Raw genomic sequence first — 57,671 nt, 5'->3', positions numbered from 1 at the left:
ATCTGACGATAAATTTGCATCGAATCGCCACTAATAATCTCAGCCTGCATGATTTTTGCTAAATGTAAACTGAGTGCGGTTTTCCCAACCGCTGTCGGCCCGATAATGGCGACGACGGAATGTTTACTCATGAGTCTTCGCCCTTTCCATCTCGGCTTTAATTTCAGCAGCAAGGAGGGGATAGTCGGTCATAAAACCAGTCACCTGTGGGTTGGCAAAGCACGAACGCATCTCTTCGGCTTTATTGATAGTCCAATACCGTGTTTTATAACGCGATTCCCAATTTGCTGCCTTTTGTCGTAAGTAGTAAGGCGGATGCAATGCATCCGCTTTAACTTTTTTGGCCCATTTTAAGCCAGACTTTAAATTGCGCTTAATCAGCACGTTTAAATTGGCACGTTTATCCTTACGACGCAGACGTCTTAAGGTTTTAAAGTTGAACGAACAAAAAATAACGGTTAGATTCCCTTGTTTGTGTTGCAATAACCGCAACACTTTTCGTTCAATCCCCCGGTATCGATTGACATCGGTTTTAAGCTCGATATTCAAGGTCATCCCACTCGTATTCAACAGATCAAGCACTTCTTCAAAGGTAGGAATGACTTGTAACTCGCCCTCATACACACCGGCATTAAACTGGCGCAAATCTGCTAAACGATAATCTTTAATCGCGCCGGTTCCGTTCGTCGTGCGGTCAATCGTATCGTCATGCATGACAACAAGCTGACCGTCTTTCGTGAGGTGAACATCTAATTCAATGCCTGTAATCGGCAAACCGAGACACGCCTTAAAAGCTGCCAGTGTGTTTTCTGGGTGTGTACCTTTGGCGCCACGATGGGCAAAAATTTCAGTCATACACAGTCTCCTCTCTTTATTTTGAAAGTTTCGGTGCAGGATTGAGCCAGGCAGCGATTGCTTGCCCATCCTCGATTTCGTCTAAAACGAATGAGCCATTTGAATAACGATCGGTGACACTATTAACAGTTTGAACCTCAACATCAACAGTTGTATCATTCGCTGTTAAGATAGTGACACTGTCTTCTTTGGCAACAGATAACATGGCAATGTAACGATGTGGTTTCGCCTTCAGTTCACGTAACATCAACAACCCACGTAAAGCACGGGATTGCAGTTCAAGGTGTTTCTCATTGAAACGTTTAACTGAACCTCGTTGAGTCACTAACAAGAGATCGTGTCCTGCCGCCAGTTTAACAGCACCAATTACAAAATCGTCTGGTTTGAGGTTGATGCCTTTAACCCCACTTGTTCGTACATTGGCAAGTGGTACTTCATTCAAAGCAAATGTTAGGTTATAGCCTTTATTCGTCGTAAGACTCACTTTATCACTATCATTAGCAACAAAGACAGTCACTACCGAATCAGCGCCTTTTAATTTAACCCCTGTTAAACTACGCGCATAACGTTGCGGCTGGTATTGATCCAACGTACTACGTTTAATCATCCCATTTGCAGTCGTAAAGACAACGGCTAACTCGGTGCTAAAGTCTTTCAATGGCAAGACGGCAACGATACGCTCACTGCTATCAGCGTTCGCCAAGTGACTGACGTGTTCGCCGAGATCCTTCCAACGAATATCGGTCAATTCATGTACTGGTCGGTACACGTAGTTCCCTTTATCCGTAAAGACGACGACAAAGTCCATCGTATTCATTTGTTGGGCAAAAACGACGTGGTCATTTTCTTTCATCGCAAGATCAGATACACCTGTTGAAGCGCTGAATGAACGTAAGCCCGTACGTTTAATATAGCCGTGGGCGGTGACGCTTACCATCACTTCCTCACTGGCAACTAACACGGTACGGTCGATTTTGAGTTCCTCGATTTTTTCTTCTATGACAGAACGACGCGGATTAGGGAATTTTTTGTTGATGGCTTTGAGACCGTTGACTAATGTCTGGTTCAAGACTTTCACATCGCCTAAAATCGCCTCCAGTTGAGCGATCTTATCCGATAATTCTTTCCCTTCAGCTTGTAACTCTGTAATATCCGTATTTGTAAGACGGTATAATTGCAAGGTTACAATCGCTTCTGCTTGTTCAACTGAAAAAGCAAAGGCTGCCACTAAGTTTTCTTTTGCGTTTTTCTTGTCTTTCGATGACCGGATCATCGCAATCACTTCATCTAGAATCGATAAGGCTTTCATCAACCCTTCGATGATATGTTGACGATCACGTGCTTTTTTTACATCATAAATTGACCGACGGGTGATGATTTCTTGCTGATGTTTAATATACGCATCGATAAAGCCTAAAATGCCATTTAAACGTGGGCGTTTATCATCAATTGCCACCATATTAAAGTTATAAGATACTTGCAAATCCGTATTTTTGTATAAATAATTTAAAATTCCTGTGACATTAACGTCTTTTTTGAGTTCGATTGCGATCCGGAGTCCGGTACGATCACTCTCATCACGCACTTCTGAAATCCCTTCGACTTTTTTATCAAGACGAAGCTCATCAATTCGTTTAACCATATTGGCCTTATTAACCTCGTATGGAATTTCGGTCACAATAATTTGTTGACGGCCACTACGAATTGTTTCAATCTCGGTTTGCGAACGAATGAAAATTTTACCTTTACCAGTTGTGTAAGCATCTTTAATGCCTTTGACCCCTTGAATAATACCACCCGTTGGAAAATCCGGTCCAGGGATAATAGTCATAATGTCATCAATTGAACAGTTGGCATGTTTTAATCGATAAATGACGGCTTCAATGACTTCGCCTAAATTATGCGGTGGAATATCGGTCGCATAACCAGCCGCAATACCAGTTGCCCCGTTCACGAGTAGGTTCGGGAAATGAGCTGGTAAAACTGTCGGTTCTTTGGTCGTTTCATCAAAGTTATCAATCATCTCAACCGTGCCTTTTTCAAGGTCTTGTAATAAGTGTGCCGACAGTGAACCGAGTCGTGCTTCGGTATAACGCATTGCTGCTGCTGAATCGCCATCGAGGCTACCATTATTCCCGTGCATTTCAATTAACGGCATCCGGTTTTTCCAGTCTTGGCTCATTCGTACCATTGCTTCGTACACGGATGAATCACCGTGAGGATGATAGTTACCGATAACGTTACCGACTGTTTTAGCCGATTTACGGAATCCTTTTTCGCTCGTGTTACCTTCAGCATACATTGCATATAAAATTCGACGTTGCACGGGTTTTAAACCGTCACGAATATCTGGTAAGGCACGTTCTTGAATAATATATTTACTATAACGACCGAAACGGTCGCCAACGACTTCTTCTAACGGTAAGTCTTGAATACCATCATGAATTGGCATCGGAATCCCCCTCAATCATTACGTTTTCGTTTTCTAAAATACTTTGATCATCTTCTAATGTAAACTCGACGTTACCTTCAATCCAACGACGACGCGGTTCGACCTTGTCACCCATTAGCGTTGAAATCCGACGTTCTGAGCGCGCCATGTCGTCAATTCGTACACGAATAAGCGTGCGTGATTCAGGGTCCATTGTGGTCGACCATAATTGATCGGCGTTCATTTCACCTAAACCTTTGTAACGCTGAATAACATAGCCACGGCTAAAGTTTTTCAAAACGGTTTCTAGTTCTTCATCGGTCCAAGCGTATTCAATCACTTCTTTTTTACCGATTCCTTTGCTGACCTTATAAAGCGGTGGTAAGGCGATGTATACCTTCCCAGCTTGGATTAACGGCAGCATGTAGCGGTAGAAGAAGGTCAAGAGCAAGACTTGAATATGTGCCCCATCGGTATCGGCATCGGTCATGATGATGACTTTATCATAGTTACAGTCAGCAATATCAAAATCAGCGCCAACACCAGCACCGATTGTATGAATAATCGTGCTAATTTCTTCGTTTTTCATAATATCAGCCAATTTTGCTTTTTCGGTATTAACAACCTTACCTCGTAGCGGCAAGACAGCTTGAAAGCGACGATCACGTCCTTGCTTCGCTGAACCACCAGCCGAATCCCCTTCGACTAAATACAATTCGTTTTTCATCGGGTTACGCGATTGAGCCGGCGTTAATTTACCAGATAGCAAGGTATCGCCACGCTTACGTTTCTTACCGTTACGAGTATCCTCGCGGGCCTTACGGGCTGCATCACGGGCCTGTTGTGCTTTTACTGATTTACGGATTAATAATTGACTTACTTCAGGGTTTTCGTTTAAGAAATACGCCAATTGTTCCGATACTACCGCATCAACGGCCGCGCGGGCTTCAGAAGTACCGAGTTTTTCTTTCGTCTGTCCTTCAAACTGTAAATATTCTTCTGGCACACGAATCGAAATAACAGCTGACATTCCTTCGCGAATATCACTACCTTCGAGGTTTTTATCTTTTTCTTTTAATAAGCCAATGCGACGGGCATATTCATTCATCACACGGGTCATAGCCGCTTTTGCACCTGATTCATGCGTCCCACCACCCTTTGTGCGGACGTTATTAACGAAACTTAACAATGTTTCTGAGTAACCATCGTTAAATTGGAAGGCCATTTCAATTTCCATATTTGTATTGACGCCTTCCATCACAACAGTATCATGCAACACTTCTTTATCTTCGTTTAAATATGTGACAAAGGCCGCAATCCCTTCTTCGTAATGAAAACTGTCGCTTTTATCATCTTCACGTTCATCGGTTAAATTAATTTCAACGCCTTTCAATAAAAAGGCTGACTCTCTTAAACGTTCACTTAAAACATCGTAATTGTACGTAATTGTAGAAAAAATGGTTGCATCTGGTTTAAAATGCATCGTTGTTCCAGTGCATTTTGTCTTGCCTTTTTTAACGAGTTTTGTAACTGGAACACCACCATTTTTAAATTGTTGCTCGTATTCATAGCCATCGCGGTAAACTGTAACGGTTAACCACTCACTGAGGGCATTGACAACCGAGGCACCAACACCATGTAAACCACCTGAGGTTTTATAGCCACCTTGGCCGAACTTACCCCCGGCATGGAGAATCGTCAAAATGACTTCGACTGTCGGTTTACCAGAACTATGCATTCCAACTGGCATCCCTCGTCCTTCATCACTAACGACGATGCTATTATCTTTTTTTATCGTAATGTCGATTTTTTTACCAAAGCCAGACAGCACTTCGTCGACTGAGTTATCGACGATTTCATACACTAAATGGTGCAAACCGCGCGCATCCGTTGAGCCAATATACATCGCTGGACGTTTACGAACAGCTTCTAAGCCTTCTAAAATTTGAATGGAATCATCGTTATATTCGGTTGTTTTTTTTACCAATCCTAAACAGCGCCTTTCTATCTTGGAGTGTTTGCCTTTGCAAACGTTTGTTCGTCTTTAAAAATAACAAAGATTGACTTGTTTTGTCAAACAATGTTCGGTACAGCCTTTGTTAAAACTATCTTTTGATTGTAAGTTGTTTTAAAAAATAACTCTCTACTATTTAGTGTAACCGATTACGCTCAAAAAATCACCGTAATATCGCGGTTCTTTTTTTAGATTATCGCTAATGGGCATCTTTTGTCAATAGCTACGAAAGCTTAGTATACACCACTTAGTAGTCGTATCACAAACAAAATCACTATTTATTTGAAACCAATCAGTTTCTTATGACTTACTACTAACAGTTCCTGTCATTAATTGGTGCCGTAACGAAAATAATCGTTCCAATTCCTTACGGTTTCAACTATAATGAAGGTGTTACGTACTTTTAAAGAGAAGAGGAATTCGTATGAATTATGCCATACAAGTGATTGCACTCATACTTGTCGCTTATTTAATCGGATCATTTACAGCAGGCTTGTGGATTGGTAAATGGTTTTTCAAAAAAGATATTAGAGATTACGGTAGCCGTAACCTTGGCGCTACAAACTCATTTCGTATATTAGGTGTTAAAGCGGGCATCATCGTGATGATAATTGATGTCCTGAAAGGGACATTAGCAACCTTAATTCCGGTTTGGTTAGATGTGCCTGTTAACCCATTGTTGATTGGTTTATTTGCAGTCATCGGTCATATTTACCCTGCTTACGCAAAATTAAGAGGTGGCAAAGCTGTTGCAACGTCAGCAGGTATCCTCCTCGGTTATTCACCAACAGTCTTTTTAATCGTTCTAATCGCCTTCGCGATTGTGTTACTATTGACACGTTATGTGTCTTTAAGTTCAATGGTTGCCGTTACTGTCGGCTTTATCGCCAGTATCTTTTTCAAGGATATCACCTTAATTGTCGTGATGGCGATTTTAACGGCTTTTATCCTTTATCGACACCGTGCCAATATTACACGTATTAAAAACGGAACCGAATCAAAGATGGTTTTTAAAGCAAAAAAAAATAACATGTGATTAAAAAGCCGTAGAATGAATTCTACGGCTTTTTTCGTGCTTAAAACGGTGCAATTGTATACGCTTTTTGGAAAATTTCGCCTGCGGCAAGTTTGTGTGAACCATACTTGGTTGACCACTCTTTTGATGTATCAGTTGTATCAGCAATTCCTTGCCACGGTTCGATACAAACGAATGGGGCATCATTTAACGGTGACCAAACACCAACAAAGGCCATTTCAGCGGTATGTACACGGACACCATGTGTCCGTTGTTTGTTCGCCAACGTCAGTTCAGCAATATCCTCAAAGATTAAGGCATCTTCTTTAAAGAGGGCTTTAGACAGCGGTACATGGGTGATTGCTTGTTTGCTTAATCGTTTCTGGACTGATTGATTAAGGAAGGGCCCTTCTAAACTCAAGAGCTCCCCGTCAAATGGTTGTGAAAATACTAAATCATAATCAGTAAATGTCTGTTGCGTTTCTAACGGAATATTAAAGGCTGGATGCCCCCCAATTGAAAAATACAGCGTTGCTTCCGCCGGATTAGTAACTGTCCATTCAACTTTTAGATTTGCATCTTCCAGATAGTATGCGATCCGCAGGTTGAAGGCAAACGGATAATTTTTTAATGTCTCAGCTGTTTGCGTCAGTTCCAGTAAAATATGTGTTGGCGATACAGTCACAACCGTAAACGGTAAATCCCGTGCGAAACCGTGTTGTGGTTGACTATAATACTTGTTTTGATAATGATACTGATTGTCTTGTAGGCGACCGACATTAGGAAATAAAATCGGTGCATGTCTGCCCCAATAGGTTGGATCTGCTTGCCATATGTATTCAATACCCGTATCTTTACGGATGAATGACTGTAATTCAGCCCCTTTAACGGCTATTTTAACAATGGCTTGGTCTGTTTCTAACGTATACATCTGCCTCACTCCTTCAGTAGTAGCTAATTTAAACCGTTTGATATGATCTGTTAAGCCTTCTGCTCGTAACACATAGAGTTGGGTGTCACCAAACAAGTCAAAATGAGGATACTGCTCATGTTTTAAATCTAAGTATTTCGCTTGCAAACCGTATTGACTTCCCCACTCTATTAATTTAGCACGATCAGCACAGCCAACCTTGGTGAAACTGCTAACCCCATTAAAGCGGTCATCCTGCCACCAATGTGTCAGAAAAGCAATCTCACCAGACCGTACGGCCGCCTTCCATGCCTTTAATTGCGCACGACTTACCCCAAATGCCATCTATTCAACTTCCTTTTTATAGCCCTTATCCCACTCAGGGAAATGCCTTCTAAAAGAGGCAGGTTTAAAATGTTCTTTCGTAACAATCGCATGGGTTGTTGTTGCAGTAAGAGCCAGTTGGTCGGTTTCTTTTACCCGAATTTCATAACCGTAGGTTGTCCGCAACCCATCATAAGCTGCAACCCACGTTTTGACGATGGCTGATTGCCCGTATCGTAACGGGAATTTATATTGCAACTGGACATCTAACACAGGTGCTAAATAACCTTGTGCCTCCATTTCGACATAATCAAAGCCGAGTTGTGAAATCAAATTCGTCCGTCCTATCTCACACCAGACTAAGTAATTCGTATGATACACGACTCCCATTTGATCGGTTTCACTATAGCGCACTTTAATTTCAGATTGGTTGACTGTTTTCATGTTTATCCTCCTCAATAAAAAAAGGAACAATCCAAGGGATTGTTCCTTTTAGACTGTAGTAAAAGTAACTTGAATCTGTATATAAAACAACTCGATCAATAGCGACCGTTTGACCCTCAATGTTATAGCGCGCATCACTTAGTTAAACGTTGCGACTTACATACTTGTTTTTTCAAGAGCCACTAAAAATTTATCATTAAGCACTTTAATATAAGTTCCTTTCATGCCAAGTGAGCGTGATTCAATCACACCAGCACTTTCAAGTTTACGTAATGCATTAACAATTACTGAACGTGTAATACCGACTCGATCGGCGATTTTAGACGCAACTAGCAAGCCTTCCTTACCACCAAGTTCTTCAAAAATATGTTCAATCGCGCCATGTTCACTGTATGAGAGAGAGTTAATTGCCATTTGTACAACGGCTTTACTACGAGCTTCTTCCTCAATTTCTTCGGTTTTTTCACGTAAAATTTCCATGCCAACAACGGTTGCACCGTATTCAGCCAAAATTAAATCGTCATCTGTAAAAACATCGCTTAAACGTGAAATGATTAACGTTCCCAAACGATCACCACCACCAACAATCGGTACAATTGTCGTTAAACCTTGTTTAAAAATACCGGCATTTTCGACAGGGAAAATCGTGTAACGACTTTCGAAATCAATGTTTTGGGTTGTTTCAGTAATATTAAATAAGCTATTCGTGTAATCAACTGGAAATTGACGACTTTCGATGAAGCTGATCATTCGTTGGTTATTAATTTCAACTTCTTCAGATACACCTAGCAATTTTCCTTTACGGCTTACAATGTAGACATTTGCCTCAATAAAACGACTCATTGTTGCAGCCATTTCGTTAAAATCAACGGAATGACCAGCTGATTTTTGTAATAATGAGTTAATTCCACGCGTCTTTTGTAATAATGTAAGGTTCATTAGTTTTCCTCCTAGAGATGACTCGCCACAGCAGTCATTTGATGTTATTTAGTTTTTGTGATACGTTCAGTCAAACATATATGTGTGAATAAGTAAGATTACTTAACATTAGGTCCTTACGTAGTATATCACGTTATCGTACAATTAAACATACATAATCATTGTTTTTTGTGCTATTTTATTTAATTAATAAACTTTTCTGTGAAAACGACCTTGTTTATGAAATTATGCACGCGGATGTGCATTGCGATATGTTTCTTGTAATCGTTCTTTGGTGACATGTGTATAAATTTGCGTCGATGATAAACTTACGTGCCCAAGTAATTCTTGTACGGTTCGCATATCGGCTCCTGCATTCATCAAATCGGTAGCAAAGGTATGACGTAACATGTGTGGGTGAATCTTACCGGTTAATGTCGTTGCCTTCATTAATTGGTCTAAACAGTAGCGGATTCCTCTAACAGTCAACGGTTTCCCATTTTTATTAATGAAAACAGCCGTATGTGTTTCATTAAAATGTTGTAATAACGGGGTGCGACACTTTTCGAAGTAAGTCTGCAAGGCATCGATGGCAAACTGTCCGAGAGGAACATGTCGTTCTTTGCTCCCCTTCCCGTGCACTAACACTGTGTGATAGTTCATATCAATGTCTGCTAGTCGCATAGCTTCACACTCTGAAACACGCATACCTGTTGCATAAAGAACTTCAAGTAAAGCTAAATCACGACTCGCTAACTTTGTTTGCCGTGTTTGCGCCGTTTCGAACAACTCATTCATCTCTTCAGAATAAAAGAAATGTGGTAGACTAACGTATTTACGCGCATGTGAAACTGATGCCAACGGATTTTGATCGGTTTGGTTAGTTGTCACTAAGTAAGCATAAAAACTACGTAAACTCGATAACTTCCGTGAAACACTTGAACGTGATAATAATTGTTCATGCAATTTAGTTAAATATAAGCGAATATCGAGCATTTCAACCGCAGCATAGTTTGCGATATTTTCACTGTTCAAAAAGGTCGTAAAGTCTGTAACATCTGCTTGGTAGGCAAGGACTGTTGCCGCAGAATAATTACGTTCTACTTCTAAATATTGTGTAAAATTAAGGATGTCCTTATTTTCGAGAGTTATCATTGTTTTTCCTCCTTAACCCCATTCATCGTATCATACCAAAAGCTAAAAAGTAAACAATTCGGAACTTTCAGAACTTTAGTGGATGAGGTAAATAAAAAACTGAGGGTTGACACCTTAATGTCACCCTCAGCATGATGCTTATTTTTGTTCTTCTTCTTTATAATCACAAGCTGTACAGGTAATTTGGTTCCCTTTTTTGAGTTTTTTTACGACCAACGTGTGTTTGTCACATTTTGGACAAGGGCGTTCAATCGGACGATCCCAACTCACATACTCACACTCTGGGTATTTATCACAGCCATAAAACAGGCGGTTTTTCTTACTTTTACGTTCGATTACATGACCTTCTTTACAGTCTGGACACATCACACCGATTTCTTTGACAATCGCCTTCGTGTTGCGACAATCGGGGAACCCACTGCAGGCCATAAATTTACCATAACGGCCCATTTTAATGACCATTGGTTTGCCACATAGTTCGCAGTCAATGCCTGCTGGTTCATCTTCAATAACAATTTTTTCCATCTCGGCTTCAGCTTTTTGCACTTCTTTTTCGAACGGACGATAAAATTCATCGATAACTTTCTTCCATTCCATCTTACCGTGCTCGACCGCATCGAGTTTTTCCTCCATATTGGCTGTAAACGTCACATCGATAATTTCAGGGAAATATTCTGCCACCAATGCATAGACTATCTCGCCCAGTTCTGTCGGCATAAACCGTTTGTTATCAAGCGTCACATAGTTTCGGCGCTGAATCGTATCGAGGGTTGGTGCATAGGTTGATGGGCGACCAATCCCGATTTCTTCCAACGTTTTAACAAGTCGCGCTTCAGTGAATCGTGGTGGTGGCTGTGTGAAATGCTGACGCGGATCAACATTTAGCGACTGCACCGTATCACCGGTTGTCATATCCGGTAAAATATTTTCTTTTTCATCGCTGCCATCATCGGTGCCTTCAACATATACTTTCATAAAACCGTTAAACTTGATTTTCGAGCCGTTTGCACGGAAATTAACGTTGTTATTCGATAAATCAACACGCATCGTATCCAATACCGCCGGTGCCATTTGACTGGCAATGAACCGTTCCCAAATCAACTTATATAAACGAAATTGATCACGCGATAAATATTTTTTAATATCAGCCGGCGCCTTGTCGAGTCGTGAGGGACGAACAGCCTCATGGGCATCTTGAGCGCCTTTTTTATTTTTATCTTTACGGTCTGCTGTTCGAAGATACTCAGCACCGTATGTTTCACCAATATAGTCTTTCGCTGCGGCAACTGCCGTTTCAGATATACGTGTCGAATCGGTACGCATATATGTAATGAGCCCGACAGTCCCTGCACGACCAATTGCAATTCCTTCGTACAACTGTTGGGCAATCATCATTGTTTTTCGTGTTTTAAAATTCAGTTTACGAGCCGCCTCTTGTTGTAAAGAAGAGGTCGTAAACGGTGCTGCTGGATTTCGTTTACGTTCTTTTTTCGTTACCTTATCGACGGTAAAATCTTTCCCGTTCAGCTGCTCAACGACAGCCTTAACCGATTCACTTGTCGGTAAATCAGTTTTTTTACCATTTACACCGTAAAAGTTAGCTTGAAATTGTTTCTTGCCTTTAATAAACTGACCATCAATGCTCCAGTATTCTTCAGGCGTAAACGAATTCACTTCTTTTTCGCGTTCAATGATTAATTTCAAGGCGATTGATTGCACACGGCCAGCACTTAAGCCTTTTTTGACCTTCTTCCAGAGAACCGGACTAATGTTATAGCCGACTAAACGATCGAGAATACGTCGTGCTTGTTGCGCATCAACTAAATCCATATCTAATTTACGTGGATGTTTAAACGAATCTTTCACCGCATCGCGGGTGATTTCGTTAAAAACAACACGGAGGTCGTCATTCAAGTCTAAATTCAAACTATTAGCTAAATGCCAAGCAATTGCTTCCCCCTCGCGATCTGGATCGGCTGCGAGATAAACTTTTTTCATTTTTTTTGCTGCTTGTTTTAATTCTTTTAAAGTACTACCTTTACCACGGATGGTAATATAGCGTGGTTCATAATTATTTTCGGTATCAACACCCATTGTACTTTTTGGCAAATCACGTAAATGGCCCATCGACGCACGCACTTTATACTTTTTACCTAAATATTTTTCGATTGTTTTCGCTTTTGCTGGTGACTCAACAATGACTAGATAATCAGCCATAGACTTTCAGTCCTCTCGTCTTTCACTTCCATTACATGTTAATGGTAAGGGTATATTTGGTGTTAAGTTAACATAACATACTATAATAGATATTCACTACAGTTACAAGCTTTTTAATGCGTATACAGTAGCATCTGTTCGAATTGTAACATGACAACGGTTTAAAATGAAAGCCATCCTCTTTTAAAAAGCAGAAAAACATCTTTATAATAGAAGAAATAAGCATTAATATTTACTGTGTTTTAATTCAGCCTAGCGTTTCTAGAATATCGCCTGCCCGTAATACACTAAAAGCGCCATCTTGAATTAACTGATTGCAACCTTCGGCGTGTCGATTTAACGGTGAGCCAGGTGAGGCATAAATATTTTTACCTTCATTTAAAGCAAAATCCACAGTTGTTAAACTACCGCTTTTTAATGTTGCTTCTACTACCCATACCCCTTGACTTAGAGCACTAATCAGTCGATTACGTTCGACAAATGTCCAACGACGAGCTACATTCGTTGGAGCATACTCGCTAATCACTAATCCTTTGGTCAATACTTGCTCAAATAATCGTTGATTTGTTCGGGGATGAAAACGAAACATGCCACTACCGAGCACCGCGATTGCTGCCCCTTTCTCTCGTAGTGTAAGACGATGCGCCCATGCATCAATACCAAGCGCTAACCCACTTACGATAACAATTTCTGCGCTCATTAATGCGGTTATAATTGGCTTCATCACCGCTTCAGCAGATGATGAGCACTGTCGTGAACCGACAATTGCGATTATTTTCTTACTTAAAAAGGTTAAGTTCCCTACAGCATAAAAATAAAGTGGGGCATCATGCATCGTTCGAAATGCGGCGGGATAAGCCATATCGGTTTCAGTAATAAAAACAATGCCCTCTGCTTTATAATCGAGCGCAAGCTTTGGTATCGCAACCATTCTCGTAGCTGATAGTCTCGATAAGCTTTGCCGTAATCTTGTTCGTGACTGGAATTGATGCGACTGTTCAAATAACCATTTTTTTCGTTCCGTCCACAATAAAAACGCCTCCTTTTCTCTAGTGTAAAAGAAAAAGAGGCGAGAACTTTGATATTTATTGCCTAACGTTACTTAACGAAGTACCTTTTTAACCGGTGAAAACGTTAAACGGTGAATCGGACACGCACCAAGCGATTCTAAACCTGCTAAATGCTTCGCAGTACCATAGCCAAAATTATGTTCGAAATCATACCCTGGATAAGTAACCGCATAATCTGTCATCATTTGATCACGCACAACCTTCGCGACGATTGAAGCTGCTGCAATTGAAATGCTTTTTTGATCGCCTTTAATGAGCGATAATACAGCTGTTTCTTTATAGATCAACGGCATTGCATCGACCAAAACAGCCTCAGGTTGTACCTCAAGCTGGGCAAGGGCATCGAGCATTGCCACTTTTGAGGCCTCATAAATATTAATTTCATCAATGGTCTTTTCAGTGACAATACCGACACCAATCGCTAATGCTTCTGCTTTGATTGCCTCGTATAACGCCTGTTTTTTAGCAAAACTTAACTTTTTCGAGTCATCAATACCGATTAATTGTGTATTCTGTGGCAAAATAACAGCTGCAGCTACAACTGGACCTGCTAGCGGGCCACGACCCACCTCATCGACACCTGCAATCACCTGATAGTTTTTCACTTGAAACGCTCGTTCGTATGTCAACATTTCTTCACGTTTGGCAATGAGCTGTTGGGCTGCATCGAACCTGTTATACCATTGTTTTAAAGCGAGTTGTACACCTTTGCGTTCGTCTGCTTTTAATCTTTCGAGCAAGCTATCAGTCGGTTCTTTCACTGTTTGTAGCGCCTGTTTAATGGCAGCGATACTGTCACGATGGCTCACTGGTTGCCACCTCTTCGTATTCATCGGGACGGTCTAATGTGACACGGCCCATTTTGAGCGCTCTGAAATCACGGACGAAATGTTCAGCTGCTCGGCTGTAGTCAATAAACTCTTCATCCATCAGTTGACGGTTTTTAGCGATACGTTCAAGCATTTCTTTGCCTGTTAACGGTTCTTCAGTTCCTAAATAATCGGTGAGGAACGTTGGATAAAAAGCACCCACATAATCGTAACCGTATTCTGCGACCTCAGTTAAGTCCAAAATATCATCTTTAATTGCACCGGTTAAAGCCAGACGGAAGCCGACATCGCTGTCTTCAAATTTCGGCCATAAAATACCAGGTGTATCTAATAAATCAAGTTCTTTACCGACTTTGATCCATTGTTGTGCCTTTGTTACGCCGGGACGGTTACCCGTCTGTGTGATGTTCTTTTTAACGAGGCGATTAATTAACGTCGATTTACCGACATTTGGAATACCTAAAATCATCGCACGAATCGCACGCGGTTTCATCCCACGGAGACGGTTACGCTCGATTTTTTCACTCATTTCAGCTTGAGCGGCCTTTGTTAACTTATGTAAGCCTTGCCCATCTTTTGAGTTAATAGCCACTGCACGAATGCCTTGTTTTTCGTAGTAAGCCAACCATTTTTCAGTCATGCTCGGATCAGCCATATCGGCCTTATTTAAAATCAACACCCGACGCTTTTGATGAATAATTTCGTGCATCATCGGATTGGCTGAACTAATTGGCAGACGAGCGTCTACCAACTCAAAAATAATATCGACTAACTTTAATTTTTCTGTCACTTGGCGACGTGCTTTAGCCATGTGCCCTGGGAACCATTGTATTGGCATTTTTTCCTCCTATTTGATCGTTCTCATGTGATTGATTGGTAAATAGACATATTTGGCAACACCGATGATATGGTCGCTTGTCACTGTCCCAAAATAACGACTGTCGTTACTGTTGTCACGATTATCACCTAAGACATAATACGTATTATCATCAACCACAATATCATAATCACTCATGAACGTATCATTTTCATTTAATTTTTCGCGGTATTGTTGTAAGTATGGCTCGGCTTTAAGCTTACCATTAATATAAAGTTGGTCATTTTTATAGACCAGATGATCACCTGGCATACCAATGACACGCTTGACGTACTGCTGTTTTTCGATGTTAAAGACAATTGTGTCAAATCGTTTGACATCACTCAAGCGATTAACTAACACGACTTCTCCCATTTTCAAGGTTGGCATCATCGAATAACCGTCAATTGTAACAGGAATAAACATAAAAAAACGGAGGATAAGGCAAATAAGCAACGCAATCAAACTTAAGCGTAACCATCTAACTATGCTATATTTCGAATCTCTTGATAACCGCTTCATTGCTAATCCTCCTCGCCAAGAGACAAGCAATCACCCTTAGCCTCATTCATTATTAATCACGTGCTACACTCTAAAGACACCTTACTAATTATAGCATTATTCAACGCGTTTTAGATAGCAGTTATTTAAAGAACGTTAACAAAAAACACCTCGTACGATGCACGAAGTGTTGATTATGTCTGCTATTCAGTCCTGAATTATAAGTTTTTTTTACCCCATTTAATGACGACACCATCAATATCGCTTTCGTTAACAGCTCCAAAATAGCGACTATCATTACTCACGCGACGGTTATCTCCCATTAAAAAGTATTTGCCGGCTGGAATCTTCTCTACGACAAAATCAGGCGTTAAATTACCAGCTTCATTTGCCTTGAATTCATCGAGATACGGTTCTTCATATTTTTTATCATTAATATAAAGGGTGTCGTCTTTGAACTCAAGTTTGTCACCAGGTAGACCAATCACTCGTTTAATGTATTCTTGCGACTTATTATCCGGTGCTGGAAAAACGACAATATCAAAACGATCTGCTGTTTTTAATTTATTAATAAATAAATATTCACCCGAATAAAGCGTCGGATCCATTGAAGCGCCGTCGACTTTAACTGCTGCAAAGAGATAGGTTCGAACGACCATTGTAATTATCAGCGCTACAATAACAACTTTCAAAATGTCCCAAATAAAAGCACCTGCTTTTTTCATTGGCCATCCTCCTTTTTAATCAACTTACCTGTTTATTATAGCAAATACTCTTGTAATAATCGAACAAAAAGGAGCACTTTATCCACCTTTTTTTAATAAATTATTAGTTTAATATAAATATTTCACTCCGATGACGTTTAAGGTTTATTTTTTTACGAACGAATCAACCAATTGAGTATCACACCTTCGATGTCCGTTTGCTCAACCGGACCAAAACGACGGCTATCATTGCTTATCCGCCGATTATCGCCCATTAAAAAATAGCTATCCTCTGGCAGTTCATCAATGACGAAATCATCGGTCAATCTTCCGTTGACTTTCGCTTTAAACTCATCGAGGTACGGTTCTTGGTACGCTTTATCATTGATATAGAGCCTATCATCTTTATAAACAATTTTATCACCGGGCAGACCGATTACTCGCTTGATGTAATCCCCTTTACCCTCATTTGGTGCCGGAAAGACGACAATGTCGAAACGATTAGCCGTTTTCAACTTGTTTAACGCTAAATATTGTCCGTCATGTAAGGTTGGATCCATTGAGGCACCATCGACTTTAACAACGGCAAAAAGATACGTACGAATCACAAAGGTAAGTGCCAAGGCAATCACGACAATTTTAACTATTTCCAAGATCGATTTGACCGTCTTATTCATCTGGATCACCACTTTCCAAGCGATACTGTGCGACTGCACCAATTAAATTTGCGTCGTTAAAATAACGACAGGGTTGAATATCAACCGTAAGACCGCTCGCGTTATTAGTTGTGATGAGTTGTTCAACCCCAGTGGTTAAACGGGCTATCAAACCCGGGCGTTTCGAAATAGCACCGCCAATTAAGACTCGCTCTGGGTCAAAGGCGGTGATTAAGTTAAATAAGCCTACGCTTGTTTGATGATAAAATCGTTCAACAAACGCTGTCGCTCGAACATCACCGATACTGGCTAAGTCAAACAGTTCTTTACCTGATGTGGATTGCTGACTACAAGCAGAATAGGCCCGAGCAAGGTTAACTGGACTTGCGAGTTGGCTCCATGTTTCGCCTGTCTCACTGTTTAAAATCATGAGACCAAATTCACCACCAAATAAATGTTTTCCTACATGCAATTGTTTGTTGGTCACTACTGCACCGCCGATGCCAGAACCTAAAATGACTAACAAACTATTGTTTACATCGTTTGCATTGCCCCGCCACACTTCAGCTAAAGCTGCGCAATTGGCGTCATTTTGTATCGTCACCGGTACACCGAATAAGTTTGCAAGTTCAGCTTTAATCGTGAACCGATGAATGTAAGGTACCGCACTTAAGCCATAGATGACACCTTCTGCCGTATTAACGGCTCCAGGACAGCTGATTGCAACGCCTGTTATTCCGTTATACCGCTCTTTCAACACGAGGAAAAACGCTTTCATTTCTGACCAACTGCGATGCGTTGGTTCACTTTCAATTTCCCCTAAGCTATTAGCTTGCCATAGGCTGTATTTGATGGCTGAGCCACCGATGTCTATCGTTAATAGGTGTTTCATTTTATCCACTCCAACTCTTTAATTGTATTTAAACCATACCCTTTTTTTATAAATCGCCTACTTCGTTCAAAAAAATCACTCTTAAGTTTTTAAATTTATCGTCATTTTCTTGCTGAGCAACAAAACTAGGCCGGTAAAAACGACACAAACACCGATTAAGACAGCTAATTCAACCATTGGTGTGGTCAGCTGTCCTTGCCACTCATACGCTACTCCTAAATACGTTTTCAAGTAGACCGCTTCGTCTGACGGTAGCTTTGCCAATTTAGCATCCATTAAAACATGACGAAACAATGACGAAGCATAAGATAATGGATTAGCCTTAATCGCCCATTCAGCCACACCCGAGACATTGCCAATCGGAATATAAGCACCGGTAATAAAGCCTGCTAGCGCACCGAGAATACTCCCCACTGTCCGCAAGGTCGCCTCTGTTTGAATGAGGAGACAAATCACCAAACTGATAGCACTAGCACAAAGAGCTGTCAAGACCATCAAACCACATAATTTTCCGATTTCGCTCCCCGCAATGGTCATCCCATTGACTAAATAAAAATACCCATAACATACGACAAACACCGCGACTTGCATCAGTGTCGCAATCACCATCGCGCTCAAAAAATAACCGCTCAGCAACTGATAGCTTCGTAAATCAGTAATAGAAAAATCAACTAATTTATGACTCGTTTTATCTTTTATTAATTGGCCTAATGCCGAAAAAGATGTGGTTAAGGCCGTCACTGTTAAAATTGCACCGAGCAACCAACGGTCCAGTAACTCTGCCCCATTAGGGATAGACACAACGGTCGTCAACATGTTTTTTCGTAAAAACAACACATATAAAACGAATACAATTAACGCCCCCAATAAGGAGAAGAACACATTGGTTCTATTTTTAAAATACAACAGTAGATTTCGATGCAATATTGCTGTCATTGTTGCTCACCCCCTGTTAACTTAAGAAAAACGGCGGTCATATCCACGGGTTGATAACTAAAGTCCGTAATGAGGTCGTGATAAGTCGCTAACAGCGCCAGTGCTTCTTGCGGCGATTCAACGCGGATCCCAATCCCCTGATGCTCATCATGGCGGAGATTATCACGATATTCCGCCTGTATGCGCGTTGCATCTGTTAGCTGTAACCATAATGTTAAGCCGCCGTGTTTAGCTTTTAATGCTCGGGCTGACCCTTGTTCAACAATTCCACCCGCCTTTAACACGTACACTTGATCCGCTTCGTTGGCTTCCTCGATATAATGGGTCGTTAAAAAAATCGCTAATTGTTGTGACGTTTTCAAATAGTTAAGGAGGTGCCAAATTTCTGCTCGCGCTTGCACATCGAGACCTGCAGTCGGCTCATCTAAAAATAACACCTGTGGCTCATTAATAAGCGCCCGTGTAATATCGACCTTTCGTTTCATTCCACCGGATAAGTTACCATACCGTTGTTCCGCATAAGCCGACACTCCCGTCTTGATCATCAATTGTTCGATGGTCTCCTTACTAACATTTGCGTACATTTGTCCACGCAGGTACAAATTCACCCGTACCGTTAATTCTTCGTCTAAAATACTTTCTTGAAAGACGACACCGATGTTGAACTCTGTTTGTTTAAGCTGTGCAATGTCGTTCTCGTTATAGAGCACCCGGCCGCTCGTCGGTGTCAACGTTCCTATCATCATCCGAATCGTAGTCGATTTACCAGCCCCGTTCGTTCCTAAATAGGCAGTTAACTGTCCGCGTTCTAACGTCAAATCCAGTTGGTTGACAGCCCTTTTTTCACCATAACGTTTCGTCAATTGCTCTGTGCGCATAATTATCATAAACACCCTCGCTTCTGTCTATCTGATACTCCCTATTAATTATACTTTAAATAGTCAGTTAGCACTACAAAAAAACGCCTAGACTTCACATCTCTGTGGAACCTAAGCGTTGCTATGTTATTTAGTTTTGTTTTTTGGGGATGACGAATAAAATGGAGATGATCGCCAACACACAGAACAGAATGTTTGTAAGCAAACCAACTGTTGCCCCTGTTGTATAGCTAACACTAGCACTTAAACCATTGTAGATTGCCACTGAAATGGCAACACCTAAGGCACCACCGAGTGAACTAGCCATCTTATAAAGTCCGGCCGCCACACCTGCTTTTTCATTCGGTACACTTGAAATTGCAGTATCGGTTGATGGCGTCGCGTAAATACCGAGCCCCATTCCGAAGAAACTATAACCAATGAAAACAAGAATCTGATAGGCGATACCATCGACCATCGTTAATGCCATCAGCCCTACCCCAAAACCTGATAATAATGTACCGAGTAGCATCGGTTTACGCGCGCCGATTTTTTGTAATAATTTTTCACCAATTCGAATGGTAATTAATACTAAACAAAGGTAACCAATTGAGAGCATCCCTGTCTTAGCGGCTGATAGCCCCCGGCCTTGTTGCATGTATGTATTAATAACAATCATTGTCCCTGCCACAGCATTGAGCAAGAAGTTCGAAATGGTAGCCCCTGTGTAGCCGCGGTTCTCAAATAAGCTAAAGTCGATGAAGCTGTTACTTTTGCTTTTTTCAACCTTAACAAACAGTGTCACACCGATAATAATGACAAACGCTAACACGATACTTGTACCGCTTAACCAACCAAATTCGCTCCCTTTTGAGACTAAAATATTCAAGGCGATCATTGAGATAACAAACAGTGTCAAACCAAGTGAGTCGAATTTAGCCTTCACCGTTGTAATAACCTTACTTTCGGGTGTGCCCATTATTAACAGGGCACTAATTAACGAAATGATAATTGAAAAAATAAAGACATAACGCCACCCGAGTGAGCTTGCGATTGCGCCACCGAAAAATGAACATAAACCTGAACCACCCCATGAACCAATTGACCAAAAACTGAGGGCACGTTGACGTTCTTTTCCAGCATAATAGGTTTTTACGAGGGCCATTGTTGCCGGCATAATACAGGCTGCAGCTAACCCTTGTAAAATCCGACCACTAATAAAGAGTACCGAACCATTGGCTAATACGAGGGCCAATGAACCAATAATGTTAAAAGCGAGACCGGCATAAGTCAATTTCACCCGCCCGAGTTTATCAGCTAACCCACCAGCAACAACGATGAAAATACCTGAAAACAAACCGGTCATTGAAATACCAATATTTAATATCCCTGATGATACCCCTAAATCCTTTTGTACATCTGGCGCCATATTCAGTAACGATTGGGCAAAGAGCCAAAAAGTTAAGACCGAAAAGACAATCCCGACTAATAATTTATTCGTTCCCTTAAAATCCTGTGTCGCTTGTTGTGTTGAATTACTCATGATGTGTGCCTCCTTCTGTTAAATAATGAACGACTGCACTACTCATCACCTTACCTGCAATTAAAAGACAGTTTTCATCAATATCAAAATGAGGATGATGGTGAGGATATACTGGTTTTCCAGGTGTATGGGCACCAACAAAGAAGAAGCAACTCGGACGTTCTTCAGCATAATGAGCAAAATCTTCTGACGGTGTTTGCGGACCACAATCAAACACACGTGTCACTTCAGGTATATTATCAGCTCGAATGGCCTCCGTTACAAGTTGCGTCATTTCGGCATCATTAACACAGACCGGATAATCATTGGCATAATCTAACTCGTAAGTTAGTCCGAAGGCATCGCTAATCCCAGCTAAAATTTGTTTGAACTGTTGTTCAACAACAGCTCGTGTCTCTTCTTTCATCACACGGACATCACCTTCTAAAGTGACACTATCTTTAATGACATTGGCTGAGCCTTTTCCATCGAAGGACCCAATTGTAACAGTAGCGGAATCAAACGGACTCACACGACGACTGACAATGGTTTGGATGGCATTAATAAACTGGGCACCCGCAACGATTGTATCATTCGCATCTTGAGGTGTTGAACCATGCCCGCCTTTACCTTGTAGCTTTACCTTAAAGGTTGCTCGGCCGGTGTGAACTGAGCCGGGATGAATCCCAACTGTGCCCACTTCCATGTTACTCATAACATGAATCCCAAAGACATTATCAATGCCTTCCAAACAGCCGGCTTTAATCATTCCGATTGAACCACCTGGTGGTACTTCTTCGGCCGGTTGATGAATAATTCGAACTGAACCTGGCAATTGCGCCTTCAGCTCAATTAAGCAATCGGCCAACACCATCATGTAAGCTGTATGACCATCATGGCCACAGGCATGCATCACACCCTCGTTCTCAGAGGCAAACGGTAAGCCAGTTGCTTCTTTAATCGGCAAGGCATCAAAGTCAGCCCGAATCGCTAGACTTGGTCCTGGTAAACCACCCTTAATATCAATTAATACTCCGTTTTGGCCACCAATTTGCGTTTTTACAACACAATCCTTGCCCTCATAAAAGGCAGCGATGTATTTGGCTGTTTCTGTCTCCTGAAATGATAATTCGGGATGTCTGTGAAGATGACGACGAATTTTGATCATCTCAGCTTCTTTTTCGTTAAGTAAGGTAAATAATTGCGCTTGTAATGTAGTCATAATGTTTCTCTCCTCTCAACTGATACTTTAAATTTAAAGTAAAAACACACCCTTAACAAGGTCGTTTCTTTCTAATAGACAGCCTTTTCATTTTTTTGATTTAAAACTGAAAAAAAAAGACCATAAAAAGAACTTATCAGCCCTTTTTATGGTATATTTTAACTACTCGGAGGGGGTTTTTGTCATTGACACTATAAATTATCGGTTGAATTATCACTACTTAACTAGCCACACACATTGTTTTTACAACGAAACAACATTATTACTCGTCTTAAAAGGAAAAATGGCTGTCACACGTGAATCTGAAGCCGTTCAGTTATGCGAGAGTGATTGTTTTATTCTCAATATCAATGATCGTATCGAAAAGACGCCACTAAATCACGAAGAAGCGGTTTATGTCGAATTAGCGATTAATAGTATCTTTTTCGCATCACAGTATCCAGCCTTTTTCCATACAGCTTTTTTCATAGGTGAATCAATGAGCTGCGTTCTCTTACGCAAGCAGATGGCTGAACTTTGTTTGATTGACTTTTCTTCAGACTCATTAAAAAAAACAAAACAAACCATCGCCCTCCTTCAAGTCATTCTTACTATGACACAACAATTCAAACAAGAAAATACGCACGTAAACGCTCTACACAATAATCAAAAAATCAATGACATCATGACTTATATCGAAGACCATTTTGGAGAACAACTGGACCTCCATACGGTTGCAAACGTTTTTTTTATGGCGAAGTCAACGTTATCTAAACTTTTCAAACGTGAAACTGGTTATTTTTTTTCTGACTACTTACGACTAATTCAAATAAGAGCAAGCGTAACAGAACTGCTCTATACAAAAAAAAGCATTGAAACTATCGCCATTGATAATGGTTTTAAAACAGCAAAAACATTCAGACAACAGTTTAAAAAAATCATTGGTGTCCCCCCCACAACTTATCGCCAGAAACAACAGCAGCAACCAAATTCTACTGTTTCTATGATTACTGAAACAAAAAACGCTTCAATTTTAACCCCGCTTTACCGATACGCAGATATTGTTTCAAACGAAGAACTCCCATTATTAACGACATCAAAACATCAACAATTAACAATCACTCCAAAAGCACCAACTAAACTAGAAAAACCCGGAGTGATTATTAACATCGAATCGCTTGAATGCCTGTCTCGAAAAAGTGTTCAAGCTGACATATGTGCGCTTATTAAAATTGCCAATATCAAATATATTGGCATCCACTCACTCATCAATGAAATACCGATAGCTAGTCAAATTTATCAAGAAGAACGTATCAATGCCTTCCCACAGTTTGAGGAATTAGATAATAGCTTTGCTTTTTTAGATGAATACAAGTTAGAACTGTTTTACAACTTTTCATTAACAGTTTATAGTCAACGTAATCATAAAGAAAGCACCTACATCTTGGAATTCATACAACACTATAATCGAACAAGAATTCAAAAACAACAACCCCTATGGCATTTTAATTGTCTACTCGATTTAAATTCGCTATCTAGAAATACTGAAATGTTTACAGATGTTGCTACTATTCTAAAAAAACACCTGCCCTCGTGTCGAGTGGGAGCAGAAATGCCGATTGACGATCCTTTTACTACCAATTACATCAATCCAATGTATTATACTAAGGTTTTCGTGAAGTGTGATTTTCTATCTTTTGTGGCAGATCCTAACCATGTCTTTTTCAATGCCGATAATTTTAAAGATAAACAATCAAACCAACGTTATGTTATCGAAAAAACCCGATTCATCAAACAACAAATGCAACTTCATGGTATTGACTGTCCACTTTATTTGAGCGATTGGAATACTTTGACAGGGAACACTAGACGTTCTAACGGCTATTTTTTCCGAGGTGCAATCATTGTAAATGATTTAATAGCTTTAAATCATTTAGTAGATGGTTATGGTTTCTGGCTCAATATTGAGATTTATGAAAAACATGGACGTTCGAATAATGTCCATCCTGATGGTTTAGAATTATTTCATTATTTCAGTGGTAAACGTCCAACCTATTTTAGTCTAGAGCTAACACAACGACTTGAGGGAGAAATCATTTCACAAGGCGACAACTATCTTCTTACAGGTTACAACGGTCACTACCAGCTCTTACTTTGGCATACAACCTATTTCAACCCTGTCTATTCGTCTGAAGAAATTTTTGTTGCCGGTCACGCCATGTCTTTCTCAATCACAATGAATAATCTAAAACAAGCAAATTATCAAGTTAAACAACTCGAATTTAATCGTCATCACGGAGCTCTTTTCTATGCTTATGATAAATTTCAAGAGGCACCCTCACTTGATTATGAGACGCAAACATACATTAATGCAGCGACCCATTTACAATTGAAAAACTATCTTTTCAGATGCTCGCCAAAAAAGTCTCTATCACTCACGTTAGACGCGAATGCAGTTGTACTCTTAGAATTTAACTCGCTTTCTAACTAGTGCAAAGATTGTAATAATCGTCAAAACATTCTATACTTATAGTATATAACCGTAGATAGGAGGAATTAGTGATGCGAACCAATTCACTAATGTCAAAACGATGTTAGATTATCATTATGAAACATTCTTAACCGTATGCAAAACACTGAATTATACACGTGCTGCTGAATTAATGAATATGAGCCAACCGGCCGTTAGCAATCACATCGCTTTTTTAGAACAGCGAATGAATACTAAATTATTTATTCATAAAAACAAAAAAGTTTTTTTAACAGATGAAGGGAAGTTGTTATACGATAAAATACAATTCATGATGAACTATTCTAACAAAACACTCGATGAACTCAATTCGATGAATTATACAAAAATAAACCTCGGCTGTACGCTGGCTGTAAGCGATTATATTATCCCTTCTTTTTTCGTTGAGATGTTTAAAGAACAAAATGAATTTAAACTTAATGTATTAGTTGAAAATACCAAAACCTTATTGAGTTATCTTGCACAAGGTAAAATTGACGCTGCTTTTATTGAGGGAGATTTCAATAAAAAAGTTTTTTCAAGTATACCCTTTTCAAAAGCTACTATTATCGGTGTCTGCTCACCTGAATTTGAACTTGCTGATCACGTTCTTTCATTTGAAGATTTATTCGATTACGAGTTAATCGTTCGTGAATTAGGTTCAGGGACACGGAAATCCTTAGAGTCGCACTTATCGGAGGAACAAATTGATTTAGCTAGTTTTAAACATCAAACCACATTAGGTAGTATCGATCTCATCAAACGTGTCGTTGAACAAAATATCGGGATTACTTTTATGTTTGACGTCTGTGTCCAAGATGAATTAGCCCGAGGAACCCTCAAAAAACTCAACTTAAGTCGTGAATTCAAACCGAAACAAATGAATTTTGTCTATCTCTCAGATAACCCTACGACCGATTTCATTTTGAAAATGAGAGAACAATTCACTGATTAACCAAAATACATCTTCTCTATTAAAATGCAAATAAAAAAGAGTGGCTCAAATGCCACTCTTTTTATTGGTCATTGCCTCATTTCCGTCTAACTAACCAAAAAGCGACCAGCATAAGCTAGAATATAGCTCTAAATTACGTGGTCGCCTCAATTACTTGTTATTTGAAATCGTCTGGTCGAAACGTCGTTAAACTAAATTCATAGGCCAGAGCCTCTAGGATATTTTTCGACGCTCTACCATCACCATACGGATTATCCGCGCGAGACATTCGACGTTGTTCTTCAATATCATCCAACAATTCAATCATATGCCATTTCACCTCGTTTGCTTTTGTACCTACGAGTTTTAATGTTCCTGCTTCTATCCCCTCTGGACGCTCAGTCGTATCACGTAATACGAGCACAGGTACACCTAGAGATGGCGCCTCTTCTTGAACACCACCTGAATCACTCATGATAAAATAACTACGAGCTGCTATATTGTGAAAATCGATGACATCAAGTGGTTCAATCAAATGAACACGTGGATGATTGCCTAAAATACTTTTGGCCGCCTCTTGCACAACAGGATTCAAATGTACTGGATAAACAATTTCGACATCAGAATACAGATCAAGCACTTCACGTATTGCTTTAAAAACGCGGCGCATTGGTGTCCCTTGATTTTCACGACGATGCATTGTTAATAAAATCAGCCGGTTTCCCGATTGAATTTTATTCAAAACTGAATGAGAGTAATCATCAGATACAGTATAATTAAGTGCATCAATTGCAGTATTTCCAGTCACATAAATGTGCTCTTTAGGATGCGATTCTTTAAGAAGATTTTGAGCACTTGCATCGGTAGGTGCAAAATAAAAATCAGATAAAACATCTACAACTTGTCTGTTCATTTCCTCAGGGAAAGGGGATTTTTTATTCCAGGTTCGCAAACCTGCTTCAACATGCCCGATTTTTATTTGATTATAAAAAGCAGAAAGACACGCTGCAAAAGTCGTTGTCGTGTCACCATGTACAAGTACTACGTCAGGTTTTTCCGCCAACATTACTTCTTCAAGTCCTGTTAAAACATTGGCTGTTACTTTTGCTAGTGTTTGTTTATCTTTCATGACATCGAGATCGTAATCAGGGGAAATCCCAAATTGATGCAACACTTGGTCGAGCATTTGACGATGTTGAGCTGTGACCGCTACTACTGACTCAAACCGATTGGATTGTTTTTCAAGTTCTAATACTAGCGGCGCCATTTTTATTGCCTCCGGGCGTGTACCAAATATCGTCATAACTTTTATTTTTTTCATTTCACTGCTCCTTTTCTTATAAATAATAAATACTCGTTATTAGAAAAGTGGTCATAAATAACAAATACAACCATGTATACCACTTCACTTGTATTTTTTTACGTTCGATTTTTTCGTAAGGAATTGTTTGCTTGAGCATTTGCTGATGTTGTTGATTTTCTCTTACTGGTACTGCTAGTTGTTTAATGTCATTAACAAACTGCTGGTACTCATCACATACCTGCTTTGCAGGACCATATTTTCTTACACGACCACCTTCTAACCATAAGGCTTTATTGCATAATTGGCGGATTTGAGCGAGCGAATGACTGACATAAAAAATTGTTTTTCCTTCGGCTTTAAAATCGTTAATTTTATCAATACATTTTTGATAAAAGGTTTGATCACCAACAGCTAATGCCTCGTCAATAATTAGACAATCTGGATTCATATGAATCGCGACACTGAAACCGAGTTTTGCCTTCATTCCACTCGAATAACTTTTTACCGGTTGATATAAAAAATCACCAAGCTCAGAAAAAACAACCATTTGCGATAACAGTACGCCACTCTCTTTCTCACTGAGACCATGAAACAAACATTTCAAACGCATATTTTCAAATCCTGATAACGCAGGTTTCAAGCCAGCATTTATCGCTAATAAAGAAACCGTTCCTAAGCGTTTCACCTTGCCAGATGTAGGTGTCGTTACATCGGCTATGATATTCGATAACGTTGACTTTCCGGATCCATTTAGACCAAGTATTGCGACAACATCTCCTTGATGAGCTCTGAAGGAAACATTCTCAAGCCCGTTGAACTGCATTCTTTTGTGTGCGGTTAATGGCTTATTTATTCGTCTTTTTTTCAATTCAAACCGTTTCGTAACATTAATGCATTCAATTGCAATTTTATTCATTGACTCCTCCATTTACATATAATTCACATATTCTTTTTGATAGCGTTGATGAATATAAGCGCCGCAGGCAAATATTATGAGCGTGATACTCCAAAAATAACAACTATCCACAATCAAACTACGACCGTTATCAATCCCAAACCAACCAGATCGAAACCCTTCGATAATATGAAGTAACGGATTTAAATGCATTAACTTGGCAAGCAGTTGATGTTGACTAAAATCCAACTGAATAATGACGCCTGACAAAAACAATAACAAACGCATCGATGCATTAATCATCAATTGATAATCTCTGAACCGTACAGTTATACTAGCGTTCAACAAATTAATCGCACCTAAAAATAACCACATTTCAAAAAAAGCATAACTTAGTCTCCAGCCATTAACAGCTGAGGATGTACCCGTCACTGTCAAAATCAAACATAAAAGCAGAGACATTATTACAAATGCCGGTAAGTTTCTCACAAGTGCTATGCTTGGTAAAATCGTTGTCGAAAAATTTGTACGCACCACTAAGGGCAGTTGAGTATGTATCGATTTTGCACCTTGAATAACTGTGGCACTAATGAAAAACCAAGGAATGATACCTCCTAATAACCAACTGATATAAGGAATATCGCTAACACCGATACTTTCACGTGCTACAAAAACACCGAAAATAAGATAATATACCAAAACTTGGATTAAAGGACTGAGTAATTCCCACCAAAAACCTAGTCTATATAAATGGTAGGTTGCTTTTCGATCATACTGAGCTAATCGTAATATAATACGAAAATATAAAAAATGGACCTTTAAAACATTGAAAGAGGCTCTCATTCACCTGTTTCTCCCGCAACGAATTCCTCTACCCATTGACGCATCAATGGGCCAAAATAGGTACCTGTTAAGGAATGATCCTCGTAATCTGCTATATCAAGCATGTAAGGCACTTTCTTGGCATCGCAACCATCTAAAAACGGTTTTAAATGTTCTGTGTAATGATAGTCGAAACGACCCGCATGAAAATACATTTCTGGTATTTTTTTACAACTTAAAAATCGACTTTTTATAATATTGTTGAGATGATGATGCATTTGTTCAGGTCGATTACCTACCATTTTTTCATAGGCAGCCTTAACATATTTATTTTTACACAAACCTTCTGTACAAGTACTAATGTAAATTTGTGGATTCCCCACCAAAGTTTTTCCATAACTATAGGTTAGGGCATAATAGAGGGCAATTGAGCCACCTTTACTCGAACCTGCTGTAATAATATGGTTGGGACTAATGTTTAATTCATTCGCAATTTTAGTAATTAGAGCCACGACCGTCCGTTCATAATCACGCGCTCCTTCTCTTCCTAGGCAGAAACAAAATTGATCCTCGTACGAGTCTAAAATATACAAACGATTTACCGCAACACCATCTAAGGTACGAATGTAATTATAGACTGGTGGTTTACCTTTGTATTCATGCGTCGAAATTCCCGGAAAAATAACCACTAAATGATCTGATGGCGCCTCATGAAAAACGTACTTGACAGCTAAATCATTAAAATATATATCTTCCTTATAAAATTTAGCTTCCAATAACTTTCCTGTATGGTTATCAACGTAGGCGGTTTCACTCATTTTATTAATTATAAGTTTGCCGTTACGTTTTACGAAAAACTGGATTTTATAAGCACCACTTTCGATTGTTTCAAATGAAACAGTCAATTGACTATTTTTTACCATTTTATAGTTGCTGCGGTACATTATCCCATTGTTAACGATTACATAATAGGCGTAATTATATTCCGCATTGTCTGTTATATTTAACAATTCACCTGTCCAAGTGACTGTGGTCCCTGTCAATCCGGGGGAATTAATACGTAATTGTCCGTTCATCTACACACCTCTTAATTTATATTTTTACTTTTTAGCACCGTATTTTTTACGTAATGAAGGCGAAACTGCTTTTCTTTTTTCAATTTCATCACGAAAAAAAAGAACGGCAGACCCCTTTTTTATACGTGTAATTTTTCCACGCTGAATTAATGAATAAAACCCTTGTTTTGAAATTTGCAAACACGCCAATGCTTCACTTGTAGAAAGGAACACAGTATCTAAATGTTCAACGCGTGGATCTTTTTCTGACATATCAATACTCCTATTCTTGACTGACTTTGATAATTAAATGAGTTAATTCGGCTGTTATCTTAACACAGTCAAAATATTCCATTGGATAACGTGACAAATGACTAATCTTAGTGCTATCAGTCATCTCAATTAAATTGACCATATCAGTGATAGTCGGTACTATAGAAGATTCTGGATAAATTGATTCCGCACCTTCCCAGTTTAAAATACAAGGAAATGCACCTGATGCCATGCCTTCCATCGGTGCTAAATGAAAGCTCTCATTGTCACTTGTCGATAAAGTGTACCCGATTTTTTTAAACCATTCGCCCATATCTGCACCATGTTTATCAATAATTACATGTTTTTTTAATGGCCCTTTTCTTATACGTTCAAATTGTTCATCGTAGTATGCCATCTCAGCAGGACGATTTTTCATCCATTCTAAATCTGAAGGTAACTTTCCTTTAATAAACAAACGATAGCGTGGATCTTTTTCAATCAATTGTTCCAACACGTCCAAAGCTAAATCCAACCGTTTCAACTGCGGTAAAATTCCAACTAATCCTATATTAAACGCCGCACCTTTTTCTTTCGGTTTCGCAAAGACTTTAGTATCAATCATGTTGTAAATCATTATCATTTTTTCACGTGGCATCCCGCATTTTTGCTGAAAAACTTCGTATATGTGTGGCGAAACAGCAATGATTTTATCAATTGCCCTATAATTAAACTGGGCAGGATAAACCGTTTTGTTTTCTTGTGCATGAACGCGAACAATTAAATGTTGATGTTGATGTTTGTTTTTTGAATACCAAACAGTATTACCCAATCCCCATTCGCAAAAAATAACATCCGCCCAGTCTAACAATGCACGACTTTTACTTTCGTCGTGCTGATTATGACCAGACCACTGATCAATTTTCACTTCAAATTGTGAATCTGCTTCCCACTGTTTAATTGCCAACTTCAAAAATTTCAGATCATGACTTGCAACTAACAGTTTTATTGGCTCTTTTTTGAACGCCCACAGTACTGTTTTCAAACGCTGATAACTTGCATGAAAAGTATAGGGCCGAACAGCATCAAACGCCATTTTTGCAGCTCGTTCATAAAGCTGACTATCCGCTATTACATTTTTAATGATAGTTTGACAATCCCTTGTCGAATTAACAAATAAAGGGTAGTTGTTACCTAACAATTTCCGATGTAATTTTGTTGGACGACAAATGACTGGTTTACCTGCTCGACTATACTCTAATAACTTAGTTGATAACTCAACACTTTCATTATTATCAATTGATTCAGACCTAAACCCCATACCTAAGTCGGCTGATTCTATTAACAACTGTCCTTGCTTCCGAGAAACTGCACCATGCCATTTAACAGCCTCCATTTGGTCGAAACGTTCAATAAGTTCTGCTCTTCGATCATTAAGCGGTCCTTGGAATTTATCACCAGCAATGCTAAGGTCAATCGATACTTTAGCTTGCGTTAGACCATCAACGATATCTAACAGTTCTTCAATGTACCACTCTTCGGCAAATTTACCGGTGTAAATGAGCTTGTTATTGTTATTCTTAAATCGTGGTTGTTCTGTAATATTTGGAATCATTGGCTTTAAAAGTTCAATTTTCGATCCATTTTCTTTTGTTAATTCACAGAAAGCTTTTTTCATCTCTTCAGTTTGCAAAAATAGTTTTGGAAAGTCTTGATAAATTGCCTTTAATCGTCGCCGTTCTCCTTTTTTCGAATACTGTTGCCGATGCTCAAAATTTGTAATATAAGGGATTGTTTTAGCTGCTAATTCCTTTTCGTTTTGTAACGCCACTACTAAATCTAATCCCCGTACAATAATCAAATCGTACTTAAGTAGGTCATCCCGCTCCTTCATCAATGCAATGGCCTCAGAAATCGACATGCGATTACGATTTTCAAATGAATGTTGTTCATAAACTGTAAAGGTGTCAATCACAGCCACATTATCCAATTGCTCCATTTCACTAATTAGATGTTTATGTTTAATTTTAGCTTTCAATAAAATTTCGACATTCACATTTTTACCTACTGCTAACATATTTGCCATTGAAGTGAGCCATACTGCCGACCCATCAATAAAATTCAAATCCACATCACCATATACTAAAACATTTAACTGACGCATAAGTCCTCCTAATCTATTTTTCAACCTGATTTTTAAATTTCATTGGACATTGTCCCCCTTGTTTAATGAAGTTAAAGCGATCGCTGCTAAATAGTCGCTTACCCGCACTAAATTCAGATGCTAACGAGTCATCGATAGCCATACGTTCAAACAATTCAAACACATTATCTGATGTTACCATTTCCGTTTTAAAGAGAATTTGTCCATATCCACCATCACTTACGAATTGATAATCTAACCCTTTCTCTTGTTCAATTAATTGATTTTTCTTAAATAAAAAATGATTTTTTTTGACAATAATATCCGCTTCACTATATATAGCACTCGCAATCATATCTTCTAAGTAATGCTTGCCATAAAAATGTTGTAAATCAATGTAGGCACTGTATTTAGTATCAATAAGATCAGATAGAGACGGGATGTTTTTTAAATAAGGATAGTGATAAATTCGACAAGTTGATGTGTTATACTGATTCATCAACTGGGCATTAGCTGCATTAATTGTTGTCAGAAGAATAAGTTTTTTCGCTGGATAAAGCTGACTTTCAAATAATAATTTTGCTTTTTCTGCTTCTTTCTCATTTTTAGCCCGTACAATTATCGTGACGTCATTTTGATAAGTGTATGTAATGCCGATGTTTTTTAAAATTAAAGAGAGCCTATTCTGATACGTATGGTGAAGCATCACTTCTCGTATCCCTGCTAGTCTTTTTTGTTCGTAAAGTTGGTCATTATCTAAAACAACACGGAATTTTTCTTCTAACGAAGAAGTATCGTCACCTATCATAACAATATCTCCAAAGAAGCGTTTGATTCCCTCCGAGTAACTACTTATAATAGGTGTGCCTGAGGCAAGTCCTTCAAATACTCTTCGTGAAAACATCGTTGGTGAGTATTTAATGCTGTTAACATTAACCATATATTTATAACCTTTATACGCAAGTGGAATCTTTTTATAAGGTAAACTACCCTGTACACTTTTTTGGAAGCGTTCTGGAAATGAAAAGTCTGTTCGACCTTCTTTGTTCTTTTCATAGTTACGATCAAAAATATCCAATCCTTGAATCGTGGCAACCTCCAAAACTTCTTCCATATCATTGCGTCGTTCTACATGACGATTTCCATAATACGAACCTGCAAAAGATACCCCATCTTTCCGCTCATTTTTCAAACGAATCGGATTATGTAATCTCGGTTGGGCAGAAAAAGGGAGTGCGTAAACATTCTTATGCTTTGCACGGTTCTGGTAGTTTTCAATCATATTGGCATCTGTAGTATAGATATAATCAAATAACTCTGCCGTTTCAATGAATTTTTCAAAATGGATAGGGTCTTCTTTATTCCAAAAAACCGTTGGAATACCTCTGCTCTTACACCATTGCAACAATTGATGTAATGCTTCTTTATCTTGATTCGCATATTTAGCAATTTTAAATTCCCAACTACCACCATTTCCGCGCCATGCACTTTCCACGAATAATAAGTCCGGTTGTTGTTCTTCTAAAACCGCTTTGAAGTTTTCTGGCGAAAATGTAATCAGTTTAACTTCTTCTTGATAACAACTCATCGTAAACTCATCAAAAATGACGGCCATCTTCAACTCAGTTAAGTCATTGATTTTTGTTACTTTTTTTAATAATTGTTGTGGCGCAGCTTTACTTATATCCTTATTTTTGTTCACTTGATCGATTCGCTTAATTTCACCTTTTTTGAGGATAACCATGCCTTTACCACTTATTTTCATTGCTATTCTAATTTCTTTTGTCATATCAGATAATGTATGGGTAATTGGCGCTTGGATTGAATATAATGTCGATGTTCGTTTTTCAACATGACTATATTCAATAATTGCTATGTGAACAGAGGCCTTACCAATCACCTCCGCATCAAAGTGTAAATGGATATGTTCGTTTTCTAATACTGGAATAAGCTCTTGAGGAAAACTTTTAAAATAGGTATTTTTCTCCAAGAGCGAAATATAATTTGCTTTGTCGGTTGTATTGGAAAATATTAAGTTATTATCTTGACTGTATTTATGGACTGTCGGATGTGAACTAAACCAATTTTCTAGTTTCATAATCGCTGTATTGGATAATAAAACAGGGTTGATTTGGTTTAAAATTTGTTGCTGTAGTTCTTCAATTTCAACTTTCCAAGTTTTCATTTACGTTATTCCCTTCACTCGTTTCTTTTTTAAAACCCAATATTTCCTCATCAATTTAATGATTTTAGTATTGTTTAATCGTTGATATCTTTCGTTCAGCTGTTTCAGTTCTAAATCTTTACGTTTTACTTCTGCAACTAAAATTGCGTGTGCTTGCTTAAGTTTCTCATGTAAAGAGCTTAATTCAGCTAGCTGTGTTTCTGTAATTTCCATCAAGTTTTTTTGTTGTTCTAACACTTGAAAAACGGTACGCTGAAATTGAATGCGTTTTTCTTTTTCTACACGACTTGCTTCAATTTTTGTCTGAAAATCACGTTGTTCTGCCTTATAATGTTCAAGAGCGTGTATTGCTTCATCGCGTTCTATCTTCATTTTAGCCATCTCAGCTATTTGCTCTGTCACCTGTTGTTCCAATTGTTTGATTTTTGAAACTAGTGCACTTCCTTCTGTTTTCATGTGGTTTTCTCCTTCCTTAACCTAACGCTCTGCTTAGGATTTGATTGTTTTATAGACAGTAAGCAATTGCTTACTTTCATGCTCCCAATTGTATCGTTTACTTGCCTTTAACGCATTGTTCCTTAAGCATTCACGATATTCTGGATGCGCAATTAATAGATTAACAGCTTGCGCAATCGATTTTGCTGAATGGGAATCAACCAAAATCCCTGTTTTCTCCGTTAAAACAACCCGCTTCATTTCAGGGAATCGACTGGCTATGACTGGAACACCAGCCATCATGTATTCAAATAGCTTATTAGATGAGGCAGAAAAATGATTGTAACAGACGTTATTTAACACTTGAAACCCTAAATAAGCTTGTTTTGTATAGGTTGGCAAATCACTTAATGGCACTTTTTCTACAAATTTTATTCGATCAGATAACTGTTCTTTTTTAACACGAGTCACTAGTTCCAACTTCATTTTCCCATCACCAATCAGCACAAGAACACCTTTATTAAATAAAGGGACTGCCTCAATTAATTTATCTAATCCCCGTCCCGTTTGTATACCTCCTTGATATAGAAGAATAGGTTCTTCAGGAGGGATATTTAAAAGCTGATATAAATTACAATTGTTTTTACTAGCATTCTTTGTAACCGTTGGATAATTATGAATCACCGCTGGACGCCTTCCGTAGAGTTGCTCGATATAGTTTGCTCGCGTTATATTCTCATGAATGTAAACATCAACATGTTTTAGTAATTTCCGTTCAACCACTTCATACCATTTACTGTTATAACCGGTACGACTCGTTTGGATTTCATGTGAATCATAAACGAGTTTTGTACGTGTTACTTTTTTGATGATTACCCCCTGCAATAAGGTGTTCAAATCATTGCTGTGAACGATGTCACCTGGTGCTTTTAAAGCGACTAAAGTCATTTGCCAAAAGATATACCCGATACGAAGCCAACGTTTTTTTTCATAAAGAAATAATAATAGGATTAAAGAAAGGCCTACGACAGGAATCGAATAATAGCCGATGACGAGTAAAATGCTCGCTAAAACAAACGCTAAAATGGATTTTTTCAATTGATTTAACTGGCCCAAAATAGGAAGTGTTCCCTTTACACGTGTCACTGTTAGATTATTAATGTCATTCTGAGGAAGCAAGCTTTGTGGTTTAGAGGGTTGGATTGCAATAAGTAGCACTTGATTCCCCGCCTCGGCTAACGTACCCACACTTCGCAATACCCTCGCATCATTCGTAAAGTGATTCCAAACAAGCATCGTTACTTTATTATTCATCTCGACAGACCTCTTTTAATTTTTGTTTATTCAAATCCCAATTGTAGTATTTCATCGCAAATTGCCAACCATTATTACCTAAATCCTGACGTAATTGCGGTGAATTTTTCAATAGTGTAATCGTATCTCTGATCGACTTAATCTCTTCCTCCTTAAAGACAAAACCACAGTGTGCCTGTTCAATAATAGATTTACTATAGCCTGAAACAACTGCAACTGTTGGAATAGAACAACCCATGTAGTCAATCAACTTTCCTGGTATTACCTTATGAAATGCTTGATGATCAGTTAGACTTAGAAAGGCTATATCTGCATCACGAATCATCTCCAATACATTTTTACGTGTATCAGGTGGAAGGATGCTTGTGTTTTGAGCTAAATTTTCAGCTAAAATACGTTGTTCTAATTGTGTTTTCTTATAACCATAACCGACAATTTTAAACTTAATTTCACAATCACCTGCCATTGCCTTCGCTAATTCACAAAAGACATCTAGATTTTGCGCAAGACCAATATTCCCTGCATAAATGACTGTGAATTTTTTTCGTTGTCTTTTTATGGTCTTTTTCAGCTCTTGTTCTGTTAAACCATTGGGAATAAAACTAATTTTAGAAGGATTTATTTCTTTATCTTGTAAGTATGTTAAAAAGCCCTCACTATTAATTAAAATTTCATCAGACGCTTGATAGACTTTATTTTCTAACCAGTATGCAGCTTTCATGTTGAAACTGTTTGTTTTCTTCCCAATCCCTCTAAGGGCATCAGGCCATAAATCCCGCACATCGACAATTAAGCGTGCTTTCCATTTCCATTTAGCGATAATGCCAGGTATTGAGATGAAAATTGGCGGTGTTGAGATTAACACAATATCGTATTTCTCTTTTGAAAAAATTATCCGAAAAGTTAATTTGATAATTGTCTCTAAATATAACAGTAAACGAAAAAATAAATTGCTTGTATAATACTGTGTACGAATTGTCACACGTGTCACATTGGCAGGTGCTTCATCCCAAAATTTATTTTGTTGGTAAATCTCTTTATTCGGATAGGTCGGTGCCGATGTCAGAACATCAACTTGATGATCTTCACTTAATAAGGCAGCAATATTTTTAAGGCGATTGGCAGCACTGCCGATTTCAGGATAAAAATTTTGCGTTAGCACTAATATTTTTTTTACCAAACCGGTACACCTTTCCTAATTATGCCAGTTGAGTTGTTTGCTCAATCACTTTTTCTATGCGAGCAAGGTTCCCTAGGTTGATATAATTAATGTCATTAGCGGACACGTTAAGAATGTTTTTTGTGTCGAGGATATTTTTTTGGTTCATATTTTCAAATGTTGTTGAGTCCATCTCTCTAAACGCACTATGATCCGTTAATACTAGAATTAAATCTGCGTTATTAATTGCCACAGCAAGATTTTTTTCCACGAAGGCTGCTTCAACATGAGGATCATAGGCCACTACCTCAAAACATTGTTGCGCTGTTAAGTGTTCATAAATTTCCATTGCAGGACTTTCACGAACATCATCGATATCTCCTTTATATGTAAGACCAAAAACTGTTATTTTTTTTCCTGAATACTGTTGCATTAACTGGTTTGTCTTTGTTATTACAAACTGAGGCATTGATGTATTTATTTCACGTGACAACTGAATTAGAGGCGAATAATCTGGTGAAGCTGCTGCTATAAAATAAGGATCAATAGCCAAACAGTGACCCCCAACACCTGGCCCCGGTTGATGAAGGTTAACACGAGGATGTTTGTTAGCCATTTCAATTACTTTTAAGGCATCAATATCTAAATCAGCTGAAATTTTAACCAATTCATTCGCTAATGCAATATTGACATCTCGAAACGTATTTTCCATTAATTTAGAAAGTTCTGCTGTTCTGGCAGTTGTTAAAATGAGTTCCCCTTTAACAAATGTTTCATAGACTTCTTTTCCAGCTTGCGTACATTCTGCTGTGACACCACCAATGATTCGATTGTTATAGACAAGCTCATGAATGATTTGTCCTGGTAATACGCGTTCAGGACAATGCACGAGATAGATTGTTTCACCGATTATAAAACCAGCTTCTTCCAACATCGGTTGTACAAGATTTTCGGTTGATTGCGGTGCGACCGTCGATTCAAGAATGATTGTGTTACCCACTTCAACAAACGGTAAAATCGATTTAATCGCATTCGCAACATAACTCAAATCACAGGACTTTAAGTCATCGTTATGATTCGGAGTCGGAACTGCAATAATGAAAACATCTGCCTTTTCTGGCGTTAATGACGCCTTAAACGTTCCACAGGCAAGTGCATGATTGAGCTCCTCTTGCAACCCAGGCTCCTCAATATGTAAAATACCGCGATTTAATTGTTCGACAGTCAGACAATTAACATCTACCCCCACAACATCTTGGTTATGATTTGCAAACATAACAGCCGTAGGTAATCCAATATATCCTAATCCCATTGTTACTATTTTCATTTTTACATCCTCATATTCTATAGTTTTTTTGTCTTTAAAAGTTAGTAATGTCATCATTTCAGATGTGACATTACTTTAAAAATTGTTTACTCAGATTCAGGTATTTTAACCTTCCATTCTCCTAAAATTTCTTTCATTGGCATATACACTAAGATTGCCTCCGTCACAGAAGTTGGAATTTCAAAATAAACATCTCCTGAAACCTTATCATTCACTGCGATTTCTTGACCAATACTATTTCCTGGTGCATACACGTTGTATGTATCTTTACCAACTTTAAGCTTAAAATCGCCTCCACCGATACCTACTGCCATCTGATCATTGTTTTTGAAAGATAAGGTGAACATTACAATGTTTTTCTTATCATTCTTACCTGATTCAGTGGTTCTGATTTTTTTCAACTTCATTTCGATGTTGTCAATCGTCTTTGTTTTAAATTGTTGTTCCGCTGCAATGTTCTTTTGTTCTTTTTTTTCAGAAGTAACTCCACAGGCTGATAACAAGAACAAACATAGCAATGATACAAGCAGTATCGTTTTTTTACTCATTTCTTCACTCCATTCTTTTTATAAACATTGATTGAACAGTAGCACTTTTTAAATAAGGGGTACCACTTAATTATATTTCTGATTATGAATAATGTAAAATAATGATTAATCATATAACAATAAGAAATACAAATACATATAGACTGTGATGAGCTTATCAAAAAGGGATGATGTGTTAGTCACATCATCCCTTTCGGATTGTAGAAAAAGTCGAAACAGACCTCATTTTCTGTTGAATTCTATTACTATGACTTTGTTTACGAGATGATAAGACTGAACTACGGCAGTCTTTATCTGCAACAATGCTAATGAGTCTGGGAAGTAGTGCCACTTGCTTATATCTAGCTGTATTTACTTAATAACATTTAATTGTTTCTCTGTAAGGATATTATTCCCAGAATCTAAACCGAGTACCGTGACCTTATCTGATAAGTCTGTAATAAGATTACGAGCGTAATACTTGAAGGCACCTTCTTTTACAGGAATCGTTGATTGGATCACTCCGTTAACTTTGACTTGCACTTTCACAACATCCCCCGAATACGTCCCTTCGATGTGAGAGTTATTGAATTTATAATCTAATAAACGCAGATCACCCTCCGATTGAATGACACTTAAGTTGTTGTTACGTATCTCAACTTTGTTTACATCATAAATTGCAACACGAACATCGTCTCCACTCTTAATCTTATCTTTTGCATAGTATTTAAAAGTTTGATCTTTAATACCAATCATTTGTGTCATCTTGCCGTTAACAATTAACGCCATATATTTCGCATCACCTGTATACGTACCTGTCACGTGACTTGCACCCATACGGTATCCGTCTACAGATAACGTTGCAATAGTTGTACTTATTTTAACAAGTTGTGCACTCACTTCATGACCAGCTACATTATAACCAACCAATTCCACTTTAGCATCGGCATCTGTAATTTTATCTTTAGCATAGTATTTAATTGTATTATCACTTACTTTTACTTTTTGTGTTAACACACCGTTAATACGTAATGCCACATGTGAGACTGCTCCTGTATAGCTTCCATACACATAGTTATCTTTACCAATAACAAACGTAGTAGCTTCTACAAATGCATCATCTGCTGTATTTTCTGTTACGTTTACAACCGCACGTTTCACTTCATTGCCTTTCGCATCAAAACCAACAATGGCTACCTTATCTGATGCCGCATTGATTAAGTTCGATGCCCAGTATTGATAGGAATCCCCTTGCACATTAATTTGTTTCGTTAAGACACCGTTAATTTCAATTGCGATTTTTTTAATTAATGTACCCGTTAATTTACCGGTTACATAACGACTTTCACCAATTTTAAAATCAATGGCATTAATACTCGTATTAGCTAATTCAATAGCAGCTTTTAATAATGTTTCAGCTTTAGCAATATCAGCTACTAAGTTTTCTTTATCTTTACCTTCAGGTAACTTGTTGATTAATTCTTTAGCCGAGTCAATCATCTCTTGAGATGTTTGCTCTCCTAATATTGTCTTACTTTCATCACCAAAGAGGTTATTTGTTGCCTCTTGTGCGGCTTTCAAATCGGCAGCTGCTTGCGTCACCTCATCTAGTAATGCTTGGGCTTGAGTAACATCAGCTAATAATGACTCTTTCTCTTTACCATTTGGCAATTTATTAACCAACTCTTTAGCCGAGTCAATCATTGCTTGTGAAATATCATCCGCTAAAGAAGATTTAGCCTCATCTGCAAAGAGATTATTTGTTGCCTCTTGTGCCGCTTTCATGTCTGTTGATGATTGAATGGCTTCATCTAATAAAGTTTGAGCGTTTGCAATTTCCTCTTTCAAGACCTCTTTATCTTTACCCACTGGCAATTTGTCAGCTAATTCTTTGGCCGAGTCAATCATTTCTTGAGTAGCATTATCAGCTAAAAGAGTATGCTCTTTGTCTGCGAACAAGGCATCAGTTGCCTCCTGTGCTGCTTTCATGTCAGCTGCTGCCTGTGTTTTTTCATTTAATAACGTTTGAGCCGTTTGAATGTCTGCAGTCAATTTTTGATGAACAGTTACAGTCATCGTTGTATTATCTAAAATTTCTTGAGCCTTATCAATCATTGCCTGTGTTGCTTCTATTGCTAATTCAGTATGCGCATCGTTTGCAAAAAGGACGTCGACTGCTGCCTTCGCAATTTCGATTTGTTGTGAATAAAATAATTTTTCTAACAGTGAGTGGTCTGCATTTAACGAAGCCCTTGCCGCATCATTTTTCACTTCCATGATGTTTGCTTTAAGCGTTTCTAATTGTTGATTAGTTACTGACTCTTTTACTGCCGTTTTATCATTCGATGTAAAGTATTCAGCAATTACTGCTTTGTTTTGCTCGATGTTTTTCATATCTAAATCATACTGTTCTTGTGCTTTTACAATAGCCTCTAAATACGACGTCTTCACATCACTCATTGGCAACTCATTTGTTAAAGCTAACGCTGATTTAATCATGTCTTGTGTAAGTTTACCGTGAATTGAAGTCTGTTTCTCATCGGCATATAAAGCCGCTATCGCTGCTTTGGCTTTTTCATGTGCTGCTATATTTGCCTTTTTATCATCGAGTAATTGTTGTGCTTTTGCAATTTCAGCTTCTAACTTATCTTTATTTGATCCTGGTACAATCGTATCCGCAACAAGTTGTTTCACAGTATCAATTGTTGCTTGATCTACATCTTGTCCGATTGTTGAATGTTCATCATCTGAGAACAATTCATTTACTTTATCTGTTGCAGCTAACAAGTTATTTGCCTGCATTGCGTCATACAATTCAACTAGTTTACTATGTTCCGCCATCAATGCTGCGCGTTCGTTATTATTTATAACAGTTGCAATCTTGTTCTTAAATCCATTTAACTGTTCAAGCGTTACTTCACTTTTAATTTGTGTTTTGTCAGTCGATGTGAAGTATTCATTACTTTCATCTTTTAAGCCTGCAATTTTTTCTAGATCAACATTGTATTGATTTTGTGCCTTGGCGATGTTCGCTAGGAACGTTTGTTTTTTCGAGTCAACTGGAACGGCATTTGCTAACGTCGTTGCTTGATCTAAAAGTGCTTGTGTGAGATTACCATGTATCGAAGTCATTGAACTATTCGTATATAACGCTTTTACTGCTGTCTCTGCTTTTTTAGATGCTGCTGATTCGACAATCACAATATTTACTGCAATTTTCTGATTAGCTTGTAAATTAGTAAACGAGACATGCATTGTAATAGGATATGTACCCGGCTTATTAAAATCAATGTTTCCTTCATACCACTTTTTCTTAATTGGTGGTGGTGTTGTTGAACCGGTAAAGACATCTACTACCTTAAACCATTTTTCAAATATTATCCCACCAGTATGTCCTTCTGTAAAAGTAATGTTACCACTACCGATTCGTTGTAATTCCCACCACGACCAAGCACCTTTGTTTTTCGCCTCATTTTTTTGAGTGTTCTTTTGTGTCGTTGTTATCGGTGTTTGTTTAGTCTCGTTTGCATTGACAGATGCAGACGGTACTAAGGGACTCACACCAATTACAGTTGCGAGTGTCGCTGCTCCTACTTTTGTCATTTTTTTCTTAAATCTTTTCTTCGTCATTTTATATTGCTCCTTTTAGTGTTTTTCTATGTTCTACGATTGATCAACGTCCTCCCTTCCTTAGCTTACTTTAACGTATTGTTATCGAACAACATAGAGAGCTATTCTTTTACCTAGTTACATTAATAGCTTCTACATCAGTATAAGTCACTATAACTATTTACAAAAACAATCATTACTTATGATACTATTCTTTTTAGTTATAATTGAGTGACAAACGCTTTTAGGTTAGGTGTAAATAGTTATCTCAAAGTTTGTATATAACATTAAATGTCAATTCAATTAGTCATATCATAGGATTCACCAGAAATGCTTATATCCCTGCTGATTTTCTTTACTGCTTTGGTAAACGAGTTGCATTTGAAACGGCAATAACTGACCGCGGTAAAGTTTTACGTCCTAACTAATTAAGATTGTCGATTGGCTTCTTCAGTCGTAGTATTAATTTTGTTGACTAATTCCATCGATATTTTTGCCAGTTGTTTTGTTCGTTCGTATAAATAGTCTGCAGCAGGTAAAGCAACCGTTCTACGATTAATATTTTGAAATAACTTTACACCATTTTTTTTCTCTAAATAGGCGATATGTTGTGATACTGTTGACTGTGTAACATGTAAGGCTTCTGCTGTCCTAGTATAGTTCAATGTTTCATATACTTTTAAAAATGTGTAATATCGATTATCTAGCATTCGTCTCGTCCTTTCCCAGAAAAATTAATTATTTATATCTATTATTTAATTTAACTATTTGATGCCTACCCTCAACGTGTTATGAAGTGAGTATAAAACTTTTATTTCTACTTGAGAAACAACTTTTTTTAATCGTACGATAAATATATATGATGGTATCTACTTTTGTATTATTTTAGGTAATCATTATATTAGAGTTCATTCTTTGAAATACTTCAGTTCTTCGTTAACTGCTCTTTTTGTCTGGGATAGAATGAAGGAGGGATTCATCGTCTGAATATTAAACATCAATCTGACTGAATTTTTTCTAATTACCAGTGTTTGATTTGGAAATCCCAGGTTGCTAGTCTCTCTGTTAATCATTTCAAATGATTGTTTTTTGAATTTTCTGTCATAAATGTTTGGCACATTTCTATCAAGTATCATTTACCTGTAGCACGATTGATTGATGGTTTGTTTAACTGTTAAGTTAGAGCATATCATAAAAGAACGCTAATTAGTAGGTGTAGTACCTACGGTTTCCTTTTAGATAAACCGTTCAAATCCCTTGTGCCTGTAAGGTTTCATGGATTCCACGCTCGAAATGGATACCCTCGCAAAATTTGTGGTATTTTCCACAATTATTGCAATTGAATTGTTCATTTAAATAAAGACAGCCGCACCCAATTCACCTCGGTATACAGCTGCCACTCTTAATTTTCTAACATTGCTCGTCTGTTTTTGTACAAATAGCAGAGGCTTTATTCTACTGCGACGATAACTTTAGACTCACTACGGTTTCCTTTTACATCTTGATTCACGAGATGCATAATTGTACCTGCCGTTTGTTTTGGTAGCGTTATTGAGAATTCACCTTCAGCTGTTGTTGTTACCTCACTAACGATTTTTTTATCTTCATTCACTAGTTTCACTACCGTATTTCTCTCGCCTTCACCAGTTATAATTGTTTGATTTGATTGATTTATAACTGAATCAATCGTTACTGGACGTGGAGGTATAATATCGGTATTGATGACTTTCAAATTAGAAAAATATATTTGGACATAACCGCTACCTAAAAAATTAAATTTTGTATAGTGAGTTCCAAAATAAATAGGCATCATCCCTGTTTGTTTCGCTGTATAACTCATTGTTTGTTTCACAGTTCCCTTAGTTGTTGGATTTTTATTTTTCGATTGGTCTCCTAAACCAAAGCTCATTGTTTGAGTATTGAATTCTGCCGTATTTGGATTCAGTGAATCGAAAGTTAACAAATAATTCTCACCCGCAACACCTGCTAAATCTTGTTTTAAGAATGCACCAATGTCTTGCTTAAATAAAAACATACGTAATGATCCATTTGTCATTTTTGTTATCTGACTATCTTTGTTCGCATCTAATGTGAACAGCTGTTCTTTAGATATCTTTATTTTCGAGTCTACATTACTCCGATAGTTTTTCTTATCACTACTCATTAACCAGTTTGGTATTCCTGTTTGAGATGTAACAAGTGCACTGTTTTTCAATAGATTGATTGTCGGAGCAATTTCAGCACGTAAAGTCGATATATTGTCCACTGTTTGTAAAAAAACCGTTACTTTCGCGATATAAGTTTGACCCGAAACTTCAAGGTTTTCTGCATGTCCGGCACCTACGACATCTAATTGTTCTTTGTAGCCAGCCGCAGCTCCATACAAGACCGTTTTAGCCTTAGGTGGAATGAATGTATCTTTTGTTCCATGAATAAATAATTTCGGAACTGTCGAATTTTCAACTGAATTGAGTGGGGAAATATCATATAAATCAATTTTTAACTTTGGTTTGACATAATTATCATTCAACGAATCGACTAGACGATTTTCAAAAGCATACCAGTCCACCATATTTACAAGTGGAATATATTGGAGGTATTTTGTAACCATGTGCATAACATCATGTGCTTGTTCCTCAATTGAAAAATAACCACAATCTTCAATAATCGCTTTAACATTTAAGTTAGGATTAATGGTATCTTGACTCATCATTACCGTTGCTGCTCCCATTGATACGCCTAACAAAACAAATTCTTGATTAGGTTTTATCGCTGCTTCCTGTTCTAGCCAACCATTCACATCATTTTTTTCATATGCACCAAAAGCTATGTATTCGCCTTGGCTCTTACCATGTGAACGAGCATCTGGAACGATAACATTGTAACCTAAATCACTTAATAATTTAGCTTCAGCCATAATATTTATCGGTTGTGAGCGATAACCGTGTTGAACTAAAGCCGTTTTAGCTGATTTATTATCGATGTAATACGCATGTAGTTTGATATTCTTATTGGTCGGTTTATCAAAAACCGTTTGGTAGCGATCGCTTTTGTTTTTTAATCCTTCAAACCATTTATTTTCTTTTACCCCTGATGTTAAACCAAAAAAGTCAGTTACACTAATAACGCTATTGTTACGTCTCACTGCCACATCAAACGCTAACCCTGCAATTACTTTTTCTACCGCGGAACTAACAGAGCGTGATTTTGGTATTGTTACATCCGCATCATTTAAATACTTTTCAATTTCTTCGACAACCACTCGTTCATTTGCTGGCAATGCCCTTCGTTCAGCTGCACCTTTTTGTTCGAAACGTTCGCTGTTTACCGCTTTATTTGGCATTTCAGTCTTTGTGTTGCTGATGATAATTGTCTCAGATGCAGTTACCAATGGAGCAGTTAATCCCCCCAATGTCACTATAAAAATAATTATTGCCTTGAAAAAAAATTTCATCCTTTTTTCTCCTCTTCTCATCAAATTATGTATAATAGCAAACAAATTTCACGAATATAATAAACCTTTATCGTTTAAACAATCGGATAATTGTTACTAAATGAAGATTATACATGCGGCTAAATGAGGTGTCAACGATAAATCTATTGACCTATTTAAAAGGAATCTACTGACCAAAAGTCTCGTTTTAGAGGCCATCTAACAAATTGTTTTTGACTCATTCAAAAAAAGTATTGCTGTCAAATTGTCCTTAGTAACAAACGGTGGAAATTAAAAAAACCGTAAATCACTAACGATTTACGGATCCGATGCTAGAAAAATTCATTTACTACTCTCAGGATAATTTCAGCTTCGCCTAATAAAAATGAGCATCCGAGTTGAGAGGAGATAAAGTCGTCGATTCATTTTAGTTTTTATGACCAAGAAGGATCTCTCAATCAACTCATTCACTTACAAATGAATCCCTTGATTAAATAACCGTTGCGGGTCGTATCTTGCAATTAGTTGTCGCAGGCGTTCACCCGTTTGTCCTGGCCAAGCTTTATCCGCCATCGCAAGACTCGTATTTGACGAATAGGCACCGTAAACACCGGTACTTAATTTTTCAATTGGTGCAAAGGCTTTTGTTTGCTCTGTTTCTTCTCCCGGCATCATCCACACACTCACAAAGGCTTCTTGGTATCTTGCAGCCCAAGCGGTCTCCTCAACGGCAACATCATTCATTGCCCCTCCGATTGAGCGTAGTTCCATTACTAATGTTAATGGATTTTTAAAGGCTTCAGCAATCGCTTCACCGAGTTGTTGGTCGGCTTTATCAATCAACCCATTCCAAATTTGAATCCGTTGTTGACCACCGTGTTCGGACTGCGGATGAGGTATAATTGTCGGATACGGAGTAATGGTGGCGTTATGTTCAATTAAAGGTGCAATTGCCGCTGCTTTCTCTAGCACAGGTGTTGCCTTCACTGTATCGGTTGTCGACCACACATTGCTCGCACTAATATTGAAACTACCAACTCCTGCTTTTTGTATCATTAAGAAGCTCGTCATTTCACGCGGTGCTGCTGTTGCCCATTTTCCCCAATCCGTCACAAATTGAGCAACATCATCGGTTGTATAGGTCAATCGTTGATAGATAACAGCTGCATCTTTCGTATCAGATTGTAAATGTGTCGCTTCAAAAACAAATTCAGTGATGACACCAAGTTGAGAACCTGCACCACGGATAGCCCAAAACAAATCGGGCTCATGCGTTGCATCGACCGTATGTACTGTTCCGTCAGCCGTTACTAAAACCACTGCTTTTATGTGATCAATCGTTAAGCCATGGCTGCGGGTAAAATAACCAATGCCGCCTGAAGCTGCTAAGCCGCCGACACCGACATCACCAAAGTTACCACTTGAGATAATTAAATCCTCAGGTGCCAACGCTTTTGCCACAGTGCCCCAATCTGCACCTGCTTGCACGCGCACTAGCTTTTTCTCTCGATCAATCAACTCCACAGTTCGCATTTTTGATAAATCAAGCACGACCCCACCCTGATTTGTTGATGAACCTGACATGCCGTGTCCGCCACTGCGTATTGAAAACGCTAAATGTTCGTCTGTTTTTTTCAATTTGGCAACGTACTGAACAACATTGGCAACATCTGCTGTCGATGTCGCCATAAAAATCAATTCAGGTGTGCCAACCTTCATGTAAGATGAGCGGACATTGCGATAGATAGCTTCTGACTTTGTAATGAGTAAGTCTTGTAGATTTGCTGGTATTTCGAGTGTATGATGATCTAATGACATGATGAGCCTCCCTTAGTTAACCGCCACCGAAGCAGTCACAATTAACTAGTTTAATGACACTGTGTTATTATCGTTCATAAAAACAACATAATCACGTGTTTACAAGCTTGATTACAGCAGTGATTACGTCGATTTACAATTCAGCACCAATAAACTGACTTTATCTCACCTTTGTAACTATGTCTTTATTATATACCTTTTAGCTAAATTTAATAGTAGACTGCTCAACTATTTTACCAGTAAAAAACGTGTCAATCCATTCATTTTTCATTTTTATATTTTAGCGAAACGAATTAAAAAAGGCTTATCAAACATGCTTACCAAAATAGTCATTTAGCACTATCAAAAGGCAAAAAAAAGACCCCTTGTAAACAAGGAGTCTTCTCAAAAGAGCACTTCTTAACGACGTACTTCTTTGATACGTGCAGCTTTACCACGTAATTCACGTAAGTAGTATAATTTAGCGCGACGTACTTTACCATGACGTTTAACTTCTAATTTAGCAATACGTGGAGTGTGTACAGGGAATGTACGCTCAACACCTACGCCGTAAGAAATTTTACGAACAGTGAAAGATTCGCTGATTCCAGCACCACGACGTTTAATAACCACACCTTCAAAAAGTTGGATACGTTCGCGTGTTCCTTCGACAACTTTCGCGTGTACGATGACAGTATCCCCAGGACGGAAATCTGGAACATCAGTACGTAATTGACCTTGAGTAATTTCTTCTAATATATGCATTATTATTTCTCCTCCTCAACGGACATTCTTGCACCCTAAATATGCACAGCGGAACATCGTTAATAGACTGATATCTTCAGTCACCATATTATATTATCACAGTTTTTAACAGCTGACAAGTATATCTTCTTTCAAAGTAAAAAAAATTCAGTTTTATTGCTCTTTTTTGTTCGGATCATATAGTACTTCAGCCTTTAAAAAGGTTAAATCAGCGTCACTTAAAGGATACACATCCAACATATCCGGACGACGCGATGCTGTCCGGCGAAGCGACTCCTCATGACGCCAACGTTCAATGTTGGCATGATGACCACTCATTAAGACATCAGGCACTGTTAAACCGCGGAAATCGGCTGGACGTGTGTAATGAGGGTGTTCAAGCAAGCCAGTTGAGAACGAATCGGTAACCGCTGACTGATCATTGCCTAAAGCACCTGGAAGAAGGCGGACAACACTGTCCATAATCGCCATTGCCCCAACTTCACCACCTGTTAAGATATAATCACCAATCGAAATTTCATCGGTCACCAAATGTTCGCGAATGCGTTCATCATACCCTTCGTAATGCCCACAAATCATAATCAGTTGTTCCTCTTGCGCGAGTTCTTCTGCTAATTTCTGCGTATAAGGCACGCCAGCGGGATCCAACAGAATAACACGTGGTTTGACACCTTCTGCTTTCAAATGCGCAACAGCGTCAAATAAAGGCTGTGCCATTAGGAGCATTCCGGCCCCACCACCATAAGGATAATCATCAACATGACCTTGACGATGGGTTGAAAACGGACGAAAATCCGTTGCATCGACATTAACCAACCCTTTTTCAATCGCGTTTTTAATGATTGAAGAGCCAGTAACGCCGCTAAACATTTCGGGGAAAAGCGTTAAAATATCAATTTTCATCAGTTCAACAGTCCTTCGATGATTTCAATCGTGACGATTTTGTCTGCGACATTGACATCTAACACAACCGATGGAATAAACGGAATTAACTGTTCTTTTCCATTAGCACCTTTAGCAATCCACACATCGTTCGCCCCTGTTGACAACACTTCTTTAATGACACCAACAACCGTCCCATCTTCGCCAACAATCTGACAACCTAAAATTTCATGATGGTAGTATTCACCTTTAGGCAAAGCCTGTACGCGATCACGTTCGATTTTAAGCTCGCTGTTTTTCAATTCTTCCGCTAACTTAATGTTGTACACATTTTCAAGCGTAATGAGGTCGAAGTTTTTATGTTGACGGTGTGTCAAAATCTTGACCCTCGTTGGTTTTTGTTCGCCTGGTTTAAATAAGGCCAATTCGTTGCCTGGTGCAAAACGTTCCATCGCAAAATCGGTCACACTAAGCACACGTAATTCTCCTTGAACACCATGTGTATTTACAATTTTACCTACATTTAAATATTCTGTCATCGTGTCTCACCTCGTTCTAATTTCAATTATAATATCATCCTTAATGATGATTTCTTGCTCTTGTAGCACTTGGGACCATGTGTCACCGACAGCAATCGGCACAAGCGCCTCAACTTCGCGTTCGATAATTTCTGTACCGAGCGGCAGTACGGCGAGTTGTTCTGTCTCATAAGACACAATTGCTGCCTGTTCTTCACGTTTAGTAATTTCATTAGCAAAGTAGGCCGTGATTTTATCTTGCGGATGCTTCGAAAGATGTAGTTGCTTTTTTTGTTGAAACCGTAATTGCTCGATTTCCATCTGCAGTTGCTTTCGTTTTAGCTCAAAAGATAGTTGAATACGTTCGAGTGATTCTGTCGTCAAAACCCGTTTAACTTGAATCCGTTGTAAAATATCCATCCGATCACCTCTTTGGTTAAATTAAAAAAATCGCCCACATCATAAATTAATATAAATGATGTGGACGATTTCATTAAATATGATTGCTTAATATCTTATTTAGAGTATTTAGCGTTGTGGAATTTTTCTAAAATTCCTTTTGAAGATAATAAAGTACGTACTGTATCAGAAGGTTGCGCACCTTTGCTTAACCATGATAAAACAGCTTCTTCATTGATTACAACTGTTTCTGGTTGAGTTAAAGGATTGAAAGTTCCTACTGTTTCGATGAAGCGACCATCACGTGGTGAACGTGAATCTGCAACTACGACACGGTAGAAAGGTGACTTACGCGAACCCATACGTTTTAAACGAATTTTAACTGCCATTTGAATAACACCTCCATAATTTGTATCTCACAAGAATTAATATTACCACCAATTCTTCTGCTTGTAAAGTATTTTTTCTTTACATCTTAAAAAAAAGTTAAAAAAGTTTTAAAAAGGCATTTTGAAATTGTTTCCGAGACCACTCATAAGTCCCTTCATCCCTTTTTTACCGCCTTTTCCGCCCATACCACTCATCTGTTTCATCATTTTTTTCATCTCTTCAAATTGTTTCACGAGTTTGTTCACTTCTTGCACTGGTCGTCCACTACCAGTCGCAATACGGCGACGGCGACTCGCATTTAAAATCGCTGGCTCTGCTCGTTCTTTTGTCGTCATCGATTTAATAATCGCTTCAATGTGGGCCATTTGTTTATCATCGATTGACATGTTTTCGACGCCCTTCATTTTATTCATGCCGGGAATCATTTTCAAGAGATCATCTAATGGTCCCATTTGTTTTACCTGTTGCAATTGCTCGAGGAAGTCATCAAACGTCATGGAGTTGTCTTTCATCTTATTCGCAAGTGCCATTGCCTTTTCTTCGTCAACGTTCGCTTGCGCCTTCTCAATGAGACTCATGACGTCACCCATTCCTAATATACGCGAAGCCATGCGATCAGGATGGAACGGTTCAAGCGCATCCAATTTCTCACCCATACCGACAAATTTAATTGGTTTCCCAGTAACTGAACGAATTGAGAGTGCTGCTCCACCACGGGTGTCGCCATCTAATTTAGTTAAAATAACACCGGTTAAGTCGAGTGTTTCATCAAAGTTTTTCGCTACGTTAACTGCATCTTGTCCTGTCATCGAATCGACAACGAGTAAAATGTCATCGGGCTGAGCGACTGTTTTAACGTCGATTAATTCATTCATTAACGTTTCATCCACATGCAGACGACCCGCTGTATCGATTAATACATAATCTAAATGTTCTGCCTTGGCATGGGCAATCGCCTGTTTGGCAATCTCAACTGGGCTAACTTGATCACCTAATGTAAAAACTGGCATATCAAGTTGTTTTCCTAAGGTTTGCAATTGTTGAATTGCCGCTGGACGGTACACATCGGCTGCCACAAGCAACGGTTTTTTATTGTATTTTTTTCGTAAGAGTGATGCCAGCTTACCAGTAGTAGTTGTTTTACCCGCACCTTGTAAGCCGACCATCATTAAAACGGTTGGCGGCTGATTGTTCATCGTTAATTTGCTTTCGGCCCCACCCATTAACGCTGTTAATTCTTCGTTAACAATTTTAACAACTTGTTGCCCTGGTGTTAAGCTCGACATAATGTCTTGTCCGATGGCACGTTCGCCCACTGTTTTAACAAAGCTTTTTACGACCTTAAAGTTAACATCGGCTTCAAGTAACGCCAGACGTACTTCACGCATCATTTCTTTCACATCGGCTTCAGTAATTTTTCCTTTGCCGCGCATTTTTGCAATTGTATTTTGTAATCGTTCTGATAATCCTTCAAAAGCCATTGTCGGACCTCCTAATATAAATTGATTTCATCTAATTGATTTAATAAGGTTGTAATTTCGGTGTCTGCGACGTCTTTTTCGACCAGTCGAGCCCGCAGCGTGGCCACAAGTTCATTTTGTTGTTTGAAAATACCAACGAGGCCAAGTTTTTCTTCGTACGTTTCTAGAATTTTGACGGTTCGCTTAATATTATCATAGACCGCCTGACGTGACACCTCATATTCCTCGGCGATTTCACCAAGTGAGAAATCATCTTCGTAGTATAAGGTCATATAAATGCTCTGCTTTTCTGTCAAAAGTCGTTGATAAAATGCAAAGAGCATGTTAATTCGGGTTGTTTTTTCAAGCATCACTTTCACCTCAATCTTAACGCATACCCTTATTTTACATGTATTTAACTGTAAAGACAATTACCTTGTCTAAATGTTCATGATAATTCGACTTTTTCACCCTAAACAATAAAAAAAGGACCGTTACCGGTCCCGGATTGTAGACAAAGTCTAATTAAACTGATTTTACTTTGAAAGTTAGTTCAAGTGACTTTGGCTGCAAGATGACTTGACTGAAAAGAAACGTTGTTATATCCTCTCGTTTAATCAGCTAACTTCTATGATATTTCATGGAAAAGTTGAACGAGCTGATTTCACTTTCAGCTTACACGGGGCTTTGCGAGGCATTTTTGCGAGGACTTGCTTGATTACTATTATTCAATATAACGGGTAAAGCGATTGACACTGAGTCGTGACGTTTGATGCGCTTCTTTTATCCCTTTTCCTAGCGCCATCAATAAAGTTGGTTTGTAATGCGTTGGCACAGCAATAAGCTCAGTAATCGCTGCCTGTGAAAAACCACGCATCGGGACTGTATCATAGCCTTGCTCGTGAGCGAGGAGCATAAAATTCATCGCGAACAAACTGGTATCAATGACGGCATTTTCAGCGAGGTGCGCAGCCGACAATGTCGCGTGATACGCGTCAGCTGCCTCAATCTTTCCTTGGAGTAGAGCTTCAGGTATAAAGCCTTCGACCATATCTTGGGTGTAAATCTCAGTTGTTCGCTCAGCCGAATGTGTATCTGCATAAAAAACAAGTAAGGCTGAAGCGGTTACAATCTGTGCTTGATTATGGGCAAACGGCTTGATTTTTTCACGCACTTCTTGATTGGTAACGACCGCTACGCGCCAACTTTGTAAATTATGTCCCGATGGTGATTGTGAACTCAATTGCAACAACCGTTCAATTTCAATCTGCGGGATGGCAAATTGTTCATCGTAATGACGAACAGCAGACCTCCCTTTAATACTCGCCTTTAACTCCATAACAACACCGACTTCTTTCAAAAAGTTAGTCCGACAAGACTACGAATAAAGTATACTCTCACGTGTACAATCTCACAAGTACGCACTTATTTGTGCCTGTAACACGCGGAATAAATTTGCATTTTAGCACTATTAATATTATATTTAAGTAATAGGTTTAAGCGTTACATTAAACTAGCCCAAAGGAGCTACTCATGCATCCAACTTCTATAGCAACAGCTGATGGGATTACTAAAGTCCTTGCTGTAATTGGTGGGAAATGGCGGATAAACATCATTTGGTGTATCGGTCGAAAAGGTTCAATCCGTTATAACGAATTAAAACGTCAGGTGACTGGTATTAGCAATACCGTCCTCACCCGCTCGTTAGAAGATCTTGCCTCTCATCAATTAATTGAACGAATTGATTACCATGAAAGTCCACCCCGAGTTGAATATCGTTTGAGCGTTGATGGCTTAAGCTTATTTCCCTTAATTGAACAGCTCGATTGCTGGGGAACTGCTACCTGTGCCAAAAATGATGCAAATGAACAGTACTAGTTGGTCATAGCAAGAAGGAGTGTCTTAATGAAAAAAACAGTCGTAGGATTACTCATTATTAGTACAGCCGTACTCAGCTACCATCTTTTGTTCAACCTTCATCAGCTCATACCAGGGGGAGTAGGCACGATCGTTATTTATAGTGCACAGCTCATCTTTGTGATAGCTTTGGTCGTTTATTTAAGCCTCGCTAACGATGAACCATACTAACTAACGAAAGGAGCACTTTTAACTTGAATAAAACATTGCTATGGCTCAGTTTAACCGGAGCTGTTATCGTCTTTCATCTTTGCTTTGATATGGCTAACTATATTCAAGGTTGGTGGGGCCGCTCAGTTCTATTTGTTGCTAAGATGGGTTTTATCATCAGTTTATTACGCTACATTGAACAACGACGTGAACGAAAAGAGCACAGTTAAAAAGGAGCTTCTATTGCTAGAAGTTCCTTTTTTTGTTGTTTTTAGATATCTTTGGTTAAAAAAACAACCCAAGATAATTCTAATAACACGCCCACGCTCAAAATTAACGCAACCGAGGGCTGTGACGTAATATCCGCCGATTGATGCACCCAACTTATCATCACGCTCACCAAAAGAACACCTCGAAAACACCATTTTTCAAGGCCATTAACCAATGAAATCAGCAACATAAGTGCGCATAATACTAATCCAAATTGTAAACTTCCTTTAACCGTTGTTAACGTTATATCACTTGTGATCACGCGTACGATTCCATTAGGGATTAAGCAGATGAACACATCCATCAATCTGTGGGTTGTCACGTACCAAAATAACGCGGTTCGATGTCGAAAGCGTATTAAACACACAGGTTTTTCACTATTTATCGATGTTTTAAAAATAACGATTCCACTAGTTAGCAGATAACCTAGCCAGAGGATGTTATCTATTAGTAAAAATCTGTCCTGAAAAAAATCGCACCTGTTGTAATAATTCCTTGGCCGGGCAGTTGTTGTTCGGTTAAACTAATCGCAAATAACAAACCATACAAGACGATCGTGTCATTTTTTTCGCCTCACCACCAATACATCTCGCCGTTGTAATAATAACCAAGAAACGCTATAAAGCAATAGCAGTTCTCTGGCATACACCATATTGACACCAATTTTAGGAATAGCTTGTTGCCAATAAACAGGTAAAAATAAAAGTTTCATGAATTGCAGGCATAAGTTAGCCACCACGTGCCGAATCATGATAGTAAGTTTACTTTTTAATTTGTGAACAGCTGAAGTTTTGTAATTTCTTCTAAAAATAGCTCTTTTGGTGTTTGAAATCCTAAAATCCGACGTGGCAAATTATTCATCCATGTTTGAATCCTTTGGACAAGTTGATCACTTACATCACTGACAGAACGTCCTTTTGGAATGAATCTTCGAATGATTCCATTATGATTTTCATTGGTGCCACGTTCCCAAGAGGAATAAGGATGTGTGAAATAAATAGCCAGTGTATCTTTGAGCAACTCATTGATGCCTGAAAATTCTTTGCCATTATCCGCAGTAATGGTTTTAAAGAGGGCTCCAAAATATGATCCACACTGTTTCCTTAGTTGTAAGAGGGCTTTATTCACAAAAGATGCTTGTTTTCCTTCGACTTTGAGTATGAATTCAAATCGTGTTTTACGCTCAGTCAATGTTAATAAAACAGCGTCTGCTTTATTTTTCAGACCAACAACAGTATCAATTTCCCAATGCCCTAATTCTTCTCGGACATCAACGATGTCTGGACGTTTTTCAATTGATTGTCCTAATATACGCTTGTTCTTACGACTTTTTTGTTTCTTAATTTGTCGTGATACCTTTTTATTCAAGTCAATGTTTTTGACGCCTAAGAAACCAGCATCAATCAGATGATAAAGTGTTTTTACTGAAAGCATTTCATCGTCTGAAAAAAGCTGATGGCGTTTGGCATAGCCAACGATTGCATCAGGTGACCATTTATCAATTGCTATTTTTCGAGTGACATATTCAATGAAGGCAACGCAGGAAATCCATTTGTATTTACGGCCACAATTTTTGCGCTTGAGTTCATAACAAGCTTGTCCCTTTTTATGCGAGTAAGAACGAACAAGAAAGACGGTGCTTTGTTTTTTTTTTACTTTCAATCGAAATCTTTTCGTGATCATTCCCCTTTTAACTTCGTTGTTAATTGTTTGAGGTGACCGATTGAGTAAATAAGCAATTGACCGATGTGATTCTTTCTTGCGGAGTAACATTTGTATCATCCTACGTTCGGCAACAGAAAGGTGTGTATGTTTTGTTTTAAATGTGTTATTCTTTATGAGTGTCATAGCAAAATCATCCTTTATTGTTTGGTGTCGTAACCTCAATAATACATGATTTTTCGCTAAGGCACTTTTTTTATAAATTCAGGTGGCTAACTTGATTATACAATTCGCCAAAAGTATAAATTATAATTAGAAAAAATACATTAGACAGATTCTTTATGTCTGTGTTCCATGGTCTGAAGAACAAAAATCTCTTTGTTTTTTCATATAGACATACATTCTGTGATAAGTAGCACCAGAAATTATAATAATCATACCTAGTATTGAAATTAAGACGTTTTCTCCATATACAGTATAGATGGACGCACCTAATATACTACCTAGAGCATCTCCTAATAAAAAAGCAGATTGAATAATACCGAGATATAAAACTAATTCATTTTTAGGTAACATATCGTATTCCATTATTTCTTTTAAGACAAAGAAACCTGCTGTTTCTATACCAATAATCATTAAAAAAACTACCATTAGTATCCTATCAATACCTATAAATCCAAGTATAATAATAATAATCCCCGAAGTTAACTCTAATGTAACAAATGTTTTAGATGCATTTCGAGAAAAAATATTAAACTTAAACAAAAAGATAGACAGCACTTTAAATATTCCATACATAGTATATATTATACTGGCTACTGCAGCATTATAACCAACATTTTTGATTAAAACAGGTATTAATGGTTCGATTAAAGATGTAGATATTCCTAAAATCAAAACAGATAAATATAAAAATATACTATGAGACTTATTAGTGGGAAGTTTGAAAGTTTTTTTATTTTTTTTTGTTTCCACACTATTTCTTATAGGAATGTTCTTCATTCCTATAAGAAATAGTAGCATAATCGCGCTTATTACTAGTAAATAAATATATTTATTATTAGTATTTATAAAAAATATTAATTGACCTGAAATTAGTGTTGCAATAGTTAAAGATATTTGCATTATTGTATACCTAAATGAAATTATTTTCTCTTTATGTTCTTTGTTCTCATCTGATAAATAATAGATCCAAGATCTAATAGCTAATAAACATACAGATGCACCTATTCCAGATATTCCGCCTGATAG

General features: G+C 38.3%; 53 protein-coding genes and 1 pseudogene (2 of these 54 running past the window's edge). 6 read left to right on the top strand and 48 right to left on the bottom strand.

Annotated elements, in window-relative coordinates:
* The 4 genes in view from miaA to parE are tightly spaced (at most 16 nt apart) and all read right to left on the bottom strand, a layout consistent with a single transcriptional unit that may run on beyond the window.
* A protein-coding gene (gene miaA / locus ACJYYY_RS05985; RefSeq protein ID WP_035312754.1) for a tRNA (adenosine(37)-N6)-dimethylallyltransferase MiaA crosses the window boundary here: on the bottom strand, window positions 1–131 show its start. The gene continues 784 nt to the left of window position 1, outside the view; 131 of the gene's 915 nt are visible here — the first part of the coding sequence; the start codon lies at window positions 129–131; its stop codon lies beyond the left edge, outside the window.
* On the bottom strand, window positions 124–855 hold the full coding sequence (locus ACJYYY_RS05980; protein WP_035312755.1) for a glycerophosphodiester phosphodiesterase family protein: 732 nt from the start codon (window positions 853–855) through the stop codon (window positions 124–126). The genes miaA and ACJYYY_RS05980 overlap by 8 nt, the downstream gene beginning before the upstream one ends.
* Window positions 856–871: 16 nt before the next feature.
* Window positions 872–3,307 (bottom strand): DNA topoisomerase IV subunit A, encoded by a 2,436-nt coding sequence (parC, locus tag ACJYYY_RS05975; RefSeq protein WP_035312756.1) that lies wholly within the window; start codon window positions 3,305–3,307, stop codon window positions 872–874.
* Window positions 3,294–5,273, bottom strand: a complete 1,980-nt coding sequence (parE, locus tag ACJYYY_RS05970) for a DNA topoisomerase IV subunit B (RefSeq protein ID WP_035312757.1) — start codon at window positions 5,271–5,273, stop codon at window positions 3,294–3,296. Before parE ends, parC begins: the two co-directional genes overlap by 14 nt.
* 451 nt (window positions 5,274–5,724) lie before the next feature.
* On the opposite strand from parE, the gene plsY reads away from it, so the two are divergent.
* Window positions 5,725–6,336: a glycerol-3-phosphate 1-O-acyltransferase PlsY gene (gene plsY / locus ACJYYY_RS05965; protein ID WP_408868708.1), complete on the top strand. Its 612-nt coding sequence runs from the start codon at window positions 5,725–5,727 to the stop codon at window positions 6,334–6,336.
* Between the two features lie 40 nt (window positions 6,337–6,376).
* On the opposite strand, the gene ACJYYY_RS05960 is transcribed toward plsY, so the two are convergent.
* From ACJYYY_RS05960 to ACJYYY_RS05880, 17 genes and pseudogenes are all read right to left on the bottom strand, one after another.
* Complete coding sequence (locus ACJYYY_RS05960) at window positions 6,377–7,246, bottom strand: aldose 1-epimerase family protein (RefSeq protein ID WP_035312814.1); 870 nt, start codon at window positions 7,244–7,246, stop codon at window positions 6,377–6,379.
* A 24-nt stretch (window positions 7,247–7,270) separates the two neighbouring features.
* Window positions 7,271–7,570 (bottom strand): annotated as a pseudogene (locus ACJYYY_RS05955) (hypothetical protein); the annotation flags it as partial.
* Window positions 7,571–7,993: a thioesterase family protein gene (locus ACJYYY_RS05950; protein ID WP_035312759.1), complete on the bottom strand. Its 423-nt coding sequence runs from the start codon at window positions 7,991–7,993 to the stop codon at window positions 7,571–7,573.
* A gap of 156 nt (window positions 7,994–8,149) precedes the next feature.
* On the bottom strand, window positions 8,150–8,932 hold the full coding sequence (gene codY, locus ACJYYY_RS05945; RefSeq protein ID WP_035312760.1) for a GTP-sensing pleiotropic transcriptional regulator CodY: 783 nt from the start codon (window positions 8,930–8,932) through the stop codon (window positions 8,150–8,152).
* 225 nt (window positions 8,933–9,157) lie between these two features.
* Window positions 9,158–10,063 carry a tyrosine recombinase XerC gene (gene xerC, locus ACJYYY_RS05940; protein ID WP_408605168.1) on the bottom strand — a complete coding sequence of 302 codons (906 nt, stop codon included), beginning with the start codon at window positions 10,061–10,063 and terminating at the stop codon, window positions 9,158–9,160.
* A 141-nt stretch (window positions 10,064–10,204) separates the two neighbouring features.
* Window positions 10,205–12,283, bottom strand: a complete 2,079-nt coding sequence (topA, locus tag ACJYYY_RS05935) for a type I DNA topoisomerase (protein WP_408868707.1) — start codon at window positions 12,281–12,283, stop codon at window positions 10,205–10,207.
* 247 nt (window positions 12,284–12,530) lie between these two features.
* Window positions 12,531–13,313 (bottom strand): DNA-processing protein DprA, encoded by a 783-nt coding sequence (gene dprA / locus ACJYYY_RS05930; protein ID WP_051456752.1) that lies wholly within the window; start codon window positions 13,311–13,313, stop codon window positions 12,531–12,533.
* A gap of 72 nt (window positions 13,314–13,385) precedes the next feature.
* Window positions 13,386–14,186 carry a ribonuclease HII gene (locus ACJYYY_RS05925; RefSeq protein WP_084038364.1) on the bottom strand — a complete coding sequence of 267 codons (801 nt, stop codon included), beginning with the start codon at window positions 14,184–14,186 and terminating at the stop codon, window positions 13,386–13,388.
* Entirely contained in the window at window positions 14,149–15,021 is an 873-nt protein-coding gene (gene ylqF / locus ACJYYY_RS05920) for a ribosome biogenesis GTPase YlqF (RefSeq protein ID WP_035312762.1), read from the bottom strand. The genes ACJYYY_RS05925 and ylqF overlap by 38 nt, the downstream gene beginning before the upstream one ends.
* A gap of 9 nt (window positions 15,022–15,030) precedes the next feature.
* Window positions 15,031–15,561, bottom strand: coding sequence for a signal peptidase I (gene lepB / locus ACJYYY_RS05915; protein WP_051456753.1), 531 nt, complete (start codon window positions 15,559–15,561; stop codon window positions 15,031–15,033).
* A 197-nt stretch (window positions 15,562–15,758) separates the two neighbouring features.
* Window positions 15,759–16,265 carry a signal peptidase I gene (gene lepB, locus ACJYYY_RS05910; RefSeq protein WP_035312763.1) on the bottom strand — a complete coding sequence of 169 codons (507 nt, stop codon included), beginning with the start codon at window positions 16,263–16,265 and terminating at the stop codon, window positions 15,759–15,761.
* A gap of 152 nt (window positions 16,266–16,417) precedes the next feature.
* Window positions 16,418–16,921 carry a signal peptidase I gene (gene lepB, locus ACJYYY_RS05905; RefSeq protein ID WP_035312765.1) on the bottom strand — a complete coding sequence of 168 codons (504 nt, stop codon included), beginning with the start codon at window positions 16,919–16,921 and terminating at the stop codon, window positions 16,418–16,420.
* Window positions 16,914–17,792: an ROK family protein gene (locus tag ACJYYY_RS05900; RefSeq protein WP_035312767.1), complete on the bottom strand. Its 879-nt coding sequence runs from the start codon at window positions 17,790–17,792 to the stop codon at window positions 16,914–16,916. Before ACJYYY_RS05900 ends, lepB (ACJYYY_RS05905) begins: the two co-directional genes overlap by 8 nt.
* Window positions 17,793–17,873: 81 nt before the next feature.
* Window positions 17,874–18,728: an ABC transporter permease gene (locus ACJYYY_RS05895; RefSeq protein ID WP_035312768.1), complete on the bottom strand. Its 855-nt coding sequence runs from the start codon at window positions 18,726–18,728 to the stop codon at window positions 17,874–17,876.
* Window positions 18,725–19,615, bottom strand: coding sequence for an ABC transporter ATP-binding protein (locus ACJYYY_RS05890; RefSeq protein WP_408868706.1), 891 nt, complete (start codon window positions 19,613–19,615; stop codon window positions 18,725–18,727). The genes ACJYYY_RS05895 and ACJYYY_RS05890 overlap by 4 nt, the downstream gene beginning before the upstream one ends.
* Before the next feature lie 121 nt (window positions 19,616–19,736).
* Complete coding sequence (locus tag ACJYYY_RS05885; RefSeq protein WP_035312770.1) at window positions 19,737–21,128, bottom strand: MFS transporter; 1,392 nt, start codon at window positions 21,126–21,128, stop codon at window positions 19,737–19,739.
* The gene (locus ACJYYY_RS05880; protein WP_408868705.1) at window positions 21,121–22,329 is read right to left on the bottom strand and encodes a M20 family metallopeptidase; all 1,209 of its coding nucleotides are present in this window, start codon (window positions 22,327–22,329) and stop codon (window positions 21,121–21,123) included. The genes ACJYYY_RS05885 and ACJYYY_RS05880 overlap by 8 nt, the downstream gene beginning before the upstream one ends.
* Window positions 22,330–22,834: 505 nt before the next feature.
* Between ACJYYY_RS05880 and ACJYYY_RS05875 the strand changes: the two genes are divergently transcribed.
* On the top strand, window positions 22,835–24,799 hold the full coding sequence (locus ACJYYY_RS05875) for a helix-turn-helix domain-containing protein (RefSeq protein WP_408868704.1): 1,965 nt from the start codon (window positions 22,835–22,837) through the stop codon (window positions 24,797–24,799).
* A gap of 100 nt (window positions 24,800–24,899) precedes the next feature.
* Window positions 24,900–25,772, top strand: coding sequence for a LysR substrate-binding domain-containing protein (locus tag ACJYYY_RS05870; protein WP_408868703.1), 873 nt, complete (start codon window positions 24,900–24,902; stop codon window positions 25,770–25,772).
* 157 nt (window positions 25,773–25,929) lie between these two features.
* Here ACJYYY_RS05870 and wecB read toward each other — a convergent pair whose 3' ends face one another.
* The 24 genes from wecB to ACJYYY_RS05750 form a co-directional block, all read right to left on the bottom strand.
* Window positions 25,930–27,072 carry a non-hydrolyzing UDP-N-acetylglucosamine 2-epimerase gene (wecB, locus tag ACJYYY_RS05865; RefSeq protein WP_035312778.1) on the bottom strand — a complete coding sequence of 381 codons (1,143 nt, stop codon included), beginning with the start codon at window positions 27,070–27,072 and terminating at the stop codon, window positions 25,930–25,932.
* Window positions 27,073–27,088: 16 nt separating this feature from the next.
* Window positions 27,089–27,970, bottom strand: coding sequence for an ABC transporter ATP-binding protein (locus tag ACJYYY_RS05860; protein ID WP_035312779.1), 882 nt, complete (start codon window positions 27,968–27,970; stop codon window positions 27,089–27,091).
* 12 nt (window positions 27,971–27,982) lie between these two features.
* Complete coding sequence (locus ACJYYY_RS05855; protein WP_051456755.1) at window positions 27,983–28,792, bottom strand: ABC transporter permease; 810 nt, start codon at window positions 28,790–28,792, stop codon at window positions 27,983–27,985.
* Window positions 28,789–29,847, bottom strand: a complete 1,059-nt coding sequence (locus ACJYYY_RS05850; protein ID WP_035312781.1) for a hypothetical protein — start codon at window positions 29,845–29,847, stop codon at window positions 28,789–28,791. Before ACJYYY_RS05850 ends, ACJYYY_RS05855 begins: the two co-directional genes overlap by 4 nt.
* Window positions 29,848–29,871: 24 nt before the next feature.
* A complete protein-coding gene (locus ACJYYY_RS05845) occupies window positions 29,872–30,099 on the bottom strand; it encodes a helix-turn-helix domain-containing protein (RefSeq protein WP_408868702.1) in 228 nt (75 codons plus the stop codon).
* Between the two features lie 10 nt (window positions 30,100–30,109).
* Window positions 30,110–32,242, bottom strand: a complete 2,133-nt coding sequence (locus ACJYYY_RS05840) for a glycosyltransferase (RefSeq protein WP_408868701.1) — start codon at window positions 32,240–32,242, stop codon at window positions 30,110–30,112.
* A 13-nt stretch (window positions 32,243–32,255) separates the two neighbouring features.
* Window positions 32,256–34,406, bottom strand: a complete 2,151-nt coding sequence (locus ACJYYY_RS05835) for a glycosyltransferase (RefSeq protein WP_408868700.1) — start codon at window positions 34,404–34,406, stop codon at window positions 32,256–32,258.
* A complete protein-coding gene (locus tag ACJYYY_RS05830; RefSeq protein ID WP_408868699.1) occupies window positions 34,407–34,862 on the bottom strand; it encodes a hypothetical protein in 456 nt (151 codons plus the stop codon).
* Window positions 34,863–34,895: 33 nt separating this feature from the next.
* Window positions 34,896–36,155 carry a glycosyltransferase gene (locus ACJYYY_RS05825; protein WP_408868698.1) on the bottom strand — a complete coding sequence of 420 codons (1,260 nt, stop codon included), beginning with the start codon at window positions 36,153–36,155 and terminating at the stop codon, window positions 34,896–34,898.
* Entirely contained in the window at window positions 36,148–37,335 is a 1,188-nt protein-coding gene (locus ACJYYY_RS05820; protein ID WP_408868697.1) for a glycosyltransferase family 4 protein, read from the bottom strand. The genes ACJYYY_RS05825 and ACJYYY_RS05820 overlap by 8 nt, the downstream gene beginning before the upstream one ends.
* A gap of 19 nt (window positions 37,336–37,354) precedes the next feature.
* Window positions 37,355–38,641, bottom strand: coding sequence for a nucleotide sugar dehydrogenase (locus tag ACJYYY_RS05815; protein ID WP_408868696.1), 1,287 nt, complete (start codon window positions 38,639–38,641; stop codon window positions 37,355–37,357).
* A gap of 86 nt (window positions 38,642–38,727) precedes the next feature.
* A complete protein-coding gene (locus ACJYYY_RS05810) occupies window positions 38,728–39,189 on the bottom strand; it encodes a DUF4352 domain-containing protein (protein WP_035312786.1) in 462 nt (153 codons plus the stop codon).
* 351 nt (window positions 39,190–39,540) lie between these two features.
* Window positions 39,541–42,798 carry a toxin Cry1Ac domain D-VI-related protein gene (locus tag ACJYYY_RS05805; protein ID WP_035312787.1) on the bottom strand — a complete coding sequence of 1,086 codons (3,258 nt, stop codon included), beginning with the start codon at window positions 42,796–42,798 and terminating at the stop codon, window positions 39,541–39,543.
* A gap of 407 nt (window positions 42,799–43,205) precedes the next feature.
* Window positions 43,206–43,487 (bottom strand): LysR family transcriptional regulator, encoded by a 282-nt coding sequence (locus tag ACJYYY_RS05800; RefSeq protein WP_408868695.1) that lies wholly within the window; start codon window positions 43,485–43,487, stop codon window positions 43,206–43,208.
* Between the two features lie 740 nt (window positions 43,488–44,227).
* A complete protein-coding gene (locus ACJYYY_RS05795) occupies window positions 44,228–46,231 on the bottom strand; it encodes an alpha/beta hydrolase (protein ID WP_051456759.1) in 2,004 nt (667 codons plus the stop codon).
* A gap of 450 nt (window positions 46,232–46,681) precedes the next feature.
* Window positions 46,682–48,028, bottom strand: coding sequence for an FAD-binding oxidoreductase (locus tag ACJYYY_RS05790; protein WP_035312788.1), 1,347 nt, complete (start codon window positions 48,026–48,028; stop codon window positions 46,682–46,684).
* 399 nt (window positions 48,029–48,427) lie between these two features.
* Window positions 48,428–48,772, bottom strand: coding sequence for a 50S ribosomal protein L19 (gene rplS / locus ACJYYY_RS05785; protein WP_035312789.1), 345 nt, complete (start codon window positions 48,770–48,772; stop codon window positions 48,428–48,430).
* 153 nt (window positions 48,773–48,925) lie between these two features.
* Window positions 48,926–49,675: a tRNA (guanosine(37)-N1)-methyltransferase TrmD gene (trmD, locus tag ACJYYY_RS05780; protein WP_035312790.1), complete on the bottom strand. Its 750-nt coding sequence runs from the start codon at window positions 49,673–49,675 to the stop codon at window positions 48,926–48,928.
* Complete coding sequence (gene rimM, locus ACJYYY_RS05775) at window positions 49,675–50,193, bottom strand: ribosome maturation factor RimM (RefSeq protein ID WP_035312792.1); 519 nt, start codon at window positions 50,191–50,193, stop codon at window positions 49,675–49,677. The genes trmD and rimM overlap by 1 nt, the downstream gene beginning before the upstream one ends.
* 6 nt (window positions 50,194–50,199) lie before the next feature.
* A complete protein-coding gene (locus ACJYYY_RS05770) occupies window positions 50,200–50,592 on the bottom strand; it encodes a YlqD family protein (RefSeq protein ID WP_408869224.1) in 393 nt (130 codons plus the stop codon).
* A 95-nt stretch (window positions 50,593–50,687) separates the two neighbouring features.
* A complete protein-coding gene (rpsP, locus tag ACJYYY_RS05765; protein WP_035312794.1) occupies window positions 50,688–50,960 on the bottom strand; it encodes a 30S ribosomal protein S16 in 273 nt (90 codons plus the stop codon).
* 108 nt (window positions 50,961–51,068) lie between these two features.
* Window positions 51,069–52,442, bottom strand: a complete 1,374-nt coding sequence (gene ffh, locus ACJYYY_RS05760) for a signal recognition particle protein (RefSeq protein WP_408869223.1) — start codon at window positions 52,440–52,442, stop codon at window positions 51,069–51,071.
* Window positions 52,443–52,453: 11 nt separating this feature from the next.
* Complete coding sequence (locus tag ACJYYY_RS05755; protein WP_035312798.1) at window positions 52,454–52,792, bottom strand: putative DNA-binding protein; 339 nt, start codon at window positions 52,790–52,792, stop codon at window positions 52,454–52,456.
* 353 nt (window positions 52,793–53,145) lie between these two features.
* Window positions 53,146–53,781, bottom strand: coding sequence for a nitroreductase family protein (locus tag ACJYYY_RS05750; RefSeq protein ID WP_156921071.1), 636 nt, complete (start codon window positions 53,779–53,781; stop codon window positions 53,146–53,148).
* A gap of 173 nt (window positions 53,782–53,954) precedes the next feature.
* Between ACJYYY_RS05750 and ACJYYY_RS05745 the strand changes: the two genes are divergently transcribed.
* The 3 genes from ACJYYY_RS05745 to ACJYYY_RS05735 are packed head-to-tail and all read left to right on the top strand — an operon-like array spanning window position 53,955 to window position 54,718.
* Window positions 53,955–54,299, top strand: a complete 345-nt coding sequence (locus ACJYYY_RS05745; protein ID WP_035312801.1) for a helix-turn-helix domain-containing protein — start codon at window positions 53,955–53,957, stop codon at window positions 54,297–54,299.
* Between the two features lie 27 nt (window positions 54,300–54,326).
* Complete coding sequence (locus ACJYYY_RS05740; RefSeq protein WP_035312803.1) at window positions 54,327–54,509, top strand: hypothetical protein; 183 nt, start codon at window positions 54,327–54,329, stop codon at window positions 54,507–54,509.
* Between the two features lie 23 nt (window positions 54,510–54,532).
* Entirely contained in the window at window positions 54,533–54,718 is a 186-nt protein-coding gene (locus ACJYYY_RS05735) for a hypothetical protein (RefSeq protein WP_035312804.1), read from the top strand.
* A gap of 41 nt (window positions 54,719–54,759) precedes the next feature.
* Here the strand turns inward: ACJYYY_RS05735 and ACJYYY_RS05730 are convergent, their stop codons facing one another.
* The 3 genes from ACJYYY_RS05730 to ACJYYY_RS05720 form a co-directional block, all read right to left on the bottom strand.
* A complete protein-coding gene (locus ACJYYY_RS05730; protein ID WP_408869222.1) occupies window positions 54,760–55,080 on the bottom strand; it encodes a hypothetical protein in 321 nt (106 codons plus the stop codon).
* Between the two features lie 446 nt (window positions 55,081–55,526).
* Window positions 55,527–56,606: an IS30 family transposase gene (locus ACJYYY_RS05725; RefSeq protein WP_408869221.1), complete on the bottom strand. Its 1,080-nt coding sequence runs from the start codon at window positions 56,604–56,606 to the stop codon at window positions 55,527–55,529.
* A 153-nt stretch (window positions 56,607–56,759) separates the two neighbouring features.
* Window positions 56,760–57,671: the 3' portion of an MFS transporter gene (locus ACJYYY_RS05720; RefSeq protein ID WP_408869220.1), read on the bottom strand. 288 nt of this gene lie beyond the right edge of the window; 912 of the gene's 1,200 nt are visible here — the last part of the coding sequence; the start codon falls outside the window, past its right edge; it ends in the stop codon at window positions 56,760–56,762.

Origin of the sequence: Brochothrix campestris (assembly GCF_046058945.1) — a bacterium.
GTDB lineage: Bacteria > Bacillota > Bacilli > Lactobacillales > Listeriaceae > Brochothrix > Brochothrix campestris.
This window is presented reverse-complemented; position numbering and strand designations above follow the sequence as displayed.

Bases quoted from the DNA above. Each gene is read 5' to 3' on its own strand.
- ACJYYY_RS05800 (WP_408868695.1), bottom strand. From the start codon at position 43,487: ATGCTAGATAATCGATATTACACATTTTTAAAAGTATATGAAACATTG.
- ACJYYY_RS05880 (WP_408868705.1), bottom strand. From the start codon at position 22,329: ATGACTACATTACAAGCGCAATTATTTACCTTACTTAACGAAAAAGAA.
- ACJYYY_RS05925 (WP_084038364.1), bottom strand. From the start codon at position 14,186: ATGAATACGAAGAGGTGGCAACCAGTGAGCCATCGTGACAGTATCGCT.
- ACJYYY_RS05850 (WP_035312781.1), bottom strand. From the start codon at position 29,847: ATGAACGGACAATTACGTATTAATTCCCCCGGATTGACAGGGACCACA.
- ACJYYY_RS05795 (WP_051456759.1), bottom strand. From the start codon at position 46,231: ATGAAATTTTTTTTCAAGGCAATAATTATTTTTATAGTGACATTGGGG.
- ACJYYY_RS05895 (WP_035312768.1), bottom strand. From the start codon at position 18,728: ATGACAGCAATATTGCATCGAAATCTACTGTTGTATTTTAAAAATAGA.
- ACJYYY_RS05870 (WP_408868703.1), top strand. From the start codon at position 24,900: ATGTTAGATTATCATTATGAAACATTCTTAACCGTATGCAAAACACTG.
- ACJYYY_RS05790 (WP_035312788.1), bottom strand. From the start codon at position 48,028: ATGTCATTAGATCATCATACACTCGAAATACCAGCAAATCTACAAGAC.
- ACJYYY_RS05885 (WP_035312770.1), bottom strand. From the start codon at position 21,128: ATGAGTAATTCAACACAACAAGCGACACAGGATTTTAAGGGAACGAAT.
- ACJYYY_RS05830 (WP_408868699.1), bottom strand. From the start codon at position 34,862: ATGAAAACAGAAGGAAGTGCACTAGTTTCAAAAATCAAACAATTGGAA.
- ACJYYY_RS05755 (WP_035312798.1), bottom strand. From the start codon at position 52,792: ATGCTTGAAAAAACAACCCGAATTAACATGCTCTTTGCATTTTATCAA.
- plsY (WP_408868708.1), top strand. From the start codon at position 5,725: ATGAATTATGCCATACAAGTGATTGCACTCATACTTGTCGCTTATTTA.
- ACJYYY_RS05805 (WP_035312787.1), bottom strand. From the start codon at position 42,798: ATGACGAAGAAAAGATTTAAGAAAAAAATGACAAAAGTAGGAGCAGCG.
- ACJYYY_RS05855 (WP_051456755.1), bottom strand. From the start codon at position 28,792: ATGAGAGCCTCTTTCAATGTTTTAAAGGTCCATTTTTTATATTTTCGT.
- ACJYYY_RS05840 (WP_408868701.1), bottom strand. From the start codon at position 32,242: ATGCGTCAGTTAAATGTTTTAGTATATGGTGATGTGGATTTGAATTTT.
- lepB (WP_035312765.1), bottom strand. From the start codon at position 16,921: ATGAATAAGACGGTCAAATCGATCTTGGAAATAGTTAAAATTGTCGTG.
- ACJYYY_RS05770 (WP_408869224.1), bottom strand. From the start codon at position 50,592: ATGGATATTTTACAACGGATTCAAGTTAAACGGGTTTTGACGACAGAA.
- lepB (WP_051456753.1), bottom strand. From the start codon at position 15,561: ATGAAGCGGTTATCAAGAGATTCGAAATATAGCATAGTTAGATGGTTA.
- ACJYYY_RS05725 (WP_408869221.1), bottom strand. From the start codon at position 56,606: ATGACACTCATAAAGAATAACACATTTAAAACAAAACATACACACCTT.
- parC (WP_035312756.1), bottom strand. From the start codon at position 3,307: ATGCCAATTCATGATGGTATTCAAGACTTACCGTTAGAAGAAGTCGTT.
- ffh (WP_408869223.1), bottom strand. From the start codon at position 52,442: ATGGCTTTTGAAGGATTATCAGAACGATTACAAAATACAATTGCAAAA.
- ACJYYY_RS05835 (WP_408868700.1), bottom strand. From the start codon at position 34,406: ATGAAAACTTGGAAAGTTGAAATTGAAGAACTACAGCAACAAATTTTA.
- ACJYYY_RS05740 (WP_035312803.1), top strand. From the start codon at position 54,327: ATGAAAAAAACAGTCGTAGGATTACTCATTATTAGTACAGCCGTACTC.
- rpsP (WP_035312794.1), bottom strand. From the start codon at position 50,960: ATGGCAGTTAAAATTCGTTTAAAACGTATGGGTTCGCGTAAGTCACCT.
- ACJYYY_RS05745 (WP_035312801.1), top strand. From the start codon at position 53,955: ATGCATCCAACTTCTATAGCAACAGCTGATGGGATTACTAAAGTCCTT.
- wecB (WP_035312778.1), bottom strand. From the start codon at position 27,072: ATGAAAAAAATAAAAGTTATGACGATATTTGGTACACGCCCGGAGGCA.
- topA (WP_408868707.1), bottom strand. From the start codon at position 12,283: ATGGCTGATTATCTAGTCATTGTTGAGTCACCAGCAAAAGCGAAAACA.
- ACJYYY_RS05980 (WP_035312755.1), bottom strand. From the start codon at position 855: ATGACTGAAATTTTTGCCCATCGTGGCGCCAAAGGTACACACCCAGAA.
- ylqF (WP_035312762.1), bottom strand. From the start codon at position 15,021: ATGCCAATACAATGGTTCCCAGGGCACATGGCTAAAGCACGTCGCCAA.
- ACJYYY_RS05825 (WP_408868698.1), bottom strand. From the start codon at position 36,155: ATGAATAATAAAGTAACGATGCTTGTTTGGAATCACTTTACGAATGAT.
- lepB (WP_035312763.1), bottom strand. From the start codon at position 16,265: ATGAAAAAAGCAGGTGCTTTTATTTGGGACATTTTGAAAGTTGTTATT.
- rimM (WP_035312792.1), bottom strand. From the start codon at position 50,193: ATGACAGAATATTTAAATGTAGGTAAAATTGTAAATACACATGGTGTT.
- ACJYYY_RS05810 (WP_035312786.1), bottom strand. From the start codon at position 39,189: ATGAGTAAAAAAACGATACTGCTTGTATCATTGCTATGTTTGTTCTTG.
- trmD (WP_035312790.1), bottom strand. From the start codon at position 49,675: ATGAAAATTGATATTTTAACGCTTTTCCCCGAAATGTTTAGCGGCGTT.
- rplS (WP_035312789.1), bottom strand. From the start codon at position 48,772: ATGCATATATTAGAAGAAATTACTCAAGGTCAATTACGTACTGATGTT.
- ACJYYY_RS05960 (WP_035312814.1), bottom strand. From the start codon at position 7,246: ATGTATACGTTAGAAACAGACCAAGCCATTGTTAAAATAGCCGTTAAA.
- ACJYYY_RS05950 (WP_035312759.1), bottom strand. From the start codon at position 7,993: ATGAAAACAGTCAACCAATCTGAAATTAAAGTGCGCTATAGTGAAACC.
- codY (WP_035312760.1), bottom strand. From the start codon at position 8,932: ATGAACCTTACATTATTACAAAAGACGCGTGGAATTAACTCATTATTA.
- ACJYYY_RS05860 (WP_035312779.1), bottom strand. From the start codon at position 27,970: ATGAATAAAATTGCAATTGAATGCATTAATGTTACGAAACGGTTTGAA.
- ACJYYY_RS05875 (WP_408868704.1), top strand. From the start codon at position 22,835: ATGGCTGAACTTTGTTTGATTGACTTTTCTTCAGACTCATTAAAAAAA.
- ACJYYY_RS05845 (WP_408868702.1), bottom strand. From the start codon at position 30,099: ATGTCAGAAAAAGATCCACGCGTTGAACATTTAGATACTGTGTTCCTT.
- ACJYYY_RS05900 (WP_035312767.1), bottom strand. From the start codon at position 17,792: ATGAAACACCTATTAACGATAGACATCGGTGGCTCAGCCATCAAATAC.
- ACJYYY_RS05890 (WP_408868706.1), bottom strand. From the start codon at position 19,615: ATGATAATTATGCGCACAGAGCAATTGACGAAACGTTATGGTGAAAAA.
- ACJYYY_RS05815 (WP_408868696.1), bottom strand. From the start codon at position 38,641: ATGAAAATAGTAACAATGGGATTAGGATATATTGGATTACCTACGGCT.